Annotated in this window: 59 protein-coding genes and 1 other RNA gene (2 of these 60 running past the window's edge); 29 read left to right on the top strand and 31 right to left on the bottom strand. The window is 49.8% G+C overall.

What is annotated here, in order from left to right; genetic code table 11:
• A protein-coding gene (locus SYN8016DRAFT_RS02600; protein ID WP_038013177.1) for a class I adenylate-forming enzyme family protein crosses the window boundary here: on the top strand, positions 1-599 show its final stretch. Its footprint begins 946 nt before the window's first position; the window shows 599 of its 1,545 coding nt (coding positions 947-1,545); its start codon lies off the left edge, out of view; its stop codon occupies positions 597-599.
• Positions 600-768: 169 nt separating this feature from the next.
• On the opposite strand, the gene SYN8016DRAFT_RS02595 is transcribed toward SYN8016DRAFT_RS02600, so the two are convergent.
• Complete coding sequence (locus tag SYN8016DRAFT_RS02595) at positions 769-1,152, bottom strand: hypothetical protein (protein WP_006852682.1); 384 nt, start codon at positions 1,150-1,152, stop codon at positions 769-771.
• Between the two features lie 386 nt (positions 1,153-1,538).
• Between SYN8016DRAFT_RS02595 and SYN8016DRAFT_RS02590 the strand changes: the two genes are divergently transcribed.
• The 5 genes from SYN8016DRAFT_RS02590 (at position 1,539) to fghA (ending at position 6,119) form a co-directional block, all read left to right on the top strand.
• Positions 1,539-2,015, top strand: coding sequence for an ureidoglycolate lyase (locus SYN8016DRAFT_RS02590; protein WP_038013672.1), 477 nt, complete (start codon positions 1,539-1,541; stop codon positions 2,013-2,015).
• A 76-nt stretch (positions 2,016-2,091) separates the two neighbouring features.
• The gene (locus SYN8016DRAFT_RS02585; RefSeq protein ID WP_006852680.1) at positions 2,092-3,468 is read left to right on the top strand and encodes a cytochrome P450; all 1,377 of its coding nucleotides are present in this window, start codon (positions 2,092-2,094) and stop codon (positions 3,466-3,468) included.
• A 121-nt stretch (positions 3,469-3,589) separates the two neighbouring features.
• Entirely contained in the window at positions 3,590-3,955 is a 366-nt protein-coding gene (locus SYN8016DRAFT_RS02580; RefSeq protein WP_006852679.1) for a DUF2834 domain-containing protein, read from the top strand.
• Between the two features lie 167 nt (positions 3,956-4,122).
• A complete protein-coding gene (locus tag SYN8016DRAFT_RS02575; RefSeq protein ID WP_006852678.1) occupies positions 4,123-5,235 on the top strand; it encodes an S-(hydroxymethyl)glutathione dehydrogenase/class III alcohol dehydrogenase in 1,113 nt (370 codons plus the stop codon).
• Between the two features lie 17 nt (positions 5,236-5,252).
• The gene (gene fghA, locus SYN8016DRAFT_RS02570) at positions 5,253-6,119 is read left to right on the top strand and encodes an S-formylglutathione hydrolase (RefSeq protein WP_006852677.1); all 867 of its coding nucleotides are present in this window, start codon (positions 5,253-5,255) and stop codon (positions 6,117-6,119) included.
• A gap of 91 nt (positions 6,120-6,210) precedes the next feature.
• Here the strand turns inward: fghA and SYN8016DRAFT_RS02565 are convergent, their stop codons facing one another.
• The 4 genes from SYN8016DRAFT_RS02565 to SYN8016DRAFT_RS02550 all read right to left on the bottom strand — a co-directional run bounded on the left by SYN8016DRAFT_RS02565 (position 6,211) and on the right by SYN8016DRAFT_RS02550 (position 9,912).
• Complete coding sequence (locus tag SYN8016DRAFT_RS02565; RefSeq protein WP_253909765.1) at positions 6,211-6,678, bottom strand: DUF411 domain-containing protein; 468 nt, start codon at positions 6,676-6,678, stop codon at positions 6,211-6,213.
• Positions 6,679-6,945: 267 nt separating this feature from the next.
• The gene (locus tag SYN8016DRAFT_RS02560; protein ID WP_006852674.1) at positions 6,946-8,040 is read right to left on the bottom strand and encodes a type III polyketide synthase; all 1,095 of its coding nucleotides are present in this window, start codon (positions 8,038-8,040) and stop codon (positions 6,946-6,948) included.
• Positions 8,031-9,191, bottom strand: a complete 1,161-nt coding sequence (locus SYN8016DRAFT_RS02555; protein WP_006852673.1) for an NAD(P)/FAD-dependent oxidoreductase — start codon at positions 9,189-9,191, stop codon at positions 8,031-8,033. The genes SYN8016DRAFT_RS02560 and SYN8016DRAFT_RS02555 overlap by 10 nt, the downstream gene beginning before the upstream one ends.
• A gap of 1 nt (position 9,192) precedes the next feature.
• Positions 9,193-9,912 carry a class I SAM-dependent methyltransferase gene (locus SYN8016DRAFT_RS02550; RefSeq protein WP_006852672.1) on the bottom strand — a complete coding sequence of 240 codons (720 nt, stop codon included), beginning with the start codon at positions 9,910-9,912 and terminating at the stop codon, positions 9,193-9,195.
• A gap of 209 nt (positions 9,913-10,121) precedes the next feature.
• Here SYN8016DRAFT_RS02550 and SYN8016DRAFT_RS02545 point away from each other — a divergent pair, with 209 nt between their 5' ends.
• Positions 10,122-11,384, top strand: coding sequence for a cytochrome P450 (locus SYN8016DRAFT_RS02545; protein ID WP_141561402.1), 1,263 nt, complete (start codon positions 10,122-10,124; stop codon positions 11,382-11,384).
• Between the two features lie 323 nt (positions 11,385-11,707).
• Positions 11,708-12,556 (top strand): NAD-dependent epimerase/dehydratase family protein, encoded by an 849-nt coding sequence (locus SYN8016DRAFT_RS02540; RefSeq protein ID WP_006852670.1) that lies wholly within the window; start codon positions 11,708-11,710, stop codon positions 12,554-12,556.
• 348 nt (positions 12,557-12,904) lie between these two features.
• Here the strand turns inward: SYN8016DRAFT_RS02540 and SYN8016DRAFT_RS02535 are convergent, their stop codons facing one another.
• From SYN8016DRAFT_RS02535 to SYN8016DRAFT_RS14355, 4 genes are all read right to left on the bottom strand, one after another.
• A complete protein-coding gene (locus SYN8016DRAFT_RS02535) occupies positions 12,905-13,570 on the bottom strand; it encodes an SDR family oxidoreductase (protein ID WP_006852669.1) in 666 nt (221 codons plus the stop codon).
• A gap of 36 nt (positions 13,571-13,606) precedes the next feature.
• Complete coding sequence (locus tag SYN8016DRAFT_RS02530; RefSeq protein ID WP_006852668.1) at positions 13,607-14,287, bottom strand: M15 family metallopeptidase; 681 nt, start codon at positions 14,285-14,287, stop codon at positions 13,607-13,609.
• Between the two features lie 6 nt (positions 14,288-14,293).
• Positions 14,294-14,521, bottom strand: a complete 228-nt coding sequence (locus SYN8016DRAFT_RS02525) for a hypothetical protein (RefSeq protein ID WP_006852667.1) — start codon at positions 14,519-14,521, stop codon at positions 14,294-14,296.
• Positions 14,522-14,615: 94 nt separating this feature from the next.
• On the bottom strand, positions 14,616-15,350 hold the full coding sequence (locus SYN8016DRAFT_RS14355) for a 16S rRNA (uracil(1498)-N(3))-methyltransferase (protein ID WP_006852666.1): 735 nt from the start codon (positions 15,348-15,350) through the stop codon (positions 14,616-14,618).
• A gap of 211 nt (positions 15,351-15,561) precedes the next feature.
• Here SYN8016DRAFT_RS14355 and SYN8016DRAFT_RS02520 point away from each other — a divergent pair, with 211 nt between their 5' ends.
• Entirely contained in the window at positions 15,562-16,389 is an 828-nt protein-coding gene (locus tag SYN8016DRAFT_RS02520) for a J domain-containing protein (RefSeq protein WP_006852665.1), read from the top strand.
• A gap of 22 nt (positions 16,390-16,411) precedes the next feature.
• Here SYN8016DRAFT_RS02520 and SYN8016DRAFT_RS02515 read toward each other — a convergent pair whose 3' ends face one another.
• Positions 16,412-17,206: a DUF3598 family protein gene (locus SYN8016DRAFT_RS02515; RefSeq protein ID WP_006852664.1), complete on the bottom strand. Its 795-nt coding sequence runs from the start codon at positions 17,204-17,206 to the stop codon at positions 16,412-16,414.
• 164 nt (positions 17,207-17,370) lie between these two features.
• On the opposite strand from SYN8016DRAFT_RS02515, the gene SYN8016DRAFT_RS02510 reads away from it, so the two are divergent.
• The 3 genes from SYN8016DRAFT_RS02510 (at position 17,371) to SYN8016DRAFT_RS02500 (ending at position 20,485) form a co-directional block, all read left to right on the top strand.
• Positions 17,371-17,874, top strand: coding sequence for an NfeD family protein (locus SYN8016DRAFT_RS02510; protein ID WP_006852663.1), 504 nt, complete (start codon positions 17,371-17,373; stop codon positions 17,872-17,874).
• A gap of 218 nt (positions 17,875-18,092) precedes the next feature.
• Positions 18,093-19,250 (top strand): flotillin family protein, encoded by a 1,158-nt coding sequence (locus SYN8016DRAFT_RS02505; RefSeq protein WP_253909809.1) that lies wholly within the window; start codon positions 18,093-18,095, stop codon positions 19,248-19,250.
• Positions 19,250-20,485: a flotillin family protein gene (locus SYN8016DRAFT_RS02500; RefSeq protein ID WP_006852661.1), complete on the top strand. Its 1,236-nt coding sequence runs from the start codon at positions 19,250-19,252 to the stop codon at positions 20,483-20,485. Before SYN8016DRAFT_RS02505 ends, SYN8016DRAFT_RS02500 begins: the two co-directional genes overlap by 1 nt.
• Positions 20,486-20,504: 19 nt before the next feature.
• Here the strand turns inward: SYN8016DRAFT_RS02500 and SYN8016DRAFT_RS14830 are convergent, their stop codons facing one another.
• Entirely contained in the window at positions 20,505-20,837 is a 333-nt protein-coding gene (locus SYN8016DRAFT_RS14830; RefSeq protein ID WP_006852660.1) for a hypothetical protein, read from the bottom strand.
• A gap of 294 nt (positions 20,838-21,131) precedes the next feature.
• Here SYN8016DRAFT_RS14830 and SYN8016DRAFT_RS02495 point away from each other — a divergent pair, with 294 nt between their 5' ends.
• Together SYN8016DRAFT_RS02495 and SYN8016DRAFT_RS02490 are read left to right on the top strand one after the other, a co-directional pair.
• Positions 21,132-21,593 carry a hypothetical protein gene (locus SYN8016DRAFT_RS02495; protein WP_006852659.1) on the top strand — a complete coding sequence of 154 codons (462 nt, stop codon included), beginning with the start codon at positions 21,132-21,134 and terminating at the stop codon, positions 21,591-21,593.
• Positions 21,594-21,714: 121 nt separating this feature from the next.
• Positions 21,715-21,972 (top strand): SemiSWEET family sugar transporter, encoded by a 258-nt coding sequence (locus SYN8016DRAFT_RS02490; protein WP_006852658.1) that lies wholly within the window; start codon positions 21,715-21,717, stop codon positions 21,970-21,972.
• A 106-nt stretch (positions 21,973-22,078) separates the two neighbouring features.
• Here the strand turns inward: SYN8016DRAFT_RS02490 and SYN8016DRAFT_RS02485 are convergent, their stop codons facing one another.
• From SYN8016DRAFT_RS02485 to nadA, 8 genes are all read right to left on the bottom strand, one after another.
• Positions 22,079-22,285, bottom strand: a complete 207-nt coding sequence (locus SYN8016DRAFT_RS02485; RefSeq protein WP_006852657.1) for a hypothetical protein — start codon at positions 22,283-22,285, stop codon at positions 22,079-22,081.
• A 442-nt stretch (positions 22,286-22,727) separates the two neighbouring features.
• Positions 22,728-23,243, bottom strand: coding sequence for a tetratricopeptide repeat protein (locus SYN8016DRAFT_RS02480; protein ID WP_006852656.1), 516 nt, complete (start codon positions 23,241-23,243; stop codon positions 22,728-22,730).
• Between the two features lie 150 nt (positions 23,244-23,393).
• Positions 23,394-23,924 carry a PAP/fibrillin family protein gene (locus tag SYN8016DRAFT_RS02475; RefSeq protein ID WP_006852655.1) on the bottom strand — a complete coding sequence of 177 codons (531 nt, stop codon included), beginning with the start codon at positions 23,922-23,924 and terminating at the stop codon, positions 23,394-23,396.
• Entirely contained in the window at positions 23,924-24,355 is a 432-nt protein-coding gene (locus tag SYN8016DRAFT_RS14350) for a DUF427 domain-containing protein (RefSeq protein WP_371212435.1), read from the bottom strand. Before SYN8016DRAFT_RS14350 ends, SYN8016DRAFT_RS02475 begins: the two co-directional genes overlap by 1 nt.
• Before the next feature lie 237 nt (positions 24,356-24,592).
• Complete coding sequence (locus SYN8016DRAFT_RS02470) at positions 24,593-27,037, bottom strand: ligase-associated DNA damage response DEXH box helicase (protein ID WP_006852653.1); 2,445 nt, start codon at positions 27,035-27,037, stop codon at positions 24,593-24,595.
• Between the two features lie 169 nt (positions 27,038-27,206).
• Entirely contained in the window at positions 27,207-28,907 is a 1,701-nt protein-coding gene (locus SYN8016DRAFT_RS02465) for an ATP-dependent DNA ligase (protein WP_006852652.1), read from the bottom strand.
• 10 nt (positions 28,908-28,917) lie between these two features.
• Complete coding sequence (locus SYN8016DRAFT_RS02460) at positions 28,918-29,865, bottom strand: ligase-associated DNA damage response exonuclease (protein WP_253909808.1); 948 nt, start codon at positions 29,863-29,865, stop codon at positions 28,918-28,920.
• A 251-nt stretch (positions 29,866-30,116) separates the two neighbouring features.
• Positions 30,117-31,052 carry a quinolinate synthase NadA gene (gene nadA / locus SYN8016DRAFT_RS02455; protein WP_141561321.1) on the bottom strand — a complete coding sequence of 312 codons (936 nt, stop codon included), beginning with the start codon at positions 31,050-31,052 and terminating at the stop codon, positions 30,117-30,119.
• Between the two features lie 94 nt (positions 31,053-31,146).
• On the opposite strand from nadA, the gene SYN8016DRAFT_RS02450 reads away from it, so the two are divergent.
• From SYN8016DRAFT_RS02450 to SYN8016DRAFT_RS02440, 3 genes are all read left to right on the top strand, one after another.
• A complete protein-coding gene (locus SYN8016DRAFT_RS02450; RefSeq protein WP_006852649.1) occupies positions 31,147-32,004 on the top strand; it encodes a TIGR04168 family protein in 858 nt (285 codons plus the stop codon).
• Entirely contained in the window at positions 31,998-33,083 is a 1,086-nt protein-coding gene (locus SYN8016DRAFT_RS02445) for a hypothetical protein (protein ID WP_006852648.1), read from the top strand. Before SYN8016DRAFT_RS02450 ends, SYN8016DRAFT_RS02445 begins: the two co-directional genes overlap by 7 nt.
• Before the next feature lie 272 nt (positions 33,084-33,355).
• Positions 33,356-34,099 (top strand): glycoside hydrolase family 104 protein, encoded by a 744-nt coding sequence (locus SYN8016DRAFT_RS02440; protein WP_006852647.1) that lies wholly within the window; start codon positions 33,356-33,358, stop codon positions 34,097-34,099.
• A gap of 26 nt (positions 34,100-34,125) precedes the next feature.
• Here the strand turns inward: SYN8016DRAFT_RS02440 and SYN8016DRAFT_RS02435 are convergent, their stop codons facing one another.
• Positions 34,126-34,935 (bottom strand): TPM domain-containing protein, encoded by an 810-nt coding sequence (locus SYN8016DRAFT_RS02435; RefSeq protein ID WP_038013171.1) that lies wholly within the window; start codon positions 34,933-34,935, stop codon positions 34,126-34,128.
• Positions 34,936-34,965: 30 nt separating this feature from the next.
• Here SYN8016DRAFT_RS02435 and SYN8016DRAFT_RS02430 point away from each other — a divergent pair, with 30 nt between their 5' ends.
• Positions 34,966-36,228 carry a class I SAM-dependent methyltransferase gene (locus SYN8016DRAFT_RS02430; protein ID WP_006852645.1) on the top strand — a complete coding sequence of 421 codons (1,263 nt, stop codon included), beginning with the start codon at positions 34,966-34,968 and terminating at the stop codon, positions 36,226-36,228.
• Here the strand turns inward: SYN8016DRAFT_RS02430 and aroB are convergent.
• Positions 36,200-37,333 carry a 3-dehydroquinate synthase gene (aroB, locus tag SYN8016DRAFT_RS02425; protein WP_006852644.1) on the bottom strand — a complete coding sequence of 378 codons (1,134 nt, stop codon included), beginning with the start codon at positions 37,331-37,333 and terminating at the stop codon, positions 36,200-36,202. The two genes, SYN8016DRAFT_RS02430 and aroB, sit on opposite strands and share 29 nt — an antisense overlap.
• Before the next feature lie 50 nt (positions 37,334-37,383).
• On the opposite strand from aroB, the gene SYN8016DRAFT_RS02420 reads away from it, so the two are divergent.
• From SYN8016DRAFT_RS02420 to SYN8016DRAFT_RS02410, 4 genes are all read left to right on the top strand, one after another.
• Positions 37,384-38,280, top strand: a complete 897-nt coding sequence (locus SYN8016DRAFT_RS02420; protein WP_006852643.1) for a carbohydrate ABC transporter permease — start codon at positions 37,384-37,386, stop codon at positions 38,278-38,280.
• Between the two features lie 60 nt (positions 38,281-38,340).
• Complete coding sequence (locus tag SYN8016DRAFT_RS02415; protein WP_038013659.1) at positions 38,341-39,513, top strand: 5-(carboxyamino)imidazole ribonucleotide synthase; 1,173 nt, start codon at positions 38,341-38,343, stop codon at positions 39,511-39,513.
• A non-coding RNA gene (gene ssrS, locus SYN8016DRAFT_RS14345) (6S RNA) lies at positions 39,509-39,696 on the top strand. Before SYN8016DRAFT_RS02415 ends, ssrS begins: the two co-directional genes overlap by 5 nt.
• 665 nt (positions 39,697-40,361) lie before the next feature.
• Positions 40,362-40,613, top strand: a complete 252-nt coding sequence (locus SYN8016DRAFT_RS02410; RefSeq protein WP_141561320.1) for a hypothetical protein — start codon at positions 40,362-40,364, stop codon at positions 40,611-40,613.
• Positions 40,614-40,721: 108 nt separating this feature from the next.
• Here the strand turns inward: SYN8016DRAFT_RS02410 and SYN8016DRAFT_RS02405 are convergent, their stop codons facing one another.
• Positions 40,722-41,006: a DUF2103 domain-containing protein gene (locus SYN8016DRAFT_RS02405; protein WP_006852638.1), complete on the bottom strand. Its 285-nt coding sequence runs from the start codon at positions 41,004-41,006 to the stop codon at positions 40,722-40,724.
• Between the two features lie 73 nt (positions 41,007-41,079).
• On the opposite strand from SYN8016DRAFT_RS02405, the gene SYN8016DRAFT_RS02400 reads away from it, so the two are divergent.
• Complete coding sequence (locus tag SYN8016DRAFT_RS02400; protein WP_006852637.1) at positions 41,080-41,307, top strand: hypothetical protein; 228 nt, start codon at positions 41,080-41,082, stop codon at positions 41,305-41,307.
• 1 nt (position 41,308) lies between these two features.
• Here SYN8016DRAFT_RS02400 and SYN8016DRAFT_RS02395 read toward each other — a convergent pair whose 3' ends face one another.
• Both SYN8016DRAFT_RS02395 and clpS read right to left on the bottom strand, forming a co-directional pair.
• A complete protein-coding gene (locus SYN8016DRAFT_RS02395) occupies positions 41,309-42,709 on the bottom strand; it encodes a BCD family MFS transporter (RefSeq protein ID WP_006852636.1) in 1,401 nt (466 codons plus the stop codon).
• Positions 42,710-42,714: 5 nt separating this feature from the next.
• Complete coding sequence (gene clpS / locus SYN8016DRAFT_RS02390; protein ID WP_038013168.1) at positions 42,715-43,011, bottom strand: ATP-dependent Clp protease adapter ClpS; 297 nt, start codon at positions 43,009-43,011, stop codon at positions 42,715-42,717.
• A gap of 73 nt (positions 43,012-43,084) precedes the next feature.
• On the opposite strand from clpS, the gene petN reads away from it, so the two are divergent.
• From petN to SYN8016DRAFT_RS02380, 3 genes are read left to right on the top strand one after another with little or no spacing between them, the layout of a single operon-like run.
• Positions 43,085-43,186, top strand: a complete 102-nt coding sequence (gene petN / locus SYN8016DRAFT_RS02385) for a cytochrome b6-f complex subunit PetN (protein WP_011619345.1) — start codon at positions 43,085-43,087, stop codon at positions 43,184-43,186.
• A gap of 1 nt (position 43,187) precedes the next feature.
• Positions 43,188-43,337: a hypothetical protein gene (locus tag SYN8016DRAFT_RS15220; RefSeq protein WP_159098288.1), complete on the top strand. Its 150-nt coding sequence runs from the start codon at positions 43,188-43,190 to the stop codon at positions 43,335-43,337.
• Positions 43,324-44,805, top strand: a complete 1,482-nt coding sequence (locus SYN8016DRAFT_RS02380; RefSeq protein ID WP_038013162.1) for a hypothetical protein — start codon at positions 43,324-43,326, stop codon at positions 44,803-44,805. Before SYN8016DRAFT_RS15220 ends, SYN8016DRAFT_RS02380 begins: the two co-directional genes overlap by 14 nt.
• Here the strand turns inward: SYN8016DRAFT_RS02380 and psb29 are convergent.
• A complete protein-coding gene (gene psb29, locus SYN8016DRAFT_RS02375) occupies positions 44,757-45,500 on the bottom strand; it encodes a photosystem II biogenesis protein Psp29 (protein ID WP_006852633.1) in 744 nt (247 codons plus the stop codon). The genes SYN8016DRAFT_RS02380 and psb29 overlap by 49 nt on opposite strands.
• A gap of 81 nt (positions 45,501-45,581) precedes the next feature.
• On the opposite strand from psb29, the gene clpP reads away from it, so the two are divergent.
• On the top strand, positions 45,582-46,172 hold the full coding sequence (clpP, locus tag SYN8016DRAFT_RS02370; protein ID WP_038013657.1) for an ATP-dependent Clp endopeptidase proteolytic subunit ClpP: 591 nt from the start codon (positions 45,582-45,584) through the stop codon (positions 46,170-46,172).
• Between the two features lie 83 nt (positions 46,173-46,255).
• On the opposite strand, the gene ftsH is transcribed toward clpP, so the two are convergent.
• From ftsH to pyk, 3 genes are all read right to left on the bottom strand, one after another.
• Entirely contained in the window at positions 46,256-48,187 is a 1,932-nt protein-coding gene (ftsH, locus tag SYN8016DRAFT_RS02365) for an ATP-dependent zinc metalloprotease FtsH (protein ID WP_006852631.1), read from the bottom strand.
• 68 nt (positions 48,188-48,255) lie between these two features.
• Complete coding sequence (locus SYN8016DRAFT_RS02360; RefSeq protein ID WP_006852630.1) at positions 48,256-49,485, bottom strand: ABC transporter permease; 1,230 nt, start codon at positions 49,483-49,485, stop codon at positions 48,256-48,258.
• Between the two features lie 18 nt (positions 49,486-49,503).
• Positions 49,504-51,288, bottom strand: coding sequence for a pyruvate kinase (gene pyk, locus SYN8016DRAFT_RS02355; RefSeq protein WP_006852629.1), 1,785 nt, complete (start codon positions 51,286-51,288; stop codon positions 49,504-49,506).
• 89 nt (positions 51,289-51,377) lie between these two features.
• Between pyk and SYN8016DRAFT_RS02350 the strand changes: the two genes are divergently transcribed.
• A complete protein-coding gene (locus SYN8016DRAFT_RS02350) occupies positions 51,378-51,707 on the top strand; it encodes a nucleoside triphosphate pyrophosphohydrolase family protein (protein WP_038013161.1) in 330 nt (109 codons plus the stop codon).
• Between the two features lie 21 nt (positions 51,708-51,728).
• On the opposite strand, the gene SYN8016DRAFT_RS02345 is transcribed toward SYN8016DRAFT_RS02350, so the two are convergent.
• The 3 genes from SYN8016DRAFT_RS02345 to ilvA all read right to left on the bottom strand — a co-directional run bounded on the left by SYN8016DRAFT_RS02345 (position 51,729) and on the right by ilvA (position 54,186).
• Positions 51,729-52,031, bottom strand: coding sequence for a YggT family protein (locus SYN8016DRAFT_RS02345; RefSeq protein ID WP_006852627.1), 303 nt, complete (start codon positions 52,029-52,031; stop codon positions 51,729-51,731).
• A 33-nt stretch (positions 52,032-52,064) separates the two neighbouring features.
• On the bottom strand, positions 52,065-52,595 hold the full coding sequence (gene scpB / locus SYN8016DRAFT_RS02340) for an SMC-Scp complex subunit ScpB (protein ID WP_006852626.1): 531 nt from the start codon (positions 52,593-52,595) through the stop codon (positions 52,065-52,067).
• A gap of 64 nt (positions 52,596-52,659) precedes the next feature.
• Positions 52,660-54,186, bottom strand: coding sequence for a threonine ammonia-lyase, biosynthetic (ilvA, locus tag SYN8016DRAFT_RS02335; RefSeq protein ID WP_038013159.1), 1,527 nt, complete (start codon positions 54,184-54,186; stop codon positions 52,660-52,662).
• Positions 54,187-54,265: 79 nt separating this feature from the next.
• Here ilvA and dxs point away from each other — a divergent pair, with 79 nt between their 5' ends.
• Positions 54,266-55,585, top strand: partial view of a 1-deoxy-D-xylulose-5-phosphate synthase gene (gene dxs, locus SYN8016DRAFT_RS02330; RefSeq protein ID WP_038013156.1) — the 5' portion only. Its footprint extends 624 nt past the window's final position; the window shows 1,320 of its 1,944 coding nt (coding positions 1-1,320); it begins with the start codon at positions 54,266-54,268; its stop codon lies beyond the right edge, outside the window.

Below are 55,585 nucleotides of genomic sequence, written 5' to 3'. Positions count from 1 at the left end.
GCATGAGCGAGATTGGCTTTGCAAGCCTCTCCCCGATTGAAGCTGAAAATCGGATTGGGTCTGTTGGTCAGATGTGTCCTGGGTTTGAAGGTTGCATTCGCTCAGCCGATGGACGAGAGCTGAGCAGTGGTGAGGAGGGGGTTCTCTGGGTGAAGTCGCCCACCTTGACGGTCGGATATTGGAATAATCCTGCGGCTACGGCAGAAACCATTCAGGAGGGTTGGTTGAATACTGGTGACGCCATGCGTCTTGATGATGATGGTTACCTCTGGTTCTGCGGACGCCGAAAACAAATCATTGTTCACGATGGATCGAATATTTGTCCCCAAGATGTGGAGGAAGCCTTGATGGAGCATCCCGCTGTGGATCAGGCAGGTGTGATCGGAATTGAAGACGACGTGCATGGACAAAATGTGCATGCTTATGTGTCCTTCAAAACAGGATGTTCAGTGCCCACCATTCCAGACTTAATCTCCTTTGCCCGTGATCGCGTGGGGTATAAGGCGCCGGAAGTCTTGCAGGTTCTTCCCTCCCTTCCCCTGAATTCTGTGGGAAAAATCAACCGCGTGGCTCTTCATTCTCTTGTCTCTAAGCATTAAGACTCAGACCTTGCAACCATTCTTTAATGGTTCAACGTCTGTCTGAAGGAATCAATAAGAGGGGTCAAATATCTTCTGCTCTCTAAGATTGATTGGTAAGGAGTGTCTTAAGTCTATAAAGGAGAAATAAAAACACTCCTATCCTTCATGAGCTCTCGAAATGGATTTGTTATGAGCCCGATGTAACCATCGTTTTAAATGCCTCATTGCCCGACTCATCGGCCAGCTCTGTCAACAGTGCTTTGCTGTCTTCACCAAGATTTTCAAGGGTCTTCGCCGTATAGTCATAGTTATCAAAAATGGTTTCTACCGACCAGATATAATCATTTTCAATGGCATAGCTACAAATACTTTTTACAACTTCGTCTTGAGTGGCCCTAATTCCTTTGTCCCACAAGTCTTTAACGATGAAGTCCACCGTAACGGTTCCTTCAAGCATTGGGTCGAGATCAAACGCCAGTACACAGCCGAGTTCATTGAAGGTTTCAACCCAGGCACTGTTGGTTTCTAGGCAGCCCTTGATAATGGAATGAGCCTCTTGTTTTGTGGTCACTTGAAACCAGTCAGATCATTTATTAATAATGCATCAACCCAGACTTTGCCTTGATGTTTCAGAAATATTTTGTTTGCAATGTCTGACAAATCCATCCAAGGCGGAGACAATGCGATCAAGACTTGGATCTTGATGCCGTAAACCTAGTTCGTAGGACCAACTCTTGGAGCCTCACTGTCAAGGTTTTGATGAAAGTTTGTGTTTCATGACAGGGAAGATCCTTCCTCTGCATCAGGATTGATTTGGATTGTTGGAATATTTAGATCTGAGAAATTTGTAATCATTTTAGGTTTGGCTGTATGGCCGCCCTCCTCAACGGTTTTTGGCTGAATCCATCAGAAAAGATCGAGGATGAGCTAGAGCTACTGAGGAGAGAGCAACGCGTCATGACTGCAGCGACACTGACCTCACTCCCCTTGCAGAGCTGCGGTTTTGAGCGTTTTGGCACTGCGATCATCCCGGTGGATGACATGACACCCCATCGCGACACCGACGCCAAGCTCAAATTTGAGGGGTCTGACCTGCGCTATTACGTCATGCGTGTACGTCAACGACCGGCGGTGTTGGCGAGCATGACCCGCCATCAGCGGGCCACCCAGTGTTTAGGTTCAGCCGATGCTCAGCCTTGGTGGTTGGCCGTAGCCGCTCCAGCGCTCCAACCTGAACAGCTCTGTGCTGCATCCGTGCAATTGGTGGAGGTCCTTCCGGGTGAAGCTGTGCAGCTTCATCTGGGCACTTGGCATGCTGGGCCATTTTTTCAGGCGCCAACGGCCTTGTTTTACAACCTGGAGCTGGGAGATACCAATCTCACCGATCATAATTTTCATGCTCTTGCTGCTCCCATCAGCCTGAAGTTGGATTGATTCATTTCCTCCAGGAACCGAGTCCCAGTTGCAGTCGATCTGCTACTGATGATCCTCTGGTAAGCGATTGAAGCGAATGAGCACCACCAATGGCTTGCGTCCGCTTCCCTGCAGAACGGGTCCGTTGATCGGGGTGCGCGAATCCATCGCCTACCTGAGGGATCCTGATGGGTTTATCGCTGAACGCCATCAACAATTTGGTCCTGTGTTTGGAACAACCCTCTTCTTTCGACCGACGGCTGTGTTGGGTGGTCCTGAAGCGGTGGAGCAATTCATTCGTCTCGAGAGCAGCATCAGTGAAAGCGCCTTACCTCCTGCCTTCACCGCACTGCATACCGCCGATGGTGCCTTAAATCAGGCTGGTGAGAAACATCGTTCCACGCGGCGTGGTTATGCCGCCCTTTTCAGCCCAAGCAATCTGGAGTCGTACCTCCCTGGGATCAACCGCAGCATGGTGCGGTTCACTGCCGACATTGCTCAGCGAGGAAGCACCTCCATAGCCCTGGAGGCAAAGCATCTTTGTCTCAATCTCTATGCCGAACTCTTTGCTGGTGAATCGTTAACAACAAAGGAGATCGAAGCCTTTATTTCTTACAACGATGCACTTTTAAGTCTGAGCAAGCAGCTTCCATCCTTTCGTCGGGGAGAGAAGGCGCTAGCTGAGCTTCAACAGAGCATGCACGGGCGCCTGGAAAAACATCGACGCGGTGAACTGGATGGGGCTTGTTTCAGGATTTTTACTGACAATCTCGATGAACATGGCCAGCCATGGAGCGACGAGCGCATAGCGACCGCCACGGTGTTGATGGTTTGGGGGGCCTACATCGAAGTTGCCTCCCTTATGGCCAGTTGTTTGATTCAAACAAGACAGCGTCCTGATGTGAGAGATCGGATTCTCAAGGAAGCCGCGATTCACAATTTGGAGAACCCTGCCAGCTCTAGCCACCTCGCTGCATGGGATCTTCCCTTCGTTCAGGGAGTGCTGCGCGAATCGCTTCGATTAATCCCTCCGGCCGGAGGTGGTTTCAGGTTGACCTCTGAGGACATTGAGGTTTCCGGTTACAGGATTCCTGCTGGCACCGTCGTGACGGCCGACCCGCGGATCGGAAACAGCATGTCGGCACTGTTTCCGGAGCCTCAGTCGTTCACTCCAGAACGCTGGATGCGTGACCTCGACGTCAACAACAACCTCAATCCGACCCGTGGATGCCCTTTTGCAGGCAGTGCCCTGCGCCTGCCCAAAGAGGGTTGGTTCCCTGGGGGGATCGGCAAACATGGTTGCCCAGGCTTGCCATTGGCTGAGCTCAGCGTGAGGGTGTTTTTGGTGCGCTGGATGCAAACGATTCAGAATTGGGAGGGTGCTTCAGAGCAGACCGCAGCGATTCCTTACACCCTTGTTCCGATTCGAATTCCCACAGATGCCTATCGCTTGAACGTTGTATCTTCACGCTAGCCGTTGTCATTCAGAGACTCTTGTTGAATGGTTTTGTTTGTTTGATACCAGAATATTTTGTAGCGTATGTACTGATTAAATTCTTGGCCTATGAGAGATTAGATGTTGTCTCATTGTGAGTATGGCCAAGCTACGCCTGTTCATTTATGCCGCCACCGCATTCGCTGGAGTGGCTTGGCCTTGGTATTGCATCTACCAGTTTATTCAAGAAACGGAAGCTTTAGGCCTAACCGACCCCCTTGCAATTGTTGACCTGTTTTCTCAAGGCGTTTGGGCGAATGCTTCCGCCGGTTTCATCGCGGCCGACCTGACTCTCGTTCTGATAGCTGCCTTTGCATTCATGGTTGCTGAGGCGATGAGGCTTCAGATGAAATATTGGTATCTTTACTTTGTCGCTACTTTTGGAATTTCCTTCGCCTTTTCATTCGGACTCTTTATGTTTAATAGGGAGCGTAATTTAATGCGTTCGTCCCATGTATCAGGTTAGCCATCGGTTTTAATTTTCTCCCCTAGCTGGTTGTTTACGCCTCTGCTCACGGAGGCAGGAAAGGTGCCTTGTCTCCGCTTTGTCGGGTCTGTTCTGAATTGCACTGTGCCTGCTGACGTGCAGATCATCAGCGCGATGATGGTTGAAGACTCGTCTCTGCATCGCCCATGATTCGCTCCAGAGCTGCGGTGGCATGGGCTCCAGGCGAGCCCTTGGATGTCACCGAGATCGATGTGGCCCCACCCCGCGCAGGCGAAGTGCTTCTGCGTGTGGTGGCGACAGGGGTTTGTCATACAGACGCCTACACGCTGTCTGGTTCAGATCCTGAAGGTCTATTCCCTGCGGTGCTGGGACATGAAGGTGGAGCCGTTGTTGAGGAGATCGGCGAAGGCGTGACCTCCGTGGCAGTAGGCGACCACGTGATCCCCTTGTACACGCCCGAATGTGGGCGTTGTCGTTTTTGTCTTTCCGGTAAGACGAATCTGTGTCAGGCGATCCGTTCAACCCAGGGAAAGGGGGTGATGCCCGATGGGAGCAGTCGTTTTTCACGTGATAATCAGATGATTCATCACTACATGGGGACGTCGACATTCTCCGAGTACACCGTTCTGCCGGAGATTGCCGTTGCCAAGATCAACCCTGATGCGCCTTTGGACAAGGTGTGCTTGCTTGGCTGTGGTGTGACCACGGGGATTGGTGCGGTCCACAACACGGCCAAGGTGGAACCTGGCAGCAGCGTGGCCGTTTTTGGGCTTGGTGGCATTGGCTTGGCGGTGATCGTTGGTGCGGTTCAGGCTGGAGCCGAGCGGATTATTGGAATCGATCTCAATCCCGCAAAGTTCGCCATCGCCGAACAGCTTGGTGCCACCGAATGCATCAACCCCCGCGACCATGCGGCCCCTATCCAAGAGGTTTTGATTGAACGCACCGATGGAGGAGTCGACTACTCCTTTGAGTGCATTGGCAATGTGGATGTGATGCGTGCCGCACTGGAGTCATGCCATAAGGGCTGGGGTGAATCCACCATCATTGGTGTGGCGGGAGCTGGCCAGGAGATCAGCACCCGGCCGTTTCAACTGGTTACCGGCAGGGTGTGGCGCGGCTCTGCTTTTGGAGGGGTTCGTGGACGCAGCCAATTGCCCGGTTTTGTGGAGCGCTATCAAGCGGGGGAGATTCCTCTCGAGAGCTTCATCACCCACACCATGGAATTGAAGGACATCAACCGAGCTTTTGAGCTGATGCACGCGGGCGAAAGTATTCGCACGGTTGTGCACTTTTAGCGGAGCGTTTAATAGGAATGGAATTGATCAGCAGCCAACGTTGTTTTAACGGTGAACAACGCCGCTACCGCTTGCAGTCTGCGCAGCTGAAGGGCAGCAGCACCGTGGGTGTGTTTTTGCCTCCGAGTGCTCTCAAAGCGAATGCGGCATCTGTGCCGGCATTGATTTGGCTGTCTGGACTCACCTGTAGCGATGAGAATTTCGTGCAGAAAGCCGGAGCCCAGAGGCGAGCTGCTGAACTAGGCCTGGCCTTGATCACTCCCGATACCAGCCCAAGGGGAGAGGATGTTCCCAGCGATCCCTCGGGTCAATGGGATTTTGGTGATGGCGCCGGTTTTTACGTTGATGCAGACCAAGAACCCTGGTCTGAGCACTACCGCATGCATAGCTATGTCCTGGAGGAACTTCCTTCACGGCTTTGCGCTGAATTGCCCCTTGATCGTCAGCGTCTAGGCCTATCCGGCCATTCGATGGGAGGCCATGGCGCCTTGATTCTTGGTTTGCGGCATCCAGACTGCTTTCAATCCATATCAGCAGTCGCTCCGATTTGCCATCCCAGCCAATGCCCCTGGGGGCAAAAAGCGTTTGGTTATTTTTTTGGCACCACCCCTGAAGCACAAGCCCGATGGCGCCATTGGGATGCCGTCGCCTTGTTGGAGGATGGCTATCACCGAAAGGATCAGCTTTTGGTTGACCTGGGCTCCGCTGATCCCTTCCTGCAAGAACAGTTACGTCCAGAGGATTTGAGGAGTGCCGCCGCTAACCACCACCAACCACTGGCGTTACTGATTCACGAGGGGTACGACCACAGCTATTTTTTCGTCGCAAGCGTGATTGATCGCCACCTGGATCATCATGGGCGAGCGCTTGGTTTATTGGGTTAAGGCAACAAATGATGATGAACAGATCACTTGATCACAAATAATCGTTGAGGGATCGTGATGAAGATCCTTTTGAAAGAGATCCCCTAGAGCTTCACTGAGGTCTGATTTGATCAAAAACAGTAGCCGTACCGTCTTGGGCAATCGCAAGAACATCAAAGGCTTCTGGTGATACGCCGGCTGTTTCCATGCCAGGAGATCCCATGGGCATTCCAGGAGCTGCGAGTCCTCTGATATCAGGTCGTTCGTGCAACATTTTTTTGATGGATGCTGCTGGAACATGCCCTTCCACCACATAGCCATCCACAATGGCCGTGTGGCAAGACGCCAGCTCCTCGGTGATGCCATTGGCTTGTTTGAAGGCGTCCATCGCATTGATCACCTTGTCTTGGATTGGGAATCCTGCTGCTTCAACGTGTTCAGCCCATTTTGTGCAGCAACCACAACTCTCAGATCGATAAATGGCGATCTCGGGGAGGGGCGTCGCAGCCAATGGTGTCGCTAGGCCATCCCTCAGCTGAGCATCAGCAGGAAGTGGCAGGATGGTGAAAAATAGAGCCATCAAAAACCCTAAACAAATCCGTTCCATCTCTATCTGCTCAGCAACGTTCCAATGATAATAAGTGAAGGCTCTTCTATGATCCTCGCTCGCTGTTTTGAAGGCTATTTTTCACCCCTGAATATCCATACAAACGGAACACCCATCGCAATGGAACGTCAATTTGTTTTGAACATCAATTTGTTGTGAACATCAATGTCAGTATCAAATGCCTCGATGCGATCTCGATTTTAAGGAAGAAAAGGGCTTAAATCGTTGATGGCAAGGCCTCTATAACGTCATCAAGGCGACTTCAGCGCATAATCCTGGCCCGAAGGCAAGGGCGACGCATGGTCCATGACAATCATCTTGACGCATATGGTCAAGCACAAACAAAATAGTGGCTGAAGACATGTTTCCATAGCGACTAAGAATATGTTTGGAATGAGCAAGTTGATCCTCTCTGAGAGTCAATGATTCAGCACATGCTTGAAGAATTCTTGGGCCCCCAGGGTGAATAGCCCAATGTTGAATGGCATTGAGATCGATGCCACGGACCTGCAGCCATTGGCTAAGCCATGGTTGCAAGGTCGTCGCAATCGCCTTTGGTACTTTTGGGGATAAGCCCATGGAAAAGCCATGATCTCCAATCTGCCAATGCATTAAATCGCGGGTTCTCGGAATCACCGTGGATCCAGAAGCCTCTAGCAACAGTCCTGTTGAACTCGATTCCGGGGATGTGGATTCAGCATGCGTCGCGACCAAAGCGGCGGCACCATCGGCAAATAACGTGTTGGCCACAACATGTTCAGGATTCCAGCCATATTGCAAATGAAGACTGCATAATTCCACGGCGCAAAGCAGAACCACCGCTTCGGGATCAGCTTTGACAAAGGCGTGGGCGACGCGTAAACCGTTGATTGCTGCATGACACCCCATGAACCCCACATGGGTCCGTTGGACATTGAGCGGAAGCTGAAGTTGATCAATGAGATCACAATCAACGCCTGGAGCATGAAATCCTGTACAGCTGATGGTGATCAGATGGGTGATTTGTTGAACAGAGATTGATGACTCATCCAGTGCCCGTTGGCATGCTTTGAGCGCCAATGAGGAGGCATGCAGTCGAAATGCCTCCATCCGTACGGCCGTGTTGGGGCTATCAACCCCATAAAACGGCAAGCGCTGATGGATTGTTTGCTGTGGATCGCCAGTTAATAAAACACTTCCCCTGGTTTCCACTTGTGATCGCCTTTGAATGCGGCGTACGAGCGAGGCTCGCTCGGGATGATCTGCACTGACCCATTCAGACAGGGTTGTTGACTCCGTTTGATTGACAGATTGCGTAGGGACTGCGGTCCCGAGCCCGAGAACACTCAGTGGCATGGCTCACCTAAAGGCGTTGGCAGCTTGACCTCGTTCAGGTTGGAGATGATCTGTTCAGACAGTGAGGGCCAACGTCTGATCAGTTCAAATAACACGGTTGTGGGGGCGGGGCGTTTCAAGACGGTGGATAAGGCTCGGCAGACCGATTGCCGCCTGCCGATGTGCCATTGAAGAGCTTTTTTCCAGCGCGCTTCTAAATCGTCGCTCCAACCTTCCAGTCCTTCCAGAACGAATGGCGCTGCTGCTGCGCCTGCCGTTAAGGCCCAAGCCATCCCTTCACCGGTGAAGGGCTCGACATAACCTGCGGCATCGCCCATCACAAGAAAACGTTCTCCAGCTACCTCGTCTGAACTGCGGCTGAGCGCTGGAGTGAGTTGCCAGCGTTGACCTCGTTCCAGGGCCGCCGGCACTGGAAATCCCGCCTGTTTTAAAACATTCTGAGCGGCATCAACGGCTCCTTGTCCCTTGGAGAGGACGTGGCGATCAAAGGCTCCTGCAAGATTGAGCAATCCATCTTCCCGGCGCACTAAGCCCACATAGCCCTGGTCGCCAATCGCCATATGAATGGCTCCCGCGGGGTAGTGAGAAGACTCATCATCAACGACGCAGCCGGCCCCATGTCTTGATTGCTTGCGAATCCTGCTTTGTCCTGCTTCGTTTTTGGGAAGGCAACGCTGGGACAGGCCAGCGGCCACAAGCACAACCCGTGCTTTGACAGAACGGCTCGTTCCACTGTGATGGTCTTTTAGGCGCACGCTCCTGTACCCAGGGCTTGCTGACTCAACTTGGGCTGTCATCTCGAAGCGTGCTGATGCTCCAGCGTTCATGGCTGCCTCGATGAGGGCTTGATCGAATCGTTCCCGCGAAAGCGCAAAGCCATCTGGTAAAGCCAATGATGTTTCACGTCCACGCAGTCCAAGTCTCAAGCTCTGCAGTGCTTGCCCGCCGCAATCCACAATCAAATTGTGCTGACCTCGCGAACTCAAAATGGCCTGAGCCTGATTGTTGAAACAGCATCCACAAACTTTCCAACGCGGGAACGCGCGTTGTTCAACGAGCAACACGCGCAACCCCCGTTGTGCACAATCCAAAGCAGCCAGACCTCCAGCAGGCCCACCACCAATAATCACAACATCCCACAGGTTTTGCATCTCAATCTCGTTCCCAGCTCAAGAGGTAACGCTCCGGCCACGAGCGTTTGATCTGCGCGTTCTCAAGACCTGCCCGCTTCGCGATGGCCATCATTTCATCGGGTTTCAGGGCGCCGCGTACAGACAGAGGGCCATCGGTATGAACCACCCAGGAGCGACTTAAAAGCCTGGTGCCAATCCAAGCCAATCCAAAACCAAGTCGACTACGAATGAGGTCATCCACCAGGACGAGTTGTCGTGATCGAAGCGCCATCCCCTCTAAAAGACGGACCACATCAAGCTCATCTAAGTGATGTGCGAACAGCGTGCAATACACCACATCAAAGCTGCTTTGGTCTGTTGGTGTTGCCAAGGCATCAGCAGTAAAAACCGTGAGCGCTGCTTTTCGTGTCCTTGCATTGGTCCGAGCAATTTCAACAGCTTCAGGGTTGAGATCACAGGCATGAAGATCAAGTGCCAACCCCTTTTGCTTGGCCATCAGCGAGAGGTCGATGGCGGTATCACCCCCCCCACAGGCAAGTTCAAGAACGCGCAGTGGCTTTGTCAGACGAGTCTTTGCAAGGGCCTCGATGGGGCGAAACAAACCGGCGGAACAGCGACTGATCGTATTAATTCGCCGCAAGCCCATCAATGCTTTTGCATGCTCACCTGGGTCAAGGCCAGGTTGATCCATCACTTCCGGTTGACGATCGCGATTGTTGAGCGCAGCACCCCAGATCATCCAATGAGCCTTGTTGTCTCAACACGCTAAGAAAACCATCGGCTAGAGCGGTATCGCGCAGTCGTACAAATGAAACCTCAAAATTGATGCCTTGTTTTGATAAGACAGCCTGCAATTTTTAGTTGGTGAGCCGTTTCTCCGGGTTTCTGGAGTCAGCTTTGGTTAGATCGATAGCCGATCCATGAGTCCATCAGCCCCTATCAACATTGATCTCGCAAGCACAACTGCCGAGCACCGGTGCTGTAACCGGAGTTTTAGAGGCACTCGCATTTTTCCGTGATCCCTCTTTTGCTCAACGTCGCTTTGAGACCCATGGTGATCTCTTCGAGACGTCTCTCCTCGGTCAGCGCATTGTGTTCATCCAAGGGGATGAGGCCATCGCTGACTTGTTGGCACAAGGAGATTGTCTTGAGGGGTGGTGGCCCAAGAGTGTTCGTTTGTTGCTGGGCAGCCGCTCCTTGGCCAATCGCAATGGTGCTGGGCACAAGGCTCGTCGGCGCGTGGTTGGTCAATTGTTTTCCAGTGCAGCGCTGCGGCGCTATGCACCAGAGATTGAAGCTCTCGTACAGGAACTCGTTGCAGAATTGCTGGACAGCCAATCTGCTCTCCCACTCGCCCCGCGTATGCGTCGCTTTGCGTTCAGCGTGATCGCAAACGTTGTCTTGGGTCTCGATAATCAAGACAAAGACGAATTATTTGCTGATTTCGAGATTTGGACGAAGGCTTTGTTTTCGATCTCGATCTCGATACCGGCTTCCCCTTTCGCTAAAGCAATGCAGGCACGCTCACGCTTGCTTACACGCTTGAAACTGGTGCTCGTCAATCACACCTCGTTGCGAGGGGGCTTAGATCTGATCCGAGGTGGGGTGGATGAAGCCGGGATTCCACTCAACGATGACGATTTCGCTGAGCAACTCTTGCTCCTACTTTTTGCAGGCTATGAAACAACGGCATCGTCCTTAAGTTGTCTTTTTCGTGCATTGTTGATAAATCCAACTGTTCACGACTGGCTGTTGTCAGAGTTGGATCATCTGTCTTCTGAAGACCCTGATGATCTTTCCCACCCTCGCTTGGATGCCACCGTGTTGGAGGTGATGCGCCTAACCCCTCCGGTGGGAGGGTTCTTTCGGCGAACCAAGGGTCCGGTCATGCTCGCTGGAATTGAAGTTCCGGACAATCGAGTGATTCAAGTGGTTTTGACGGCATCCACAACGGGCGATGATCCTGACCTATCTGCTTTTCGTCCCCAACGGCATTTGGATCGATCGTTCCAGCAAACCTTGATGCCCTTCGGGGGTGGGGAAAGGGTATGCCTGGGAAAAGCTCTCGCGGATCTTGAAATTCGCTTGATGGCTGTTGGATTGTTGAAGAAGATCGAGTTAAAACTTGAACCCAATCAGGATTTGTCATTGCAACAAATTCCCAGCCCCACTCCACGTGGTGGTCTTGTTGTAACTTCACGGCAAAGATAATGATATCTGGTTTCTCATTCATTTAATTCAGACGTTCTGGCGCTACGCCTGAAAATGATTGAGTGTTGAGAAACATATGTTCTATCAACGATATACCGAGAAATAATTAAACATTGCCCTGAATTCTCAGCCTCACAGAGTTGGAAACTCAGCTTTCAAGCCCTGTAAGAACCATGCTCTGATGCTGCCCAGCAGCGAGTCTTGTGCGCCGCTAGGCCCCTTTGAATGTCGGCCATGGCGGCATGAATCGTCGAGACGGTATCGACCGACTCACGGTTGATGGGTAAAGAGTTGTAAAAAGGTGTTGACTCGTTGTTGTCCTGATGTCCACCTACTCAGTCATTGGCTGTGGCTACGTCGGTAGCTTCGTGGCGGCAAGCATGAAAAACCAGGGTCACTACGTTGTTGGTACAACCCGAACGCCACAACGGTTTGCTGAGCTACGCAACGTGGTCAATGAACCAATAGCTCTTGACCTTGCTCAACAAGATTGCGACTTTTCATTCCTTGAGGACCAGGAGGGTGTTCTGATTAGCGTGGCACCCACGCAAAATGGCGAAGGATATCAATCCGTGTTTTCGAACGGCATTCGTAATCTTGCCCGAGCCATACGTTGTCGTCAGTCCACGCGGCCACTTCACGTGACTTACATCAGCTCTGCGGGTGTTTACGGAGACCACCAGGGCCAGACGGTGACAGAAGATTCAACTGTCGACTGTTTGAATCCTGTGAATGCCATGTTGGTAGAAGCAGAAAATGTTCTGCTCACCATTGACCGGCCTGACACGAAGATTTGCGTCCTCCGGCTGGGCGGCATCTATGGTCCAGGACGAGACATGGTTGCCATGATCAAGCAGGCAGCTGGAGAACAGATTCCTAAGAACGGAAGTGATATTCCTGCTTGGAGTGGGATCTTTGATATTACCAATGGTGTGAGCTTCGCTTTTAGCAAGCAGCTTGTCGGTATCTACAATTTGGTCGATGACATGCAGCTCAGTCGACGTGAACTGTCCAATGAGATTTGTGATATTGATGGATTGCCTCCGGTGATTTGGGCCAATGAAAATATGCCAGGAGCACGAGCAATGAATGCCAAAGTCGCGAATGAAAAAATTAAATCAGAGGGATTTCTGCTCAATTCACCTTCGATGCTTCTGCCAATAGCCGTCTAAATGACGCTTTTATGTTGCAGTTTATCAAATAATCAAATGCCGAATTCTTGCCTTAACCTTGTTTGAGAATTCTTTTTATATTGAATTACTGTATGATATTGAATTAACAATTACAGCATCGCTATATCAGTGATGGGACGATTCTCGTTCCATCACTTTAATGCATACCGTTGTCGAGCAGTCATCCTGGCGCTCATCAGCTATGGCTAGTCCTTCTAACCAAAAAAAAGAACCCCCCACAGCTGTGAAGAGCTCAACGCATTTCCTGATCAAAGAATATGAAGAATAAAGGCTTTCGGCAAGGGGGATCAGTAATTACATGCTCGCTCATCATCGCGGCTTATCAATTCACCAGGGAAGTTCTTGCCCATTGGAATGCCAAAACGTGCCGCTGGTCTCTAGTTGAAGCGCATCAATCCGTGCCAATAAGCCTCGGACTGCCACTTCTGGGCTGATTCCGTTGGGGTTGTAGTTGATCATGCGAGTGCTGACCAGCCCTGGATGGAGGATGGCCACCGAGATGCCCCTTGCTTTCAAATCGATGGATAGTGATCGGCCCGCCATGTTCAGTGCCACTTTGGACATCCGATAGCCATAGGACCCACCTGAGCTGTTGTCGTCGATGGATCCCATCCGACTGGTAATCAGGGCCAGCTTTGCTCCTGAGGGCATCTGTCCCACCAAGGATTGTGCCAAGACCAACGGAGCTAAAGCATTCACTTCGAATTGACGTTTGACTCCTTCAATATCGAGATCCTCGAGACCCATCGATTGCAGGGTCCCAGCATTGAGGATGACTCCATCCAACGGCCGGCCATTCAGATTGGCAAGCAACCCAGCAATGGAGGCTTCACTGGTGAGTTCGATGCCTGACTGAATCTCCACACCCATCGTCTCAAGTTCCTGAGAGGCTTGGCGGCAGACAGCAATCACCTGGTCATGACGAGCCTGCAACTGACGGCAGAATTCGAGACCGATTCCCCTGTTTGCTCCTGTTACAAGAAAGGTGGCCAAAGGACCCTCTGAGTCAGAGATCAGTTTGATCCAGAATCAGGAGGGAGGGATCACCGGCATTGATTTCCAGTGATGCCAGTCAAAATGCCACCATTCAGTAGCAAACGAACGAAATCCTCGTCGTTCCATCGCCTTGCGCAATCGTTGAGCATTGGCGGCTCGGTCTGCGAGAACTCCATCAGCATTGACATGGGCGGACTTGGAGAAATCGTCGTAATCCGTGGGCATGCGCAAGGGCTTCCCCCTCTGATTAACCAGAGTCACATCCACTGAGGCGCCTCGGGTATGTCGGCCTGCATTCACTGAAGGGTCCGAAACATAGCGAGGATCTTGAATCTCATCCCACATCAACTGCTGTACAGCGAGAGGGCGATGAGCATCCCAAACCTTCAATCCAAGCCCTTCCTTGGAGAGATCTTGTTGGACTTTCTGCAATGCCAGGGCCACTGGACAGCGCAGCTGAGGATCAACCTTGGAATAAAGGGTACGTCCTAAAAAATTGTTAGAACTGGCGTAGCGAATTTCAAACAATGGCCTGGGTGAAATTCTATTGAGGGATACGAGCTCTAGACCGCTGCATTGAAGTGGCACCTCGGCACGACTAGGGAATGGATAAAACGGAAGACTGAGGAAGAGACCAATGAATAATCTCTGAAAAACCTGGGCAGGCTTTATTGATTCACTGTTACTAGAAAAGATAAAACCGAAATAAGACATCGTGGTTCAAGTGATGTGTGTTGATTGGAAGTTCCACATGGCCTCGGCCTCTTGCCACAACTCCCAAGAGTGCCGTGAGCCACCCACCAAAACGACTTGGCCAGCAAAACCGGCTGGAGAAGGTTGATAGAGATCGGTTAAATCCTGAACAGACTCACCATCTCTTGTAAGGATCTCGGTGACTCGCTTTCCCATCCGCTTGGAAAGATCCTGCTGGAACTCATCAAGAGTCATGGGAGTCTTTGATCATGAAGAACAAAAGGAATGGAGTCTTGCGAAAAGCAATGTAGCGGCATGTGATCGCCTGCGTCTGGATCGATACAGCTTTTCAGGTTTTGGGTGATGTAGTACAGGGTAATGATTGCGCTAAAACAGTGGTAAGAGCTGTATCCACACTGAGAGTTCTCGTCCCAAGATGGATAGGTTGAGCAGCCTGTGAAACGGCTAATTCAATCTCAAATGGTACAAAACCACCTTCAGGTCCGATCATGACGACAGCAGGTTTTAAAGAGAGAGCAAAGGCTGCTTCCTTTGCGTTGATGTCTGTAATCCAACAGTTTCGTGATTCGCAAACCGATAACAATTGATCTTCTATAAAGGGACGAAAACGCTTATGTAAGTGCACATTGGTGATGATTGTATCTTTCGATCGCTCCATTCCAGCAAGAAGCGCATCATGAATTTTATCTGGTTTCAATAAAGGGCTTTGCCAATAACTTTTTTCGACTCTTGCGCTGTTAATTAAATGAAGGTTATTGACACCATATTCAGCAACTGTCCGAAAAATTCGGCGCAGCATCTTTGGTCGTGGTAAGGCAAGAATAATATCAAATGTGTGTCGTGGAGGTGACGGCTCTGTAAGACTGACGCGCAGAACGACTGCCTCTGGATGCATGGAGACAACAATTCCATTCCCGCATTGACCCCCCAGTATTCCAACGTGTAATGATTGACCAATCGTTGGTTTTAAGATCTTTAATATATGAGTGAGGCGATAGTCGCGAATGATAACTTCATTTGAATCACCAATAAAGTCTTGATGATTGAGATGAATAATATTCATAAGGAGTCAAGAGCTGAATGGATTCTTGGCAACTCTGAACTAGCTAACCATAATCGCGTAAGCCCGAAGCAGCCTCAAGAGAAAAGTGCGCTGCAGGGAAGCTCAGAATGAAATTTGGAAATTGACAACGACCACAATGAGACGTTCCAAAATCACCCTATGGTGATCCAAGCGATATGGCAGTGCCAGCCGTGAGTTGTTGTGACAGCTAATGGGGTTTGATCCACGGCGATGGTCATCAGCGGCTGAGCCGCATCGACGTCAGACCGTTACCAGCAATGTCGATGCACTTTTGGCTGAAAATGACAGTCTGCGCAGGGAGGTGCTGCAATTGAAAAGGCAGCTTGATCAGTTGCGTCAGCGTCAGTGGAGACAACCCCAATCCAGACAACAGCAGTCACACCACTACCAGCGCACGCAAGAGGGCAGGCATGAGCAGGTAGGCAATCCTCCATCTGTTACCTCTGATCAAGTTGAGCATTGGGGAGAATCGCTTTCTAAACAACAGGGATGGAGTGCTCTTCGCCTGAGTGAACTTGAAAATCTGATCGATGTTTTAAATCGTTCAAGTTTTCACCCTCAGCTCAGTCTGCATCAACGATTGGACCGGTTGATGCCTGGTCTGGGAACAGATTTGTTTGCTGCCATACGTAAGCCTCTTACAAAAAAACGCTGTGCAGTGCTTGCCACGTTTGCGCTGTATGGCATCAGAGCCCGTGAGTGGCTGGAAGAAGAGCCACAAAGGGTGGTCTTCGAATTAAAAAATAGACAGTCAAGCTCGCGCAAAAATCGACGCACAAGGACAGATCAGAGGGCTTCTGATCGGCATGCTGAATCCAACGGGAGAAACGAGGCATCGTCGTGTCGCTCTATCAGCGATGCACTCGAAGTATTAGGCCTTAAGCGGGGCGCCTCGCAGGACCAGATAAAACAAACGTACCGTAAATTAGTTAAACAACATCACCCAGATTTAGGTGGATCCGTTGAGGCATTTCGTAGAGTCAATGAAGCCTATCAGCTCCTTATAGTAAACACTTAAGCGAAGCCAAGATCCCAAGCTTTTAGTGTGTGAATTGTTGGTGGCGAACATCGATCAACTGGGAATTTGATCCATAGGATGCACTGATTGTTTTTATTTGAAAATCGGATTCAAGCCACAATGCACTGATCGTGAAGGCTTGATGAGCAGGAACTTTGCCTGGGCAACGTAAAACAATATTATCTGGAAAAAAATATTCGTTATCTTCGGCCGAATGGTTTAGATAAAATGAATCATGGAAAAAAGATCGGCTCAAATCTAAATCGACCACTTGGCTGATTCCTTGCCAATTGGCTTCTACATTCCATTTTGGGATCACTTGAATAGAGTCACACCAGGGAGAAGCACCAAAATCGCTTCGATGTTCGCGAATACAAGCAACCCTTTGCAGTTCTCCACTGGTGTCGTAGAGCATACCGACACTGAGTCGTAGATTCTTGCTTGCAAGAAACAGTTCAATGGGAAAATATTGTTCTGCTTCACAGCGAGGAACGAGCCACGCTGCACTTCCATTTGCAAAGGCTAAACCCCTCATGTAGTCACTAGCAGGATGCATAAAGCCATCATCCCTGCAATGATCCTGAATATTATAATTCCATTTCTTCTCTACAATTTGCTTGTCATGATAAAAGTATTGATTGTGTTGATGAATGATACTTCTGTCGGTATTCGATACAAAATTTCGCGTGCTTAAAAAATTCTCCGATACCTCACCGAGCGGGTTATAACGAACCCATTGCCCATCCCAAGATCCCAGGTGAAAATTCCAAAAGGCATCCCAATTTTGATGAGCAGCTGTTCGTACTCGATCAATCATTTGTTGATATCAATGAAGAACCAATCAATAATTCTAGAAATGAAAAGATAACCATACGAGTGACCATCTTTAGAGTGAAGCTGGGCCATCCAGCGCCAGGAATCATGAACAGAGACCAAAATCGACCAATATGTCCATTATGAGCAAGCAGCTTCCTTAAATCGATGATTTGGACCTATTCCTTTTGTCTCGTAGCCGGTGGCGTTTTGATTGCCCTGTCTCTTGATAACGATGGTGACGGGTTCGATGGCGACGGTTTAGGTGGAAACCTAAGCCTGTTGTTCAGCACTCCATTTTGGTCATTTGGTCTTTGCGGCTTTGGATTATGCGGATTGCTGATGTCGATCCTCAGGCCAGTCGACAATGGGCTGGCGTCTTTGCTGGTGGCTACGGCCATGGGCGTTGGGATGGGATGGGGCGCATCCCATGTTTTGCGCTTGATGAGCCGCCGAGAAGCTGACACCCTGATCCGCAATGACGACTTAATCGGTCGACAAGGTCTGGTGACATTGACTGTTGACACCAAGGAACGGGGCTTCGTCGAATTGCGGGTGCGCGGAAGTTTGATTCGTCGGCCTGCCCTTAGCAATGCAGGCACGCTGGCAGAAGGCACCTGCGTTGTGGTCGTCGCAAGTGACGAGCACACTGTGCGCGTCGATCGCCTGTGATGGCTGTGGGCAATTTCAAAATCCAGAGCTAAGCCAAGGTCAGTGACCTAAGGCCCATGTCTATACGACTGCTCAGCGAGCAGCCCGCTCCATCGGTCGGTTTTCTTTCCAGAGATCAAAACAACACCATCGCAGGGGGGGTGGGCGTCGTTGTCGTCAGTCTTGTGGGGCTAACGCTGCTCAGCCGATGGATGATTCGGATCTGTCGCCCGAATGAAATGTTGGTGGTAACAGGATCACGCTCGAATCAGGGCAGTCAGGGCTTAAAGGGATACCGCGTGGTGGCCAATGGCGGCTGGACATTTGTGAAACCGGTTCTCGAGACAGCAAGGCGTATGGATGTCACGCTGCTACCCGTCTTAGTAGAGGTTAAAAATGCGTATTCAAATGGAGGGACACCGCTCAATATTCAAGCGATTGCGAATGTGAAGGTGAGCACCGATCCAGATGTGCGAAATAATGCAATTGAACGGTTTTTAGGTCGTGATCCTCGTGAAATCATTCAAGTAGCACAAGAAAATCTAGAAGGAAATCTGCGAAGTGTTCTTGCCCAGCTCACTCCGGAGGAAGTCAATGAAGACCGTCTTCGGTTCGCTGAGCAAATCGCCAAGGATGTGGGAGATGATTTAAGGCGTCTGGGACTTCAACTAGATACGTTAAAGATTCAAAGTGTTTCTGATGACGTTGATTATCTCAACTCAATCAGTCGACGAAGGGTGGCTCAGATCGTTCGTGACGCAGAAATTGCTGAAGCTGAGGCGATCGGGCAAGCCGAACGCATCGAAGCGGAAATGGAGGAAAAAGCCGAGGTGGTGAGTACCGACGCACAAACCGTTGTGCTTGAAAAAGATAATGGAGTGCGGACCAAAGTGGCTCTTATGGAAAAGAAGGCCCGATCTGAGGAGCAACGTACAGAAGCAGCAGAGTTGGAGGCAAGAGCGATAGCCGAACAGAAATTGCAAAAGGTACGAGCTGATCTTGAGCGCTTGCGGTTACAAGCTGAAAAAGTACTTCCAGCTCAAGCCAACCAAAAAGCAAAGGAGCTGAGAGCTCGAGGAATGGCTGCCGCAACAGCTGAAGATGTGAAAGCAAGCGCCCTCGTGAATGACTTGCTGACAGAGGTATGGGAAGAAGCCGGCAGCACTGCTGAACTTGTCTTTTTGCTCCAGCAAATTGAAATGGTTCTGGACCATGCCACTCGTCTACCAGGACGGCTTCATTTGAAGAGAATTACAACGTTGGATGGAAATGACGCATCCAGTCTTGCAAGCCTTGTAGCACTTAATCACGTTGTCGTACGTCAGTTCTTTGATCAAGTCAAAGAAATCTTCGGCATTGATCTCATCGACACTCTTTCCAACAGAGGTAATCAGTAATGTTTGTTTCTATTCTTCTAACAGGAGGAGCGGGCTTATTGGCCTTCGTTCTTCTCCTTAAAAAGTTGTACTACATCTGTCAACCGAGTGAAGCTTTGATTTTTGCTGGTCTTAAACGGACCACTGGAGCAGGGCAAACAGTAGGTTACCGAACGGTTCGTGGTGGAAGTGCCTTACGAATTCCATTGCTTGAAGAAGTCATGCGATTGGATTTGAGCAATATGATTATCGACCTACAAGTTGAGAATGCATATTCACGTGGAGGTATTCCTTTAAATGTTTCTGGCGTTGCAAACATAAAGATCTCAGGGGATGAACCTGGAATCCATAATGCTATTGAACGTTTAATTGGAAAATCTCAGGAAGAGATCCGTCACATAGCAAAAGAAACACTTGAAGGTAATTTAAGGGGAGTTATGGCTAGTTTGACACCAGAACAATTAAATGAAGATAAGGTGACGTTCGCGCGAACGCTTCTAGAAGAAGCTGAAGATGATCTTCAAAAATTGGGCTTAGTCCTTGATACACTGCAGATACAAAATATATCAGATGATGTTTTATATTTAGATTCAATTGGTAGAAAGCAGCTCGTTGAATTAAAACGTGACTCACGAATTGCTGAAGCTGAGGCCAAATCACAATCAGCAGTCAAGCGTGCCGAGAATGAACGGATCACGGCTTTACGCCGTCTCGATAAAGACCTCGCTGTTGCAACGGCAAATGCCAATAAAAGGGTACAAGATGCCCTAACAAGACGAGAGGCATTGGTTGCCGAGGAAGAAGCAAGGATTGGAGCAGAGTTGGCTAGAGCGGAAGCAGAACTCCCAGTACAAGAACAACGGATCAAACAAGTGATCCAACAACTTGAAGCAGATGTGATTGCACCTGCAGAGTCAGAATGTCAAACAATGATGGCGGAAGCAAAGGGAGAAGCAGCAACGATTATTGAGCAAGGGCGCTCACAGGCAGAGGGATTAAGAGATCTTGTTGAGTCCCTCAAGCGTTCTGGAGATGATGCCAAGAGGTTATTTCTACTCCAAAAGCTTGAACCACTTCTGACAATGTTGAGTGATACTGTACAACCGATAGAAGTAGAAGAGGTGAATCTGATTGGTGAACGTCAGGGGCAAACGAATCTTTCTATTGCTACTCTATTAAAACAGCTCCAGGCGAGCACAGGTTTGCGCTTACCAGATTCATTAACTCAACAGGAGACTGATCAAACAATTGAATAAAATAATTGAAAACAACAAATTATGATTTTCTATTTAATTTTTCCCATGCATCGCTATGCCGAAAAGCTGGCCAAGCTACAAAGTAATAGATAAATAGAGGAAACAGTGAATATTCAGGATGCACGTATGAACCATATAGCAACCAATACCCACCTACGGCAATAGGAAGAGCAATGAGTCTAGGACCATTTCCATAATCATCCTCTGCCCAACGTGCACTTAATGCTTTTCCAACAATCCAAGGAGACAATACAAGTAAAAAAGTCCAATGAAGTATTAAACGGTAGAAATTAAAAAAAGGCTTGAAGAATGATGAAGCAATGACAAATACAATTAAGTACGGAAAGATCACAGGATGAATGTAGCGTTACAGCCATAATAACCCGAGAAAGCTCTTAGAACAAACAATAAAAACAACAAGAAGCCATCAAGTATACAAACCTGATGTGTGAATTGCCTAACATTTGAACACAATTAGATGATATGTCTTATACTTTATATGAGAACGTATCTGAATTAGTCAAATCTCCCCCTGTCGTAGATTTAGACTTTAAGTCAGCATCCATGTCTACGAGAAGATTTACCTCTTTAGTTTAGTCCAACCATTTTCAGACATTTTCTCTCAATCATTTTTGCAGCTACTATCATGTCAGGTTCATGGAAAGATATTGAACAGCACTGGATCAAACTTCGTGATCAGTCATCATTTGATTTGAATGTTCCATGTGTCGCCATCAATAAAGATGGTGATTTGCATGAAACTACACTTTGGGGGTTGACCAATCATATAGATATTCCTTTAATGCTATCGAAACAATTGTTGTTTAATTATATGGAACTTGTCATTACGCGAGGAGAAGAAACAGCAAGGAGTGAAATGCAGCAGCTAAGCGCTATTGACTTGCTTACTTTTTTTGAGGAGCTTCAAAAGTTTAATAATCAATCTCATTCTGAGAAATTTTGTACCGTTAATGATGTAATCAAGGCAATAGACATCGCCCAGGCTGGTTATAATCAAAATCCACGTAAGATGCTAATTGTCCAATTAGGTGAATTAAGAGCTGATTTGCTACTGGCGTCACCTCCTTCCAATGATGGCAGAAACTGAAAAACTAAAAAAGAGACTTTAATCATACAGCTATTGAGTTTTATCAATTATAAGATATAATTCAAGGAGATAATTTCGGACAATATACTGCAAAGATTGAAACAAACCATGCATGCCTTAAATGGAACCTGACGTATTTGGATATATAGCGGCAACACTAACAACAGTTAGCTTCTTCCCTCAAGCTCTCAAGACCCTTAAAAGTAGGGATACTCGCGCCATTTCATTACGCATGTACCTGCTGTTTACGGCAGGAGTGGCTTTCTGGTCACTTTATGGTTGGATGGTGAACGATGGACCTGTACTCATTGCCAACCTGATCACGTTAGTACCAGCAGTCATTGTTCTAGGTCTTAAACTGTCAAGCTTTAGAAAATAACCATCAAGTAGCCAAAATCTATGATAGTCAAAAGGTAGTATTGAATATAAAAATACAAAAAATAAATATTCTTACGAAATTAATCTTGAAATAATAATAGCAAAACTTAACTATAAACAGGAGAAGCTACTAGATCAGATGATATATCTGATGTTTCGTATGCAGTGAAATAGAAGGACCATGCACTGATTAAGGTATGAAATGTCTCAAGAGCTCGATGCTGCTCATCAGATCCCGGTTTGGTGTATTTAAAGTCCATAAAAAGCTTGTCAGCAAACGCTTGCTGCTTTTTGCAGAGTTTGTCAATGGTCATGGCTGCTGACTCAAATAGAAGCGAAGGGTGGAAATGAAATCATTGGAGCTCGGTTCAACGCCGATCGGGTATGAATCAGAGAACTCGCAAGGAACATTACGGAATGTAAAGATTCTACAGGCAGGGCGGTGCCTCTGCGATCAAGGGTTTTGTTTGACTCGATAACGGTGTTTGCTCTTGGTTACTCTTGGATGAATCTGTCTCTGCAGGCATCAACTGAAGCTTTCATCGATACTGATGACTTTTCTTTTGTCTCAAATAGATACTTCCGAAAGCCGGCTATCCAAGCATAATGATGAATTTCAACGATATTAATGTGATGATCTTGGAAGAAAAAATTAAAGATATGATTAATTGTCTTTATATCATATCGCCGTCGCTGCTCTATTAATTCATCTCTTTTATTGTTCTTGGGTTTAAACAAAGAACAAACTGTTGTAGATTAGTTGCAGTTTTTTCTTGCAAATACTATTGCGGATTCATCACCAAGCTTACCTGCTTTGTCCCAATCTGCGCATGCTGTATTTAAATCACCAGACATTTCCATTGCAACGCCACGATTGAAAAAGGCATTGCCATTCTCTGGATCGAGTGAAATGACCATCTCTAAGTCATTGATCGCTCCCTCAAGATCGCCAACTCTTGCTTTGGCAATCCCTCGATTAGAAAGGGTAGAGTTGTTTTGGGGATCCAGTTCTAGTGATCTTGTGTAGTCAATGATGGAGCCACTAAAATCTCCTCTTTTTGCTTTGGAAACCCCACGATAATCATAGGCAGTGGCATCATAAGGGTTAGACTTTATTTCATCAGTAAATGCATTGATCGCACCTGTGTAATCTCCAGTCCGAAGTTTGTCTAAGCCAAGGTCCAAGTTAGAATTAGCATTAGCAGCAAAAGGAGATGTAAGTAAAATAGTTAAAGTGATTACAATTGTTAGAAAGGCAGAACTTAATTTCATTGGCTTTAATCAGATTTCCTCATTCTACATTGACACTAAGCAGAAAACCCCTGCTGGTACCTTGGGTTAATCCTAGAGAAGATCTTTCTACTTAAGAAAAAGTATATCACTCAATCATTTACAAAAAGCTAATTTCTACTATTTATTAAACTAACGAATCCAATCTTCAACAGACATGTCTTTTCGTTTCAGTAAAACAAAGCATGTTCCAGCATTTCCGCGACATATTCGCATTGAGTCGTTAAGTGCCGTAATGTCAAGCCAAGCAGGAAATGTTTGGTTTATGGCGGTTAGTAATGTTGGTCTCCAACCATTACCAAAAGTGGGGCCTAACCATCCCCCTTTTTTGAATTTCACACCAACCTGATTCAATCCATTGACGGATAGTTCGGCTTCCACTGCAATACCTGCCAGGAATCCAAGGGGGCCGGTTAAACGGAGCACGTTCAAACCTTTCTGTTGGACTGGGTCAAGGATCTGTAGATTTTCTAGCCACCGCGCTTGCTTAAGCCATGGTTGCGTTGAACTACTCCATCTCAATTCCCATACACCTCTCAATAAGGCTACGTCGGTTGATAGATCAACTTTCGCTAATGCCTCAATATCCTTAATCAATAAGGGTATGGTTGGATCCTTAGGATTTAATTCAAGGCGTTCAACGAGCTCTTCTTGGCAATTCATTAGATTAATTCTGGATGATTAGGGTCCCCTTTAAATGGACCAATGGTCCAGCTCGTAATCCACCCACCATAAAAGGTCCCTGGTTGTGGTTTTACCGCCTCACCTTCTAGAAAGCATGCATCAACTCTTTGAGGGTAAAGACTAATCCAATCCGCCAGCATGGCATAACGTTCCGTTGGGGTTGGATAACTCCAGGCAGCTCGCACCCTTCGATCACTCCCATCTGTTTTGCTTAGTGACCAATAGTTTGCTACTCCTTTCCATTCACAATAGGATGCTGGTCCTGAGGTCTGATGAAGAGTGCCGCTTGTAAATGCACTCTGATGAAGATAAATGGTAGGTGGATGGAACGTTTCACAGATTCGAATGTAGCGTGAGTCCTCGGCTATCGTTTCATTTCCAACAATGACTGAAACGGCACCATTGATCATTTCAATCTTAGGGGGCCTTGGATAGTCTGAGACTATTTCTATTGAATGCATAAAATCTCTAATGCCTTTAAGCTCACGTTATTCTAATGGTGTAAGTGGTTGGATAGTCTAGTCGAATGGTATTAATCCAAAAGCAGTGATTGTGGAAACATTCTTTCTTGCCATTTGTCTCAACATTGTATACTATATCAATGCTTATGGCATGAAAATCGACAAGAACAAATATCCAGTTAGGGATCAGTATTCATGCTTTAATGCATCTTTTTGCATCCTGGAAACTCTATCGACAATACTTTCATTGCTTAACCTAGATCTTAGGCGCTCAACCAGGAGTGGAAATGCTAATGGACCCGGTCTTGGTATGCGGCTATGAACGATATTCCCTGTGCGCATTCGCGATAACGCCTTTACTAACCTAGGCATTTCAAGTTGATCTTGAAGAACTTCACGTCTAGCTTGCAATAGTAACAAGTTATCTGGTTCATACCTATTAAATACATCCCACAGAAGAGAACTACTAATTTGTAACTGACCACTCGTTTTGTTTTTTCCTGGATACCCTTGTACCATTAGTCCAGAAATTTGAGCAATGCTACGAAACCGCCTTTTACATAACTCTGATAAGTTCAACGCATTTTCTAAGTCTTTTTCTAAGTCACTATCTTCAAGAAGATATTCAAGATTCTCCTCTAGTAAACACTCCAACGGATAATCACGTGGTGCCAACAGCTCAAATCCATAGTCATTGATTGACACGGTGATTGTTGATCTCTGTTTAGTCGCGAGCCTTGATGCCCATAAAAATCCGAGACCTTCATGCACAAAGCGTCCTTCAAATGGATAGACAAATAAATGTTGACCCTCTCTCGTAAGGCATGTTTCTATTAAAAGTTCATTTTTGTTTGGAACAACTGATAAATCCATTTGCCGTTCAATCAGTGGTTTTAGAGCTTCTAATTCTGGTGTATCTAAAATAAATTTAGAAGCTTGCCCTAGCTCCTCTCTCAGTTGGGTCGTCAATAAATCTGATAAAGCCATTTGTCCTCCCACCCAAGCAGGCACAGTGTTGCTCTTGCGTTTAGTAGCTTTTACATAGGCTGTCATATCTTTGAACCTTATGAGTTCTAATTGACGTCCTGCAAAAAAGAACACATCCTTGGGCTTTAATTGGCTGATGAAATATTCTTCAACATGTCCTAAATATGGACCCCTACTGAATTTGACACGTACTGATGGGGCAGAGGTGATCGTTCCGATATTTAGTTTATGTAGACGTGCAATGGATTGATTGTTAACAATATAATGATGATGTTCAGCATCCCATTCGATTTTCCGATAGCGAGGATATGCATTTAAACAGACGCCTCCTTTTTCGAGGAATAATAGGCACCATTTCCATTCATCATCGGTAAGGCTTGCAAATGTTGCTGTCTTACGAATAGCTTCTAAGGTCTCTGTGGACTTTAAACCTGGACCACAAGCCAAGGTTGTAAGGTGTTGAAGTAAGACATCGAGTGGTTTCTCTGGAGATTTTCTGTGTTCAATAATGTTGTTTTGTAGTCCACGTCTTAATGCACTTAGTTCAAGGAGTTCTAGAGCATTTGTAGGCATGAATAGTACGTCTGAGGTTCCACCAGGAGTATGAGCAGAACGACCAGCACGTTGTAGTAAACGAGCAATATTTTTAGGACTTCCAATTTGAACAACTTGCTCTACTGGTTGAAAATCAATACCTAAATCTAGCGAACTTGTACAAACAACCCATTTTAATCGTCCATCTTTCATATTCTCTTCAATGGCTTCTCTCTCTGATCGATCGATTGCACTGTGATGAAGAGCCAATAAACCCTCCATTTCAGGACAAGCAAAGCGCAGGCATTGATGCCAGCGTTCAGATTGATTGCGTGTATTGGTAAATAATAGGGTGCTTCTTCCTGGATCTAGTTTGGCAACTAATTCTTCATACATACGGAGTCCAAGATGACCTGCCCATGGAAACCCATCAATTGTGTCCGGGATAATGCTTCGAATGGTGGTTGAACGAGGGTTGGCACTATTGATATGAATGCATCTTTCATGTAAACCTAATGCATGCTTAGCTGCTTCATCAGGATTCCCAACTGTTGCGCTTAAAGCCCATGTTTGTAATGACGGTTTCAGTGTTCTTAGCCAACTTAGGCACAACTCAGTTTGACTCCCTCGTTTACTACCCATGAGCTCATGCCATTCGTCCAGAACCACTGTTTCCAGATTTTTGAATAGATCAAAAACTTTTTGGTTTCCGATCAATACACTTAGTGATTCAGGGGTTGTTATCAGAATCTCGGGAGGATTTCTTAATTGCTTAGTTCTTTCTGCGCTTGTGGTATCTCCATTTCTAGTTCCTACACGTATAGGCCAGTTCATTTCTGAAATTGGCAAATGAATAGACACAGCCAAATCGCGACTTAAAGCCCTTAATGGAGTGATGTACAACAGCCGAACCCCCCTTTTAGAGCTTTTCTCTGCAAGCATCTTTGCTATGGGGCCGAGCACTGCTGCGTAGGTTTTTCCTGATCCAGTAGGGACTTGTATCAGGCCACTGGCTCCCTCAAGAGATGCTTTCCATGTTTGTCTTTGAAACAAGGCCGGTTTCCAACCTTGCTGTGCAAACCAAGCTTCGATTGGTTTAAGGGACTCCATCTGTCTAATGGCTATGACGATTAGTCTTGTCTATAGAAGTATCTATCATTCATTCTAGTTTCAATCAAGCATAACGTGTGGTTGCGATTCAAATACGTGTAAAATAGACGATAATATGAATAGGAATGCATAAGAATGAATCTTTAAGCGTGACAATTATTCAACTTAACTAATCTTTTCCACAAAAAGCATGAGCTCTCTCAATGCAGTCAGCATCGTCAATTGATTTATCAGTTCGCCATCGATGGATTCGAGGAAATCGTACAGCTAGTCCACATTTATGTCGCTTCGATTCCAATACCCCTTCAAATGCAATTTCAAAGACTTGTTTTTCTTCCACTACTCGTGTAGGTCCAAACCGGTCTTTCGTATGAGTTCGAATCCATCGATCCAATGCCAATATTTCGTTATTATCAAGACCAGAATATGCCTTAGCGAAGGTAACTAATTTTCGCGCTTCTCCGCTCATTTCAGATTTATCCCACAATGCAAAGGTATAGTCTGTGAATAAATTAGCACGTTTTCCTGTCCCAGCCTGGGCATAGATTAATACAGCATCCAGTGTCATTGGTTCATGTTTATACTTCCACCAACTTCCTTTCTTACGGCCAGATAAATAGGGCGAATTAAGTTTCTTAATCATTAGCCCCTCTGCCCCTTCCTGTCCAGTTTGCTGTCTGAGTTCATCCAATTGATTCCAGCTATGAATGTCTTTGCTTTCGCTAATCATTAATGCATCATTGTTGAGTTGCTTGGTTAACACATTTAGCATACTTACCCTGTTGGTTAGTTCATTACTTCTTAAATCAATCTTGTTGAATTCTAGAAGATCATAAGCAAGAAATTTAGCGGGGTATTCACTAAGAAGTGATTTGCTCACCGTCTTCCTGCCAAGACGTTTCTGTAATGAGCCAAAAGTCATTGGTTTACCTTCACCCTCTCTCCAACAAATGATTTCTCCATCCAACACCGTGCCTAATGGTAATTTGTCAGCCATTTTGATTATTTCAGGAAATGCAGAGTTGATTAATTCTTCACCTCTACTCCAGAGATATGATCCTGATTCTCTACGGATCAACTGACCACGTATTCCATCCCATTTACATTCCAACCTCCAATCATCAACCGCAGTCTCCTTTATTTTATTGAGTTGAACTGGACTTGCCAGGTAAAATGGATAAGGAATGGCTCCACGATCACCTTGATTTAATTCCTGTGGTTTTGTGAGTTGCTCGAACCATTCTTTTGTAACTTCAATTGTTTGCATGAGTCGTTCAATAATAATGCTTTCATTTAGTTCATAAGCTTGTGCAATGCTTTTGACGACAATTCCCTTTGATACTCCAATCCTAAATCCACCTGTAATTAGTTTATTGATTAAATAATGACCCTTCTCTGGGGTTTTTTGCCACAGCATAATCATCACATCATTTTGCTGCCTATCAGGTAAATCCTTTATTACTGGTAAAACTTTTTCCATCCACCAATGAAGTGGTTTGTTATGGTCTACATGTAGTAGCTGTGCAAAATCTCTATTGTTACAGGGTTCTGCAGTCGTATTTGCAATTTCATCCCTTATTTGAGGCCAAAGTAAGCTTATTGTTTCTGCAGAATCGCCTACTTGTGCAAAGCAATCATCGAATAACCATGATGGCATCTTTGTTCTTGTTTGGAGGATGTCTCTGAGTTTCCTGCCAGTAATCAGTCTTCTTTGCCGATTACCGATTAATAAGCTAATCGTCCAGCTGCCATCCCTTGGATCAATATCTTTAATGAAATCTGCAATAATATGAATTTTTTTATTGGTTCCATTGCATTGATCTAATTGTGCAACAAGGTCGCCAAATTGTTTTAAGCTAGTTGGTTTCACGACAGATCTCTTAGCTCATGCTTTCAAGAGGATCGGCCTTGATTCCTTCTATTTCTCGCAAGTATTTTGCGACAACATCATCTTGTCCATGGGTGACATACACTTGTTTGGCTTCACTCTCTTTAATTGTTTTCAATAAACTGTTCCAATCAGCATGATCACTTAAAACAAATCCCCGTTCATATCCCTTTCTTCGGCGAGCTCCCCTCACAGTCATCCATCCGGAGGCGAATGCTGTTTGCGGCTCCTTAAATCGTCGCATCCATGCCGAGCGATAGGCCGAGGGTGGAGCGATGATCAGTCTTCCCTTCAGAGGATCTTTACGGTCAAGTTCACTCACTGGTCTCGTTTGAACCATGTCGACCCCCGCTTCTTGGTAGTGCTTCGTAATTGTTTGAACGGCTCCATGCAGGAGCACTTCATCCTCTACACCGATACCTTTGAGTTCTGCTAGCACCCTCTGAGCCTTACCAAAGGCATAGCAAAACAACAACGATGGACGTTCGTTAGACGCAGTCCACCATGCATGGATGTTTTTTGCGACGTCTTGACCTGACTCCCACCGATAGATCGGCAATCCGAACGTGGATTCAGTGATCATCACGTCGCATTTAACGCTTTCAAAGGGTTCGCAACTTGGATCATGACAACGTTTGTAGTCACCCGTTACAAGCCAAACCTCTCCCTCCACCTCAATGCGAATCTGAGCACTTCCTAGGACATGACCCGCACTATGAAACGAAAGTGTTGCTTGACCAAGTGTGAATTCTTCTCCATAGGTGACTGAGTGGAGTTTGATGTCTTGTCCAAGACGTTGTCGCAGCACTCCTGCTGATTGACCAATCGCCCAATATTCTCGACTGCCTGCTCGGGCATGATCTGCATGAGCATGGGTGATCAATGCTCTTTCAACTGGCCAGCTTGGATCAATCCATGCATCAGCTGCTGGGCAATACAAACCCTGTTTGTGTCGTTGAAGCACCGGCATCCAAACATTTTGTCGAAGCAGAGCTCAAGATGTGAGCTTTGCACTTCCTTGCAAAACGTCTGTCTTTGGAAAAGGACCAGACAACCCTTTGGTATCCGTACTTTGACCTCACCCGGCTGATGGCTCGTCTGAAATTTGTGCACTACATGGCAACGTTCACATCGCTAATCAATTGCCATTCAATTGTCCATTTACGAGAAACTTCTGTTTGTCCGAAGGATTCACTTGCTCATTTCAAGCATGCGCTGAATGGGAGCTAAGGCTTTGATTCTTATGTCTTCATCCATCTCAATTTTTGGTTCGAGTGTATCCAAGCACTTCCATAGTTTTTCGAGCGTGTTCATGCGCATGTAGGGACATGTATTGCAGCTACATCCATCAAGACCAGGAACATCAATGAATTGTTTATTTGGTACCATTTTCTGCATTTGATGCATGATTCCGGGCTCTGTTAACACAATGAAGGTTGATGCACTGCTGGTCTGTGCATGGGACAGAAGTTTGCTTGTTGAACCGATGTAATCGGCAAGATCTAGGAGATTTTCCATGCACTCTGGGTGTGCGATCACCTCACCATCTGGATATTTAAGCTTCAGTTTCAATAAAGCCTCTTCGCTAAATGTCTCATGAACAATGCAGCGACCCTGCCATAGAGTGAGTTCGCGTCCACTCTGTCGCTGGACCCATCGACCAAGATTTTGATCAGGAGCAAACAAAATTGGGATGTCTGTTGGAAGTTGATTAACAAGATCAACAGCATTGCTGCTGGTGCAAATTAAGTCACTTTGGGCTTTTACAGCTGCCGTACAGTTTATATAACTGACAACAAAATGCTCAGGATGATCAGCTCTAAATGCTTTGAATTCCTCGGCAGGACAATCATCAGCAAGTGAGCATCCAGCTTCAATATCAGGCAATATCACAATCTTTTCTGGACTCAATATTTTTGCAGTCTCTGCCATGAAATGCACTCCGCAGAAAACAATTACATCTGCATCCGTGCTTGCTGCTTTGCGTGAAAGCTCTAATGAATCACCAATGAAATCAGCAATATCTTGTATTTCAGGCTCTTGGTAATAGTGCGCCAAAATGATGGCGTTGCGATCCTTGCGTAGTTGGTGGATCGCGCTGACGAAGTCATCGGGTGTGTCGCTCATGATCCTGACCCCTAGACCTGTCTCGGTGTTGATTTCGGACATTCTGGCCACATCGGGCAGGATGTTCAAAGCCTAGGCACCACTCCTGACCAGATTGCGCCTCGCCATAGCCGGTGACCTTCATGGTGATTGGACCTGTCATGACGAGCAGCTGCTCGATCAGCTGCGTCCTGATGCCCTGTTGTTCGTTGGCGATTTGAGTGATGGTGATTTGCGCTTAGTGAAAGCGATTACCCGCTTGAAGCTCCCCTGCGCCGTGATACTTGGCAATCACGATCGCGGCAGAGACCGCAGTGGTGAACGGCTGCGTCAGCAGATTTCCATGTTGGGAGATCTCGATTGCTCCTGGAAGATGCGCAATTGGTCGTCTCCAGCCGTCGCCATTGTCGGCGCCCGTCCATGTAGTTCAGGAGGTGGGTTTCACCTTTCGGAAGCTGTTCAGAGCGTTTTCGGACCTGTTTCGGAGCAAGAGTCGGTCGATCGCATCGTCCAAGCGGCGACTGACGCACCCGACACTTGGCCCTTGGTGCTCTTAGCCCATAGCGGTCCAACCGGTCTTGGATCCGATGCGTCCAGCATCTGTGGTCGGGATTGGAAGCATCCCCACATTGATTGGGGTGATCGTGATCTTGCGATCGCTGTTGAAACCATGCGCCGTCGCCGTGGTGCTGATCTTGTGGTGTTCGGGCACATGCACCACAGCCTTCGTGGTGGGAAGGGAGAACGTTTGACGTTCCATCGCGATCGCTATGGCACCGCCTATGTCAATGCCGCTTGCGTTCCACGTTCTGGGTCAGACGAAGCAGGACAGACCTTGATTCATTTCACCTGGGTTGAATTTGAGGGGCGCCATCTCAGCCTTGTGAGTCATCGCTGGTTCCATCCCAATGGAACGCTTGCTTACGAGCAAACGTTGTTGCGGCAACCCAGTGAAAGCGCATCGTCATGCTGATTTATTTGTGCCTAAGTAGCCATGGGTTTGGTCATGCTGCGCGACAGGCAACTGTCTTAAGTGCCTTACACCGGCTTCAGCCGTCCTGGAGGCTCGTCGTCAGCTCTCGGGTCTCAGCAGAGTTTCTCAAGCTTGTCTGCGGGTCAATCCCCATTGAGCACCGTTTTGTCGGCTGGGATGTGGGAATGATCCAAGCCGATGCACTCGGAGTTGATGAGGAGAGAACCCTGGAGGCTCTCAAGGCTCTGGAGACGCAGCTCCCTCAGCATCTTGATCAGGAGATGGCCTGGCTTGCCGAGCAGAACACTCCAGTCCTGGTTGTTGCTGACATCCCACCGGCGGCAGCCGTTCTCGCTAAGCGACTCAACGCGCCGTTGGTTTGGATGGGTAATTTCGGTTGGGATGACATTTATGAACCCCTCGGTGGGCTGTTTAGCGAGTATGCAGCTGCTGCAAAAGCGAACTATCAGCAGGGTGATCTGCTTTTGCGATGTCCTTTTTCACTCCCAATGGAGTGGGGTTTAAGCGAGCAGCAGCTAGGGGTCACCGTGTCACCCCTGCGTGATCTTCCTGAGCCATGGCGTCTTCATTTGGAACAGATTCAAGAGCCTCTGATCCTTGTGGGCTTTGGGGGCTTAGGTGTTGCCATCGACCCTGCCTTGTTTCGTCTCTGGCCCAATCATCATTTTCTGATGTCAGCCCCTGTGGCTCCTCACCTTTTTGCTGATTTTGAGGCGTTGGCCAATGTCACTCTTTTGCCTGAGAACGTGCGTCCTTTTGATGTGATGCCTTTTTGTGATCGGCTTTTAGGCAAGCCTGGTTACAGCACGTTTTGTGAGGCCCTCAGCCAAAACTTAGGAATGCACGTTGTGGAGCGCGATGGCTTCGCCGAAGCTTCCGTTCTCATGGATGGCCTTCGCCTGTACGGACACCACAGAGTGCTCAGTCGTGATGCCTTGAACAAAGGTGAATGGGAGCTTGATCAAAAACTTGTCGATGCAGTCCGTCCGGTCGCTTCCAAACAAGGTGCTGAAGAGGCGGCCAACGCTTTGGCGATGGTGGCAATGAGCACTGTTTAGGACGGCTGATCACTGCAATTACTTTTTGTTATCTCAACCGAGACGCTCCACCCCTTCTGGCTTTGGCGCAATTTGGGTCCCATCTGAGTCTTGCCATGGTCTGAGGACATTTACCCATCTGGCACACCTGCTCTTGGGTCGCCTGGAACCGTTCGTCAAAGTTCCATCGATTGAACCAGATGTGTTCAATCTCGTTTCTGTCTGATATCTCGAGCGCCGCCTCCTCTGCGGTTTGTTGATCTCCTCCTCCGGTCAATCTTTTTTTGCCACGTATGACTTTCCTTGCGAAAAACGTCTGTCGTCTCCTTCCAGCGGCTCTCGCAAGTGTGGTCCCATTGTTGGTGTCGTCTCAGTCAGCTCAAGCTGCTGTTGCTGCACTGCCCACGCTCCAAAGCTCACGTTCGGGACTGATTACTTCCACTGAAGAGTCTCAAACGAGTGCTCTGCCCTACATCATTACTCCAGAGCGTCGCGCTCTTCTTAATACGATCAGGTTCGCTGAAGGAACTTGGAAAAACGGACACGACGTGGGCTATCGCGTCATGTTTGGCGGCAGTTTGATGGGCTCGATGGATCGCCATCCCGATCGCGTCATTTATTCCTCTCGCTACGCGAGTGCTGCGGCCGGTGCCTATCAGTTCATGCCCTTCACCTGGGACTTGGTCAAGCGCAGTTTGGGGGTTAGAGGGTTTGGACCTGAAGTTCAAGACCAGGGCGCCCTATTTCTTGTCCAAAGACGTAAAGCCTTACGCCTTACTGATGTTGGTGTGATGACTCCCTTGCTGGCGGCCAAGTTGGCCCCTGAGTGGGCTTCGTTCCCAACCCTTCGTGGCAGCAGCTACTACGGTCAGCCTGTGAAGCGTTTCGCCAATCTTCAATCGTTTTACAAGGTCAATCTGAGTCAGCTTCGTCAGATCAGGGATCAGCGTCAGCAAGCTCTTAGCGGAAAGTCGGGTAGCAAGGGAGTCCAAGCCCCCGTTTGCACCGGTCCAAAGATTCTTTGTGGCATGCCCTGAACCGGGTCTTGATTGATCGGTCTGAATTAATCCTCAGATTCTTCGGCTAATTTCCGACCAACCGTTGCTTGGGCGATCAGATAAGCGCCCACCATGCCACCAACGAATCCCATGCCGTTTCGCACAAGCGGCAGAAGATCGCTGGTGCGTGTGACCACCGGTGCTATTCCAAACACACCAAATAACATCACCCAAAGAGGAGATAACAGAAGCACCCAAGCCCAGGCGATCCGTTCACCTTCCTTCCTTGGATAGGCAGCAAAACCGGCGATTAATCCACCGAGAACGGATGTAGCCAGGGTTAGGAGCCATTGTTCCTGGGGCAAGCCTGGAACAAACTGACAACCACCTCGATCTAGGCAAAGTTCTACCGCTCCGATCGTCGCCAAGAGCGAACCGTCCTCACCATTATCTCGGACGTAATACTGATTTCCGTAGCGCGTTTGGAGTTCCACCCACCAGGTGCGGGGCATCAAGGCAAAAAACGCATCGCCCACGTTGAAATTGAGCAGATTTCCACCACGGGGATCTCCGACAATCAACAAACTGCGTTCATCAAGCCCCCAAAATTCTTTAACAGCGAGTCCAGGGGTTTTTTCATATTGGGTGAGAACACGCAGCTTCCAACCACTTCGTTCTTCAAAAGCATCCAGCGATGTTTCCAGTTCTTTGAGTTGGTTGTCACTAAAGGCCCGAGCCAGATCAATCACCGGTGTTGGATGGTCGGGTAATAGCTCTGGGTTATCGATCGCCTGGGCCGGGCTTGCGACCAGGAGCATCAGACATAGGCTGAACAAAGGGAACAGAAATCGTTTGAAGCGCGGATGTGTTCCCATAGCTCTGTCGCATTACAGGCATTCTCCTCAATGACAGGCCCTGCTGCGCCCTGCCCTTTATGGCTTCAACAGCGTTTTGAACAGGTAGGAGGTTCCGTTCCCTTCTCCCAATTCATGGATTGGGCCTTGCATGACCCTGAGCATGGCGCCTATGGCAGTGGCCAACTGAAGATTGGAAAAGCAGGGGATTTTGTTACTTCAGCCACTCTGGGCCCTGATTTTGCAGCCTTGATGGGTGGCCAACTGGTCCAGTGGATTCGGACGCTCGCTCAAGACCACCCAACAGAAACTCTCTCGATCGTTGAAGTTGGCCCTGGCGAGGCGGAGATGAGCTGTGAACTGATCACCCATCTAGCCGAACAGCTTCCAGAGCTGAGGCATCGACTGGAGCTGGTTTTGGTGGAAGCCAATCCAGGAATGGAACAGCGTCAACGCAACCGCCTGGAGCAGCACCAGCGTTCTTGCGAACCCCAGCAACGGCTTTCACAACGCTGGGCGTCCTTGTCCGATCTCAAGACCAAGCCGGTGATAGGGGTCTTGATTGCTCACGAGCTGCTCGATGCCCTTCCAGTGGAGCGCCTGGAACTAATTGACGGTCAGCTTCGTCGGCAAACCGTTCAACTGCAACAAGACGACGATGGTGATCTCGGTTTGCTCTGGGGCCACGAGCCCATTCCTCAACCTCTTCAAGAACGCTTGAATGCAACGTTGGCAGCAGCGCAGATTGCTTTGCCTCCAGACAATGCTGAGGACGGGTGGACAACGGAATGGCATGACCAATGCGCCCGTTGGTTTGCTGAGGCGTCTGAGGCGTTGATCGCTGGCCATCTCCTCGTCGTCGACTACGCCTTAGAAGCGCATCGCTACTACTCCTCTCAGCGCAGCCAGGGGACCCTCATCGCCTATCGAAACCAAAGAGCCAGTGAAAACGTCTTGGCGGATGCAGGAAAGAACGACATCACGGCCCATCTCTGTCTTGAGACCCTCGTCCATCAAGCCACCAGCAATGGTTGGTCCCTGGAGGGTCAATGCCGACAGGGTGAGGCCTTGCTCGCCTTAGGTCTGGCTGAGCGCTTCAGCAGTCTTCAACAGCTTCCTGGACATCAACTCGCTGAGGGTCTGCAACGTCGAGAAGCGCTGCTGCGTCTTGTTGATCCTGCTTGCCTTGGAGAATTTCGCTGGCTGTCATTCCTGCGTATCAACCCATCGCTTCCCAACAAAAGAATGGGTGAGCGGAGCCAATTCCTTCAAGAGCCCTTAGGCCTCAACGCATCGAAGCCAGGCAAGCTCTGATTTCATCACTGCTGACGTCATCCACGATCGACACAGCGCCAATGCGGGAGGGCAACACAAAGCGAAGACGACCGTTGCGGACCTTCTTATCGCCCTGCAACGTATTTAAAACCGAATCTGGATCAAGGTCAGGCCAGTCAATGGGCAATCCAGCACGTTCAATTAAACGCTTCTGCCGGTCAGCATCGGATTGGGGGAAAAACCCACGCTGCAGGGCGAGGGACGCCACTGCCACCATGCCAATCGCCACAGCTTCCCCATGGAGCCAGGTGCCATACCCAGTGAGTGTTTCAACCACATGTCCAAACGTGTGGCCATAATTAAGGATGGCTCTCTGACCACCCTCTTTTTCATCGGCAGCAACAACGAGCGCTTTGGCTTGCGCAGAACGTTCGAGAAGCGTTTCCAGCAGCTCGGTCTTAATCGACTGAGGATTGTCAAAGCCGGAGGAGCGCTCGAGCAAGGCAAAAAGGTCTGAATCTCCGATCACGCCGTATTTGATCACCTCCGCGAGACCGGCCCTAAATTCCCGCACGGGAAGCGTTTGAAGCGTGTCTGGATCAATCATCACCAGTCGGGGCTGATGAAAGGCGCCAATCAGGTTCTTTCCGCCTGGATGATTCACACCGGTTTTTCCGCCAATGGCGGCATCCACCATCGCCAAAAGCGTTGTAGGAACTTGCACCACACCGATTCCACGCAGCCAGCAAGCGGCCGCAAACCCTGTCATGTCACCAACAACCCCACCACCCAAAGCGAGCATCAGCGACTGACGCTCTAATCCTTTCTCTTTGGCAGCATCAAGAATCGTGCTGAAGGTGTCCAATGTTTTTTGCTCTTCACCCGCGGGAATCGTTAGCAAGCTGGCTTGAAATCCCGCCTGTTCAAGACTGGAAAGACAACGAGCTCCATAGGGCGTAGCAACATCTGGATTGCTAACCACCAGAATTTTGGTGTTGGGCCGAATCCCGATTCGAAGCAATTCAGCGCCGAGCTGATCCACACCGCCGGAGCGAATCACGACGTCGTAAGGATTCTGTTCGAGCGCAACGCTGAGACGTCTCACACCTGCCGCTGAGGTACTGGTCGGTTGGGATTGGGTCATGCCGCCCGCTGTGACGGCCCTATTCTCCTTCAAACCATCGTGCGCTGGTGATGGCCCTGCCCTCAACGTTCAAACAGCGTTCCACGCTTATTGCTTGGGGGTTCTTAGCTCCTGCACTGATTCTCCTCAGCCTGTCCGTTTTGATTCCGGCATTGATGGCGCTGGTGATCAGTTTCACGCAAACAGGTTTAGATGTCACCGAGCCCCTGAAATTCATCGGCTTAACCAATTTTCAGCGACTTCTTGGCGATCCAATGTTTTATCAGGTGCTCGGCACCACGTTGATTTATTTATTTGGAGTCGTTCCTCCCATTGTGATCGGCTCCTTAACGCTGGCGGTTCTTGTGAATCGAATCCTCCCCGGTGTGCACATCCTCCGCGCTGCTTTTTATACGCCGGTATTGGTCTCGATCGTGGTGGCTGCCATTGCTTTTCGATGGCTCTATGCCGAAAACGGTCTCATCAACGGTTGGCTTGACGCCTTGTTTGGTCAAGGATTCATACCCATTGATTTTTTAACGAATCCACTGTTGGCCCTTCCTTCCGTAATGCTCGTCACCCTCTGGAAGGGATTGGGCTACTACATGGTGATTTTCCTGGGAGGACTTCAAGGCATCCCAAAGGAGCTGTATGAGGCCGCTGAGCTGGATGGAAGTGAAGGCTGGCGCAAGCACGTTGACATCACCCTTCCATTGCTACGGCCGTACGTCACCTTGGTGGCCGTGATCTCCGCCATTGCTGCAACCAAGGTGTTTGAAGAGGTGTTTCTCATGACCCAGGGAGGTCCTGCAGACTCCACAAGGACCCTGGTTTATTACGTCTATGACCAGGCCTTTGCAGAACTAGAAATCAGTTATGCCTGCACGGTTGGCCTTGCTCTGTTCTTACTGGTTTTGTTGTTAACAGCCATTCGACTTGCGTTCGGAGGAGAACGAAGCCTTATTTAGGTTGGCCATCGTTGCTAAAAGGAGAGAATGCAAAGCTTCACTCAGACCGAGCTGCAACGGATGCCCAGCGCTGACAACACAATTGGGGTGATCGGTGGCGGGCAACTGGCCCTCATGCTTGGTGAAGCTGCCCAAACACGGGGTTTGATGCTGGCCGTACAGGCGTCAAAAGCTGAAGACCCTGCTGCCTCCCTGGCGAAGGATTTAGTGATCGCTGGATCCACCGATGCCCGTGCAACGAGGGAGCTCTCCACGCACTGCCTAGGTATCACGTTCGAAAACGAATGGATCGCTGTCGACGCGCTGATGCCTCTCGAGCGACAGGGCGTGCAGTTCACTCCCTCATTGGCGAGTTTGGTGCCGCTCGTTAATAAGTTGTCCCAGCGACGCCTTCTCGATGATCTTTTAATTCCAAGTCCAGATTGGATTTCATTGGCGGAACTCAATCCTGGATCGCCATCGTTGCCGAACGGGTGGACTTTTCCTGTGATGGCCAAGGCTGCCTACGGCGGTTACGACGGCAAGGGCACACGGGTTGTGGAAGATCTCAACGGCTTGGCTCAGTTGCTTCGAAACGTCGATGCCAATGAGTGGTTAATCGAAGCCTGGGTGTCCTATGAGCAGGAGCTTGCCCTCGTTGTTAGCCGAGATGCAAAGGGGCGTATTCGCAGTCTTCCTTTGGCCGAAACCCATCAAAAAAATCAAGTATGCGACTGGGTGATTGCCCCCGCATCCGTGAGTCAAATCGTTGAGGCTACGGCCTACAACATTGCGGCCTCGCTGCTCACAAAGCTCAGCTACGTGGGTGTGATGACCTTGGAGTTTTTCTATGGATCAGAAGGATTATTTGTCAATGAAATAGCTCCTCGGACGCATAATTCAGGTCATTTTTCAATTGAGGCTTGTTCCAGCAGTCAATTTGATCAACAACTGTGCATTGCAGCAGGGCTGGATGTACCCAATCCAGAATTCATTGCCGATGGTTCCTTGATGGTCAATCTGCTTGGACTCGGCGCAGACCAGGCTGAGCCGCTTGAGGAACGCCTTTCAAAATTACGCTCCATCGAAGGCTTGCATCTGCATTGGTACGGAAAAAATGAAATCCCTGGACGCAAAGTGGGACATGTCACCACCCTGCTCAATGGCCGTACCGCTGATGAACGAGCAGAGAGAGGACAGCAAATGCTGCAACGCATTCGTGAAATCTGGCCTCTTCCTCTAAATTGGTCATGAACTGCTGTGTTGGTGACAGCCTTTCTCTAGTGCTCTGATCTGACTCTCTTTCGACATGGGGTGACTGTCGTGTTGGTGCCGTAAACCGGTCTTGTAATCGGAAACGAATCCTCTCGAAATCTTTCGCCCCTTCTGGTAACTCCAGGTCGAACACTGGGGCTCGCACGGCACAGCGGTTCACCAAAATTAGACCCATCTCACGATCAGGATCTTTGAGTCGTGATCTGACTGGTTGAAAGCGATATCAAATCAGCAATGAAAGTCGCCTACACATCACTTGAATGTCTTTCTATTTAGCTTGAACACAATCAACAAAAAGCTCACAGGCGGATTGTATTCAATTCAGGAATCAACAACCAGCGAATTCATTCTGCACTCATACATTGCACTCGAAATGGTCTTCTGCCTAGATCTCAGACCTCTCTAAGACAATGCCAACCGAAAACTCATACCACGAAGCATTCATCCCTCTAGATTCGAAAATATACGTAAAAGAACGATGGCACGATACATCTTCAAGCGCAAATCTAAGGTCAACAAGCTGGCAACCATTCTTCCAGCTGCCCTTGTCATCCTTGGAACGGCCATTCTTTTAGAGAGCCTGGAAACAGAACAACTACCAACCAGTCGCTTGCAATATCATTCAGCATCTCTTACAAAGAGCAGTCTTTAAAGTCCTCGATTAGAGGTGATCGAATCGTGGTTCTAGAACAAAGGAGCAACGGTGGCAATCGTTGAAACTGCCACAGTCAAGAGGTTAAAATAGTGGCAATGAAGCTTCATAGATGAAAGTCCTTACATTGGTCTCTATGGCGTTAAGCCTAGGCCTTGTTGCGTGCAACGACTTCATGTCGCCTGACAACATGGCAGAAGGTGTTGAAGCAGAGGAGCGTTGCAATAACTGGCAAGAAGCAACCAGAAAAGAAACCACACGGTTTGGAATGAACTACTCCCTGTTTAACCGTGCATGCAAGCTGAATCAGGCTAAAACAATGGTTTTGGGGTACGAGGGTGATTATGAAACTGGAAACAGCAAAGAGGATCGAGAGATCAGATCCAGATGGAAAGTTGTTAAAACCTTTGCGTTAGCTCAATCCTGAAGCTTCCAATTGGCTAAGCACGATCAGATACCACGACCAGAGTCCGCGATCAGAGTCCCCGATCAAATTCGATAGCTGGTACAAGCAAGGCATCGCTGCCCCATTCGATTAGAGAATCGAAGACCTAGAACTGGCCAATCGATCGATTAAGTCTGATTTGTCCAAGCTTGTAATCACAAAGACCTCTTGAGCAGTCCGGCCACGGCGTGCCATCAGCTTGAAACCACCTCGGATCGGAACAGATGGTCTCAGCGTTAAGTCTTGGCAACGCCCCTTCACCCTTGCAATCACGCCTGGGGTAATGGTCTGGATCTGTGGGTCATTCGCCAACACCTTGAGCCAAGGGATTAAACCCTTCACGTAGGTGCTATGGGTGACAACAAGACGGCCCACTCCAGGTTCAAAAGTAAAGCTTGTTTAAGTTAGCCACTCTGGCTAGAGATCAGGTAAGCGTTCCTTGCGAGCCATGCTCCGATCTGTCGATTCCCTCAGAACTGAGATCTCAGGTCCTTTGACATCTCGAATGGGCCCTAAAACCAAGATCCTTACAGCAGAGGTTCATGGAGACGAAGTGCGCGGCCTGGCTCTTTGCCCTGGAAAAGTGATTCGGTATGTGTTTGCCGCTCAAACCCAACGTCTGCGCACAAAAGCCCTGTTATCCCTAACCCGCTCCACTCGCAAACCTGCCGCTTGAATTAACCATCGATTTCGGCCATCAACACCATGTCGAGGCGTTGTGTGGTGGATTCTCTGAATTGACCGACACTGAGCTGATTCAGCACAATCAAAGCGCTCGCCATCACCAGAATTTCAATCGAAAACACCAAGCCATAACCAGCCATTGGTCCAGCATTGGGAAGAAGTTGTCGACCAAGATCGAGCAACCCACCGCCGACAACCTTGCCAAAGCCCCGAGAGAGGGCTTGCGCTAAACCCCAAATGCCCACGAAGGTTCCTGCCATGGCGGGCAAGGTGAGATCCAGCATCAAGGTGAGTGCACTGTTGGTGCCAACGCCTGCAGCTAAACCAAACAGCACCATCACCACAGGAAGAAGTCCGGATGCTTGCTGCCAGCCACTGATTAACAACAGAAATAAGGAGCCCATCACCATCCAGCAACCCAAACGGGCAGTGGCCAACTTTCCGAGTTTTGGGGTGATAAACCAGCCAGCAACCAGTAAACCAACAAGGGTTCCTGATCCCCACCAAGCATTCAGCAAGGTGGTCTTGGACACAGGCATCCCAAACACTTCAGCACCAAAACTTTCCAGAATTGGATCCTGAAGAAAGAGTCCCATCGTGAATAAAACTAAGAATCCAAAAAAGATCACGATTTGTCGACTTGAAGTCACCACCTTCCAGGCATCCTGAAGTGTGATCAAATCCTGAACTGGACGAACAGTGCCAGATGTTATTGGTTTCTCCACTTCCCAGGTCGAAACAATGGCCAGCAGCATCACGATCGACGTAATCGCAATCATGAACTTCTGCAGCCAGCTCTGAAGAATCACGGGATCTGAAATGCCGTCGATCGAGCGGACAGCAAGACTGATAGCAATCGCTCCAACGATGATTCCAACCGTGAGCATCGCCCAAATCACACCGATGCAGCGAGGCCTTTGTTCTTCCGTTGTGCGGTCAATCACAAGGGCTAAATAGGAAGTACTTGCCATAGACGTCCCTAATCCGTAGAGAGCAAATAAGCCACAAAATGCTGCAATTCCTGCAGCGGCCACCAACGGGGATCCACTATCGAGGGCTTCCCTCACCATGAAACTGACGGGAACACTCAGAATCGCCAACAGACAGATGGCAATGGTTCCAAGCAAGACATAGGGCGTCCGATGTTTTCCCATTAAGGGATGGGAATCACTGAGATGTCCGAACAGCACCCGTGCTGGAGACACCAGTTGCTCAAATCCCAACCCTCCACCCGCCAGCAAGGCAGGAAAAGCCAACTCTGTGATCAGAATCCGATTGAAGGTCCCAGTGAACAACACCGCAAGGGTTCCAAGACAAGCCTGAAAGAGACTTAATCGCAACAGGGTTGGCCAACGGAGACCTTGAAAGTCGTTGAATTCAATGGAAGCGGCCATGGGCACTAATTGCGTTCCAACGGAGCCATCGTGAGACCCTCGCTGCTGAGTTGTTGGTGGTAAAGCTCTGCGGGTTCAAGGGGGCCTGCCCACACTTCAGCAGACCCTTCACCATCGATTTGATGGGCAAGTGTCCAAGCCTTATCGCTATTCATCCCAGGGATGATTTTGCATAAACACTCAACCACGTGTTCAAACGTATTGACGTCATCGTTGAGAACGATGACTCTGGCATTGGGGTAGCGCAGGGTTGTGCGTTCCGGTTGAAGGACGCTTGCCGTTCCAGGGGTTGCCATAGTCATAAGAAGTAATGAATCAACCAGTCAGTTCCGAGGGGGAACCTAGGTAAACTCATGGCATTCAAGCGTTATTTCAATGCTGTTCACGATTGCCTGGGCATCACTGGCTGCTGTCTTCAGTTTCTCGATCGCGATGGTGGTCTGGGGCCGCAACGGTGATGGCACCCTGAATTTCTGAAGTGAACGAAGCACTGCAAGCTCCCATCGTCAGTCAGGGATTGGCGATGACCGCTGCGGTTCTGTTGGTCTTTGTCAGCGTGATAGTCGCTTACCTTTCCACCATCGAGTGGAAAGATCGTCGTCGCAGGCGTTCTCGTGACCGCAACTGACGCACTCCTGAAAATCTCCACATACCGATCCATCGTTCAGTCCCTACCCGTCACTGCATCGGGTTTAGGGACTGTTTTATTGGCAGGTTTGATGGGCGTGATTCTGAATCAGCCATCACGTCAAGACGATGGACCCCCTGCATCACTGGGCCGCATCTCAGGGGCGTTCAGTTTGATGCAGTCGTTTCATGGGGATTCAAAACGACCCGTCCCCAAGCTTTGGAACCAAAGACTGGGTCTCCTCCGTGCTGGCAACTTATGGAAGCGGCAAGGGCGGTCGATCTGGTGGCAGGGTTGGTCAGAAGACGGCGATGCCTATTTGATTCTTCCGGATCAACTGCTCGGCACTGATACGAAAAATCTACGCAAACACCAAGTGTCGGGACTGACGTTGCTTGGCTCCGATGAGCTGCATCGTCAACAACTCATCCAACGACTTGAACGCCAATCCGAGCTGCCTGCTCAACCGAAATCGCTCCAAAAACGCTGTATGCAGCAGCTTGCACAGGCTCCAGCCGTGTTTTGGACCAGTGATGCTCTAGCTGCGATCAGCGGAACAACAGCTCCCTTGCTTCAGCAAGGAAGTCACGGCTGCCTTGCCCTTCGCCTTCATGGCAACACACTGCATTGGGGTGGCGTCGTTGGCGATCGCTCGATCGCACTTGCAGCAACCCAACCCAAACAGGGTTGGAATTTTTCAGTGTCTGATCGTCAAAAGCCACCTGACTTTGATAAAGCCAGCCTTCTTGAAGTGCATGGAGCCCGTGTTGATTTGATCCTGGGCACACTGTTGAGTCGCCAAATCATCCAAGAGCCCTTGGAATCTCAGTACGGAGTGAATCAAGCAATCCGATCGAGACTTGCGCTTTCGCCGTTTTCACTGCGATTACAGCAGCAAACAAAAGGGGCCTATCGAGCGGGACTGCAATTTCAGGCACCCTTGCCTGGAGGTGCTGCCGCCTGGACAACAGTCTTTGATCGCGTGAGTACCCGTTTAGAGGAACGCGGCTTTCAACGCTCCACGCCAAAGCCATCTCCAACGCCATCGCAAACGCCAACCTCAAAGCAAGACAAAGACAAAAAAACGGATGCTGTGATTTGGAAAGATCAGCGCGGAGGACAAAACAAAATCGTGGGGGGTTGGCGTTGGTTGCAAAAGCCCGGCACGCTGCCCCTTTTGAGTGCCGGACTCGCAAGTCTTCCAGACACAAAACCGTTCTATCAAACACTTCCTGCTGCCTCGGATTCAGCCCTGAAGCTCCATGCCCGACCACGCAATCTCGTGGCATTAGGACTGATGAATGGAGCGTGGCCTGCGCTTCTGAAGCAGGCCGATACACTCCACCTTCAAATCAAACCGGCGATTGTCTCAGCCAACCTGAAAACATCAGGCCAGCAAGCATGGTGGGAGATCCGTGGTCAGTTAGTGCTCTCGTCCGCAGCTGACCCATCAGAGGACTCAGATTGAGACTCCTCTGCCTTTGAGTCAATCGCTTGAGAATCAGCCGCCTGACGGTCCCGTTTGCGACGTTCTGCGGCCAAGGTTTCTTCAATGAGTTCCACCGCTTGAGCCATCTTTTCAAGATTGGACGTGTATAAGGTGAGGTCCTTGTCCAAGCGTGGCTTGGACAGACCTAGTTGCTCACCAATTTCATGGGCAAGGGTTTTGAGTTCGTCGGGATTTGAGGGCTCACCACCTTGAGCGGATGAGAGCAAACTCAACAAGCCCACAGCCATCAAACGCGAGTAGTGAAATGAATCACCGCCCACACTCGAGATACCGGACGCTAAGGGCTCTGGAGCCCCAGCTCCGCGATTGGAGAGCCATTCACGCACTTCGCTGATGGTGTGACCAGAAACAGCCGAGGTTGAACCCTCTGCCAGCTGTTTCAAAGCCTCCGGATCAAAACCATTGCTGGAGCAAATGGCCGCATACAGCTCATCGAGGTGTGCTTCCGGTTTGTAGCCCTGTGTGAACGCCTGGAACACCTGACGCAAGCCAACAGCAAACAGGGCATCGCTCTTGAAATGCTGCTGGTGACTAAGAAGATGCAGCTCAACCAGGAGCTCATCAGCCGTTCTCCTGTACAGGGACGGAATCACGTAAGGAAAGGCTGTGTGAAAGGCACGCTTGCTGTCAGCGATCGTCCGTTGATCCGTCAAGGTCCTTCCACCCCACTTTGAATTAAGACCATAGCGCCGCTGATGCCGCCGTTAGGATTGTTCCAACTGGTGCTATGCAACATGATCCCGATCGTGATCGAGGAGTCTGGACGAGGAGAAAGAGCTTTTGATATTTATTCTCGTCTCTTAAGAGAGAGAATCATTTTCTTGGGTGAGCCTGTCACCAGTGATTCCGCCAATCGAATCGTTGCACAGCTGCTATTTCTTGAAGCGGAAGACCCGGAAAAAGAAATCTTCCTATATGTCAATTCTCCAGGTGGCTCGGTTTACGACGGCCTGGGGATTTTTGACACGATGCAGCACATCAAACCAGATGTGCACACCGTCTGTGTTGGCCTTGCTGCAAGCATGGGGGCCTTCCTGCTTTGCGCCGGTGCCAAAGGAAAGCGCAGCAGCTTGCAGCACTCACGGATCATGATTCACCAGCCCTTAGGTGGTGCAAGTGGTCAGGCCAGTGATATTCGAATCCAAGCCGATGAGATTTTGTTTCTGAAAGATCGCCTGAATCACGAACTCTCGGACCGCACTGGTCAACCCCTAGACAAAATCCAAGCCGATACGGACCGTGATTTCTTTATGTCTCCACAACAGGCGATGGAATATGGCTTGATTGATAACGTGATTGATAAGAGCCCTGTCCGCTCCGTATAAAAAAAGACCCTCATGAATGAGGGTCTTGAAACGTTTTAATCCATTGTTTTAAGACCAGGCTTTTTAAAGCCTGGTCTTTTTATTTAGGCAAGCAAGGGGGAGAAACGTTCCTTTTCAGGAATCTCGGCGAATTCGGCAACAACAACTCGGAATTCATCACCATCCATGGTTTCCTGCTCGATCAATTGCTCAACCAATTTGTCCATGGCTTGCCGATGCTGACCAACCAGAGCAACGGTTTCTTCGTAGCACTTCATCACGATCAAGCGCACCTGCTCATCAATCTGCTTGGAAATGGCATCAGACACATCGCTCCGCGTCATCAGATCACGGCCAAGGAACACTTCCTGACTGCCACCCTCAAGGGCCATTGGACCCAACTGGCTCATTCCAAATTGCGTCACCATCTGACGGGCCATCGAGGCCACCATTTGGATATCGCCACCAGCACCGGTGGTGACTTCGGAATGGCCAAAAACCACGTCTTCCGCGGCGCGACCGCCGAGCGCACCCATGATGCGGGCTTTGAGTTGGGCACGCGAAACGAGCATCTGCTCTTCATCGGGTGAGAACCAGGTCAATCCTTGCGCCTGTCCCCGTGGAATCAAGGTGACTTTCTGAACAGGATCGTGATCCTTCACAAGGGTGCCAACCAAGGCATGTCCAACTTCGTGATAAGCGATCAAGCGCTTGCTACGGCCATCAGTTAGGGGATGACCTTCCATTCCAGCAATGATGCGATCAACAGCATCATCAATTTCTGAAATTCCAATGCTGTCTTTGCGACGTCTCGCTGTCAGGATCGCCGCTTCATTTAACAAGTTGGCGAGGTCTGCTCCTGTAAATCCAGGAGTTCTTCTGGCAATGCTGTCGAGCGTGAGCTGATCGTCAAGTTTTTTGTTTCTGGAATGAACTTCAAGGATGGAAAGACGTCCTTTGATATCAGGAGCATCCACAGTGACTTGTCGATCGAAACGACCTGGACGCATCAACGCAGAGTCAAGAACATCAGGCCTGTTCGTTGCCGCAAGAATGATGATTCCGCTATTTCCTTCAAAACCATCCATCTCGGTGAGCAACTGATTCAGCGTTTGCTCTCGCTCATCATTGCCACCACCAATTCCAGCACCACGCTGACGACCAACCGCGTCAATTTCATCAATAAAGATCAGACATGGGCTGTTCTCTTTCGCCCGTTTGAACAGATCGCGGACACGGCTTGCGCCAACACCTACAAACATCTCCACGAATTCAGAACCTGAAAGCGAGAAGAAAGGAACTCCAGCCTCTCCAGCAATGGCCTTTGCAAGCAGGGTTTTGCCTGTGCCGGGAGGGCCTACCAACAACACACCCTTAGGGATTTGAGCACCAACGGAAGTGAAGCGCTCCGGCTGTTTCAAGAAGGTGACCACTTCTTGCAGGTCTTGCTTGGCCTCGCTTACACCAGCCACATCGTCAAATTTGACGCCTGTATCGGCCTCCATGGCAAAACGAGCTTTCGTTTTGCCGAACTGCATGGCTTGTCCGGGACCACCAGGCATGGAGTTGCCACGGCGAGCCAAAAAGATCAAAGATCCGATCAGCAACAGGGGGAAGAGAAGATTGCCGAGGATGCCAAGGGCAGGAGGAGCTGTCTTCGGTGGATGAATATCGAAGCTGATGCCTTCTTCCTTGAGGGTGTTAATCAGCTCGGGAGCCAGCCCAGGGAGGTCAACGCGGAGCCTTTGGACCCGGTTATCAAGATCGGGATCCACCGCTTCCACAACCGCGTTGCGGCCACCGTCATAGATATCAACTGCCGTGACACGACCAGCTTCGACGTAATCCAAGAAACGGCCGTAACTCATCCGAGCTACAGCAGCATTTCGGGGAGCAACAGTGGTGCCTTCGCTGGTGGCGGGACTGCTACTGCGCAGGTTATTCAGAGCTCCGCTGCCAACCAGCTGCCAAACAAGCAGCAACGCGACGCCTATGGGAAGAATCCAGAGGGCTATCTGACGCCAGCGTTGATTCATGGATTCATCGTGAGTTTCACGACTGTAAGAGTTTCATTACCTAAACCGCTGTTTTAGGGCAAGGTGATTTATAGGCTTCTTAACGCAACGATCGGATCGAGCATCGCCGCACGCTTGGCAGGCACGACGCCAAAAAAGAGTCCAATCGATCCAGACAATCCCACGGTGACCAAAATGGTCGAAGCACCAATGGCTGCCGGCAGAGGAGAGAACAAGGCAACAGCGGTCACGGTGCCAAGTCCTACCGCGGTTCCAATCACGCCGCCGAGGCTCGCCAACACAAGACTCTCAACCAAAAACTGTCGAAGAACATCGGAACTTCGCGCACCCAAAGCTTTGCGTAGGCCAATTTCTTCTGTGCGTTCACTCACCGATACCAACATGATGTTCATGATTCCGATGCCTCCAACGAGCAGCGAAACGCCTCCGATCGCACCGAGCATCAGCGTGAGACCGCCTGTAATCGTGCCAACGATGGCGAGGGCGTCTTTTTGAGATCGAACCGCAAAGTCGTCTTTGCGCAAAATGCGATGCCGCTGCCTCAGCAAATTGGTGATTTGAAACTTGGCTGGCCCAGTGCTTTGCTCGTCCTTCGCTTCAACACTGATGAAGCTGAGGCTGACTCCATAGGTTGGATCACGGCCTGTCAGGCGACTCACCATGGTTGTAAGGGGGATGTAGGCGTTTTCGTCCTGGTTTGAACCGAAGACCGCTCCCTTTGGCTCCATCACGCCGATCACACTGAAACTCTGATCTCTGATCCGGATGGCTTGTCCAACCGCTGCACCGGAGGGGAAGAGTTTGTCCCGCAAATCTGGACCGATCACCACCACGGTCTTGGCGCTCTGCTCATCCTCAGCACTGATGAATCGACCCCGGGCAACCTCAAAACTTCGCACCGGTAAAAAGGCCGGTGTGACTCCTGAGATCGAGGCGCTCGTACTCCTCGCTCCCGCCTGAACCACTTCATTGGCTGAGATTTGTGGGGCAACGCGTTTCACGCTTGGCACTTGTGCGGCAATGGCTGTGGCGTCGTCCAGCACCAAGGTGCGGGGAAAGGCCACCCCTTGCCGTCGTGTGTCATTGCTCCCAGGAACCACAAACAACACGTTGGCCCCAAGGCTGCTGAGCTGGTCCTCCGCCAAGTTCTGGGCACCTCGACCCACACCAACCAGGGTGATCACTGAGGCATTACCAATCACGATGCCCAGCATCGTGAGCAAACTGCGTAACCGATTTGCCTTAAGGGTGGTGAGAGCCATGCCGACGGTGTCGGCAAGAGGCAGCTTGCTGGCCATGAACGTTTAAGACCAAACTCAGAGCATGGTGTCTAATTTCATCGCCATGTTGCTGCCGGTACCGCGATGGACCACTCCATCCTTCACGTGCAAGGTCACGACTTCGCCTTCTCTGAGATCTCGCGTGGCATTGGCCACCCCCGTAATCACAGGAACGCCTAAACGCTTGGCGATGACCGCTGCGTGGGAGTCTTCGCCCGGTTTTTCTGTGATCACTGCTGCAGCGTCACGGATGCCGTCGAGGTAGTCGGCAGAGGTGTCTTGAGCCACGAGGATGTCACCAGGTTCGAGCCGGGCACAATCACTGGCAGACATCGCAATCCGAACTTTTCCACTCACAGAGCCGCTACCGAAGCCCGTGCCACGACCAAGCACAGCACTCACGATTCCCACCTTGATCAGATCGGTGGAGCCACTAATTCCAGCAAGGGTTCCTGCTGTTTGCACGCAAAGATCACCGTCTTTCACCACGCCGAGCTCTTGGGCGTAAGCCATCGCCAAGGTGAAGGTCGCCGTGGTGCTCTTCTGGGTTTCGATCAGCAGAGGCGTCACGCCCCAAACCAGTTGAAGTTTGCGCGCCACATTCACTTCGCTGGTGATCGCAAGGATCGGCGTTGAAGGCCTGAATTTGCTCACGTTATGGGCGGTGGCCCCGCTTTTAGTAAGAGGCAAAATCGCCGCGGCGTTGAGCTGGCGAGCAATGCTGCTCACGGCCCCACTAATCGCGTTTGGGATCGTGCTCGGCAGATGGGTGTCGATGGGCCGTTGGGGGTAATCGCGCTCGATCCTTCTGGCGATCGTCGCCATCGTCTCAACAGCCTCCACGGGAAAGTCTCCTACCGCTGTCTCATTCGAGAGCATCACCGCATCCGTGCCATCCAAAATGGCGTTGGCGACGTCACTGACCTCGGCGCGCGTAGGCCTAGGGCTGGAGGCCATCGAATCGAGCATCTGGGTCGCCGTGATGATCGGAATCCCAAGGCTGTTGGCCTTGTGGATCAGATCCTTTTGAAGAAGCGGAACTTCCTCTGCAGGCATCTCAACCCCCAGGTCACCGCGGGCCACCATCACGCCATCGCAAAGAGGCAAGATCGCGTCAATCTGATCAATCGCCTCGAACTTCTCGATTTTTGCGACCACTGGAGTGGTGTAGCCATGCTTACGAATCAGTTCTCTGATCTCCTGCATGTCAGAGGGGTTGCGCACGAAGCTGAGCGCGACCCAATCCACACCCTGCTGAAGACCAAAGGCGAGATCTTGACGGTCTTTTGTGGTGAGCGCACGGACCGAGAGCTGCACATCCGGGAAGTTCACCCCCTTGTTGTTGGAGAGCACACCAGGAACGGTGACCGAGCAGTGGAGGGTCTGGTCGACAGAATCCACCCTCTCAACTTTCATCTCGACGCGACCATCATCGAGAAGGATGCGACTTCCAGCTGTGACTTCTTCGGCCAGCTTGTCGTAGGTGACGGTGGCCACCGTCTGATTGCAACGCACTTGCTTTGCCGTCAGGGCAAATTGATCACCTTTCGCGAGCGTGATCGGACCGTCTTCGAAGCGGCCTAAGCGAATTTTCGGACCCTGAAGATCTTGAAGAATGCCGATGTGGGCTCCCAATTCATGGGCCACCTGACGAATCGTGGCAATCCTCTCAGCGTGCTCGCTGTGGTCCCCATGGGAGAAGTTCAGTCGGAACGTGGTCGCTCCAGCTTGAATTAATTGACGGATGCGTTCAGGACTCTCCGTTGCGGGCCCGATGGTGGCCACGATCTTGGTTCTACGGGTTAGATCGATCTGGGCCATCCACAGGTCTTGAAGCTTGCGGAATCTACCGTCTTGCCCTTTTGGACTCGAAAACTTGTTGGATGATGACTCTCTTCCACATGATTCGTATGGACCTGAACGCCTATCAGGCTGCTGCTCGGGAGACAGCTCTCTATCCAGATGCTGGAAGCAATCCCATCTACCCAACCCTGGGCTTGAGTGGTGAAGCGGGGGAAGTCGCGGACAAAGTCAAAAAGGTGCTGCGCGATCGCCATGGGCACTTTGATGATGAAGTCAGAGCCGAGATCGCTTTGGAGCTCGGCGATGTGCTCTGGTACGTGGCTCAACTGGCCAGCGAAATGGGCTACGACCTGGAGGATGTGGCCAACAAAAATCTCAGCAAACTGCGTGATCGCTCTGCGCGGGGGCAATTGCAAGGCAGTGGCGATCACCGCTGAGCTGATCGCTGGCCGTCACCCTTAGCCGTAGTTGCCAAATCCACCGGCGAACGCATAGCTGGCTGACACCAAGAGCTGCTGCATCAAGCTCAGGGCCACGAACGCCAGAATCGCGGAGAGGTCCAAACCTCCCAGCGGGGGGATCAGGCCACGAAAGGCATTGAGGTAAGGATCAGTGATCGAGCTCACAGTGCTGAGCACTGGATTCCCCATATCCACATTCGGAAACCAGGTGAGAAGGACGCGAACGATCAAGACGAAGGAATAAATCTGCAGGGTCTGGGCAATGATCTGCAGAAAGGTGGAAACAAAACTCAAATCCATCGGTGCCTTTCAAGCGTGAATACTGAATGAACTTTATGCAGCCCGATCAGGTTCTGAGATCCCTCTATCAGGAAGCACAGAAAATGTGCGGTGAAACTTTTCAGAAAGGCTGAGCCAATAGGAACGCCCTTCGCTTTGGCGTTTGCGTTCAATGAAGTTCTGACTGAGCAGCTCCTTGATGTGGTCGTAGGCGCCTGATCCCCTTAATTCAACCAGTTCCGACTGAAGGATCCGTCGTTTCAAAGCAATCGTTGCCAGCGTTCTCAGCGTTGCCGTGGAGAGGTTCACCGGTAAGAGATTGCGCACCAGTTCCCCAAGACCAGCACGCAGCTGAAGGCTGTACCGACCGCTGTTTTCATGGATTTCCAGGGCAGTATCCCGTTGGGCATAACCAGCAACCAACGCGAGCAGACCCTGTTCCGTTTCTTGTTCACTGGCGTCGGCCAACTCGGCCAGCTCCGCAGTGGAAAGGGCTTTGCCTTTCAGGTAAAGAATCGCCTCCAAGCGAGCTGGAAGGGAGAGATTGAATTCCTGCATGTTGCTTCGCTCTAATTCTTGTGCCATGAACTCCCCCTAGGCACGGGCATTCAAAGTAACGCTGGTGCATGGTTTGGCCATGCATTCCTCCTTATCCACCCAGAAAGAGTTGATAAGCCGGGTTACTCGTTTCTTCCCAACTGATGTAACCAAGGTCGCGCAGGAAGGCCTGCCAAGCCTCTCGATCATCTGTATTGACAAGAACACCCACCACGATCCGACCCACATCAGCTCCATGGTTTCGGTAGTGAAAAATGCTGATGCTCCAGTCGCGATGCAAGGCCGTGACGAAACGCATTAATGCCCCTGGCCGCTCTGGGAACTCAAAGCGATAAAGCAGCTCCTGCACATTGCTGGCCGTCGACGTTGCCGGCAATCGGCCTCCGACCATGTGCCGGAGATGCACCTTGGACAGTTCATCGTCACTGAGATCGAGGCAGGCATACCCATGGGTCTGGAGATGGCCGATTAAGGACGATCGGTCATCGGGTCCGCTCACCTGAACGCCCATAAAAATGTGGGCCTGTTCACCAGCTCCCATGCGATAAGAAAATTCAGTGAGGCTGCGATCTGCAAGCAATTCACAGAGACAGCGAAGACTCCCTGGCCGCTCTGGGATTTCTACGGCGAGCATCGCTTCGCGTTCTTCACCCAGTTCGGCCCGTTCAGCCACAAAGCGCAGGCGCGCGAAATTGATGTTCGCTCCACAGGCAACAGCCACCAGATTTTGGTTTTGCAGCGACCTTCGGCTCACATCAGCCTTGAGACCGGCAACAGCAAGGGCTCCTGCGGGTTCAAGAATGGAGCGGGTGTCTTCAAAAACATCTTTGATGGCCGCACAGATTTCGTCGGTGCTCACGGTGACGATGTCATCCACATACCTTTGGGCCAAAGCAAAGGTGTGCTCCCCCACCTCGCGAACAGCCACACCATCGGCAAACAGTCCCACTTGGGGCAGTCGGATGCGTTCACCAGCCTCTAAGGACAGGGTCATGGCGGCGGCATCATGGGGTTCAACGCCGATGATTTGAACGTCAGGCCAGAGACTTTTCACATACACGGCGATCCCGCCGATCAAACCACCACCCCCCACAGCCACATAGATCGCATCGGGTGGTTGGTGGCACTGACGCAGGATTTCCATGCCCACCGTTCCCTGGCCAGCAATCACCTCCGGATCGTCAAACGGATGGATAAAACAGAGATGTTCCGCTTCACTGCGTGACCTGGCTTCGGCGTAGGCCTCGTCGTAGGTCTCGCCATGGAGAACCACCTCGGCTCCCAGTTGGCGTACAGCATCGACTTTGACGCCAGGAGTTGTCACGGGCATCACGATCACGGCTCTACAGCCGAGGTGGGATGCGCTGAGGGCCACCCCTTGTGCGTGATTTCCAGCACTAGAGGCGATGACTCCGAGTTTCAGCTCAGCCTCAGAGAGCTGAGCCATGCGGTTGTAGGCACCACGCAACTTGAAGGAAAAAACGGGTTGCAGGTCTTCCCGTTTCAACCAAATGCTGTTGCTCAGCCTTCGGCTCAGGTTGTTGGCGAGTTCTAAAGGGGTTTCCCGGGCCACGTCATAGACACGGGCGCGCAGGATCCTCGGCAAGTAATGATCCATCCCTGCAGTCTGACAACTGCTCAACATCGCGAAGGGTCGGTACGGCCCGTAGATTGAATGGATAGGTCTGGGGATGGGTATGCAACTGAGCGAATTGACCCATCCCAATCAGCTGCACGGGCTGTCTGAAGCGCAGCTTGAGGATGTGGCCAAACAGATTCGTGAACGCCATCTAGAGGTGGTGTCCAACAGTGGTGGGCATCTTGGGCCTGGATTAGGCGTTGTTGAATTAACCCTGGCGCTGTACCAAACGCTTGACCTTGACCAAGACAAGGTGGTGTGGGATGTGGGGCATCAGGCCTATCCGCACAAATTGATTACAGGTCGATATGGAAACTTCGACTCCCTGCGTCAACAGGGAGGAGTGGCCGGTTATCTGAAGAGAACGGAAAGTCGTTTTGATCATTTCGGTGCTGGGCACGCGAGCACATCCATTTCGGCAGCCCTCGGAATGGCCATGGCCCGTGATCGGCAAGGTCTTGATTACAAATGCGTTGCGGTGATTGGCGATGGGGCCCTCACCGGTGGCATGGCCCTAGAGGCGATTAACCATGCCGGTCATCTGCCATCCACTCCACTTCTCGTTGTTCTGAATGACAACGACATGTCGATCTCTCCACCTGTTGGTGCGCTATCGACCTATCTGAACCGGATGCGCTTAAGCCCGCCTCTTCAATTCTTGTCTGGAAGCGTCGAAGAGAGCGTGCGCCATCTCCCCTTCATGGGCGGAGAAATTCCACCGGAACTCAATCGTCTCAAAGAGAGCATGCGCCGACTGGCGGTTCCCAAAGTTGGTGCTGTGTTTGAGGAACTTGGTTTCACATACATGGGTCCGATCGATGGTCACGACATTGGCGAAATGACGCGAACCTTCCAGGCCGCTCATCGCGTCGGCGGTCCGGTGATGGTTCATGTTGTTACAAAAAAAGGCAAGGGCTACCCCTACGCAGAAGCCGATCAAGTTGGTTACCACGCCCAGTCAGCCTTCAACCTCAGTACAGGCAAAGCAAGGCCGAGCAAAACCCCCAAACCACCGAGTTACAGCAAGGTGTTTGGACAAACGCTTGTCAAACTCTGCGAACAGAACCCAAGGGTGGTTGGGATCACAGCTGCCATGGCAACGGGAACGGGTTTAGACATCCTTCAAAAAGCGCTACCCGAGCAATACATCGACGTCGGCATTGCTGAGCAGCATGCCGTGACCCTGTCGGCTGGCATGGCTTGCGACGGACTCAGGCCTGTTGTGGCGATTTACAGCACGTTTTTACAGAGAGCCTTTGACCAGCTCATTCACGATGTGGGGATTCAAAAACTGCCGGTGACCTTTGTTTTGGATAGGGCAGGCATTGTTGGGGCAGATGGTCCGACCCACCAAGGGCAGTACGACATCAGCTACATG

The sequence above is a fragment of the Synechococcus sp. WH 8016 genome, assembly GCF_000230675.1.
Taxonomy (GTDB): domain Bacteria; phylum Cyanobacteriota; class Cyanobacteriia; order PCC-6307; family Cyanobiaceae; genus Synechococcus_C.
The sequence above is the reverse complement of the archived record's forward strand: the minus strand, read 5'-3'. Positions and strand labels throughout refer to the sequence as shown.

Bases quoted from the DNA above. Each gene is read 5' to 3' on its own strand.
- SYN8016DRAFT_RS02590 (WP_038013672.1), top strand. From the start codon at position 1,539: ATGACTGCAGCGACACTGACCTCACTCCCCTTGCAGAGCTGCGGTTTT.
- SYN8016DRAFT_RS02585 (WP_006852680.1), top strand. From the start codon at position 2,092: ATGAGCACCACCAATGGCTTGCGTCCGCTTCCCTGCAGAACGGGTCCG.
- SYN8016DRAFT_RS02580 (WP_006852679.1), top strand. From the start codon at position 3,590: ATGGCCAAGCTACGCCTGTTCATTTATGCCGCCACCGCATTCGCTGGA.
- SYN8016DRAFT_RS02575 (WP_006852678.1), top strand. From the start codon at position 4,123: ATGATTCGCTCCAGAGCTGCGGTGGCATGGGCTCCAGGCGAGCCCTTG.
- fghA (WP_006852677.1), top strand. From the start codon at position 5,253: ATGGAATTGATCAGCAGCCAACGTTGTTTTAACGGTGAACAACGCCGC.
- SYN8016DRAFT_RS02565 (WP_253909765.1), bottom strand. From the start codon at position 6,678: ATGGCTCTATTTTTCACCATCCTGCCACTTCCTGCTGATGCTCAGCTG.
- SYN8016DRAFT_RS02560 (WP_006852674.1), bottom strand. From the start codon at position 8,040: ATGCCACTGAGTGTTCTCGGGCTCGGGACCGCAGTCCCTACGCAATCT.
- SYN8016DRAFT_RS02555 (WP_006852673.1), bottom strand. From the start codon at position 9,191: ATGCAAAACCTGTGGGATGTTGTGATTATTGGTGGTGGGCCTGCTGGA.
- SYN8016DRAFT_RS02550 (WP_006852672.1), bottom strand. From the start codon at position 9,912: ATGATCTGGGGTGCTGCGCTCAACAATCGCGATCGTCAACCGGAAGTG.
- SYN8016DRAFT_RS02540 (WP_006852670.1), top strand. From the start codon at position 11,708: ATGTCCACCTACTCAGTCATTGGCTGTGGCTACGTCGGTAGCTTCGTG.
- SYN8016DRAFT_RS02530 (WP_006852668.1), bottom strand. From the start codon at position 14,287: ATGTCTTATTTCGGTTTTATCTTTTCTAGTAACAGTGAATCAATAAAG.
- SYN8016DRAFT_RS02525 (WP_006852667.1), bottom strand. From the start codon at position 14,521: ATGACTCTTGATGAGTTCCAGCAGGATCTTTCCAAGCGGATGGGAAAG.
- SYN8016DRAFT_RS14355 (WP_006852666.1), bottom strand. From the start codon at position 15,350: ATGAATATTATTCATCTCAATCATCAAGACTTTATTGGTGATTCAAAT.
- SYN8016DRAFT_RS02520 (WP_006852665.1), top strand. From the start codon at position 15,562: ATGGGGTTTGATCCACGGCGATGGTCATCAGCGGCTGAGCCGCATCGA.
- SYN8016DRAFT_RS02515 (WP_006852664.1), bottom strand. From the start codon at position 17,206: ATGATTGATCGAGTACGAACAGCTGCTCATCAAAATTGGGATGCCTTT.
- SYN8016DRAFT_RS02510 (WP_006852663.1), top strand. From the start codon at position 17,371: ATGATTTGGACCTATTCCTTTTGTCTCGTAGCCGGTGGCGTTTTGATT.
- SYN8016DRAFT_RS02505 (WP_253909809.1), top strand. From the start codon at position 18,093: ATGTTGGTGGTAACAGGATCACGCTCGAATCAGGGCAGTCAGGGCTTA.
- SYN8016DRAFT_RS02500 (WP_006852661.1), top strand. From the start codon at position 19,250: ATGTTTGTTTCTATTCTTCTAACAGGAGGAGCGGGCTTATTGGCCTTC.
- SYN8016DRAFT_RS02495 (WP_006852659.1), top strand. From the start codon at position 21,132: ATGTCAGGTTCATGGAAAGATATTGAACAGCACTGGATCAAACTTCGT.
- SYN8016DRAFT_RS02490 (WP_006852658.1), top strand. From the start codon at position 21,715: ATGGAACCTGACGTATTTGGATATATAGCGGCAACACTAACAACAGTT.
- SYN8016DRAFT_RS02485 (WP_006852657.1), bottom strand. From the start codon at position 22,285: ATGACCATTGACAAACTCTGCAAAAAGCAGCAAGCGTTTGCTGACAAG.
- SYN8016DRAFT_RS02480 (WP_006852656.1), bottom strand. From the start codon at position 23,243: ATGAAATTAAGTTCTGCCTTTCTAACAATTGTAATCACTTTAACTATT.
- SYN8016DRAFT_RS02475 (WP_006852655.1), bottom strand. From the start codon at position 23,924: ATGAATTGCCAAGAAGAGCTCGTTGAACGCCTTGAATTAAATCCTAAG.
- SYN8016DRAFT_RS14350 (WP_371212435.1), bottom strand. From the start codon at position 24,355: ATGATCAATGGTGCCGTTTCAGTCATTGTTGGAAATGAAACGATAGCC.
- SYN8016DRAFT_RS02470 (WP_006852653.1), bottom strand. From the start codon at position 27,037: ATGGAGTCCCTTAAACCAATCGAAGCTTGGTTTGCACAGCAAGGTTGG.
- nadA (WP_141561321.1), bottom strand. From the start codon at position 31,052: ATGAGCGACACACCCGATGACTTCGTCAGCGCGATCCACCAACTACGC.
- SYN8016DRAFT_RS02445 (WP_006852648.1), top strand. From the start codon at position 31,998: ATGCTGATTTATTTGTGCCTAAGTAGCCATGGGTTTGGTCATGCTGCG.
- SYN8016DRAFT_RS02440 (WP_006852647.1), top strand. From the start codon at position 33,356: ATGACTTTCCTTGCGAAAAACGTCTGTCGTCTCCTTCCAGCGGCTCTC.
- SYN8016DRAFT_RS02435 (WP_038013171.1), bottom strand. From the start codon at position 34,935: ATGGGAACACATCCGCGCTTCAAACGATTTCTGTTCCCTTTGTTCAGC.
- SYN8016DRAFT_RS02430 (WP_006852645.1), top strand. From the start codon at position 34,966: ATGACAGGCCCTGCTGCGCCCTGCCCTTTATGGCTTCAACAGCGTTTT.
- aroB (WP_006852644.1), bottom strand. From the start codon at position 37,333: ATGACCCAATCCCAACCGACCAGTACCTCAGCGGCAGGTGTGAGACGT.
- SYN8016DRAFT_RS02420 (WP_006852643.1), top strand. From the start codon at position 37,384: ATGGCCCTGCCCTCAACGTTCAAACAGCGTTCCACGCTTATTGCTTGG.
- SYN8016DRAFT_RS02415 (WP_038013659.1), top strand. From the start codon at position 38,341: ATGCCCAGCGCTGACAACACAATTGGGGTGATCGGTGGCGGGCAACTG.
- SYN8016DRAFT_RS02410 (WP_141561320.1), top strand. From the start codon at position 40,362: ATGTCGCCTGACAACATGGCAGAAGGTGTTGAAGCAGAGGAGCGTTGC.
- SYN8016DRAFT_RS02400 (WP_006852637.1), top strand. From the start codon at position 41,080: ATGCTCCGATCTGTCGATTCCCTCAGAACTGAGATCTCAGGTCCTTTG.
- SYN8016DRAFT_RS02395 (WP_006852636.1), bottom strand. From the start codon at position 42,709: ATGGCCGCTTCCATTGAATTCAACGACTTTCAAGGTCTCCGTTGGCCA.
- clpS (WP_038013168.1), bottom strand. From the start codon at position 43,011: ATGACTATGGCAACCCCTGGAACGGCAAGCGTCCTTCAACCGGAACGC.
- petN (WP_011619345.1), top strand. From the start codon at position 43,085: ATGCTGTTCACGATTGCCTGGGCATCACTGGCTGCTGTCTTCAGTTTC.
- clpP (WP_038013657.1), top strand. From the start codon at position 45,582: ATGATCCCGATCGTGATCGAGGAGTCTGGACGAGGAGAAAGAGCTTTT.
- ftsH (WP_006852631.1), bottom strand. From the start codon at position 48,187: ATGAATCAACGCTGGCGTCAGATAGCCCTCTGGATTCTTCCCATAGGC.
- SYN8016DRAFT_RS02360 (WP_006852630.1), bottom strand. From the start codon at position 49,485: ATGGCCAGCAAGCTGCCTCTTGCCGACACCGTCGGCATGGCTCTCACC.
- pyk (WP_006852629.1), bottom strand. From the start codon at position 51,288: ATGGCCCAGATCGATCTAACCCGTAGAACCAAGATCGTGGCCACCATC.
- SYN8016DRAFT_RS02350 (WP_038013161.1), top strand. From the start codon at position 51,378: ATGGACCTGAACGCCTATCAGGCTGCTGCTCGGGAGACAGCTCTCTAT.
- SYN8016DRAFT_RS02345 (WP_006852627.1), bottom strand. From the start codon at position 52,031: ATGGATTTGAGTTTTGTTTCCACCTTTCTGCAGATCATTGCCCAGACC.
- scpB (WP_006852626.1), bottom strand. From the start codon at position 52,595: ATGGCACAAGAATTAGAGCGAAGCAACATGCAGGAATTCAATCTCTCC.
- ilvA (WP_038013159.1), bottom strand. From the start codon at position 54,186: ATGGATCATTACTTGCCGAGGATCCTGCGCGCCCGTGTCTATGACGTG.